Consider the following 43,029-nt stretch of genomic DNA (forward strand, 5'->3'; position numbering starts at 1 on the left):
GGAGGCCAGCCGGCAGTTTGACCTGCCGCCCTCGGAGATCGAGAGCTGGGTCGATGACGGCAAGCGCGGTATGGAGAACGCCCTACGGGCCAAGCCCGAGGATGTCCGCGAGCAGTACGAGCGCCAGCTCAAGGACCTGCAGGAAGCCTATGGCGAGGCGATGCTGGAGTTGCGCGCGCGAAAAAAATTGGCGTCCCTGTTGGGCAAGGACGAGAGCTGATCGCGTCCGTCCGGCAGGGACTGAAGCAGGATGGGTTCGAGGTGTCTGTCAGCCAGCTGTGTCGCTGGTTCGAACTGCCCCGGCGGACCGTGTACTACAAGCCGACCAAGGCCGCACCGAAGGTGAAGTCGGAACTGGCCGAGCCGATCAAGGCGCTGATCGAAGAAGAGCCGTCGTTCGGTTATCGGACGGTGGCGGGCCTGTTGGATATGAACAAGAACACCGTGCAGCGCGTGTTCCAGTTGATGGGCTGGCAGGTTCTCAAGCGGACCGTGGGCATGCGTCCGCGGATCGAAGCCGTGCCTTCAGTGGCACAGGCACCCAACGAACGCTGGGCGACCGACCTGTGCCGCGTCTGGGGCGGCCGGGATGGCTGGCTGACCCTGGCGCTGGTGATCGACTGCTACACCCGCCAGCTGCTGGGCTGGCACCTGTCGCGCACGGGCAAGGCCACTACCGCTGCAGCGGCCCTGGAGCAGGCCCTGATCACCCGGTTCGGTACGTTGGGCCGGGTACCGGCGCCGTTCCTGCTGCGGTCGGACAACGGCCTGGTGTTCACCAGCCGCCACTACACGCGGCTGGTGCGCAGCTACGGGCTGCAGCAGGAGTTCATCACCCCGCACTGCCCGCAGCAGAACGGCATGATGGAGCGGGTGATCCGCACGCTGAAGGAGCAGTGCGTCCACCGGCACCGCTTTGAAAGCCAGCAGCACGCAACTCGTGTGGTCGGCGACTGGATCCAGTTCTACAACCACCGGCGCCCGCACCAGGCGCTGGGCATGAAGACCCCTGCTGAGGCATATGCTTTAGCGGCCTGACCTGTGCAGAAACCGCTGGGTCATTACAGGTCTTGCCATGGGCGGAGGGACGTGGATCTCGCCCCGCCTGCCATGCTCGAACAACGTCTAACAGAGAGCGTCAAGGATTGGCGCTCTCCGTTGGCCGGACATGTGGGGTTTCGGAATTGGACGTTGGGACCCGCCAGACGGCGAGCCTACTGCCCGCTGTGTTTTGAAGAGGATCTTGCTGCAGGCCGGACGCCCTACTTCCGTATGGATTGGATTCCGGCCTTGGTGACCAGTTGCTGGGATCACGAAGCGCCCTTGCGAGAGTGGGCTGACTGTGATTCGGCCGGCCGGCGCCGATTGCCGAAAGCATGGCTTTACAGAACTGGTGATATGAGACTAGCAACACCCGCGTTCATGCGGGCCGACCTAGAGGCTATTCGCCAGCTTTGCGACGCCCCACCTTCCAAGGATTGCCCAAGCCTTGAGGTGGTGCTGTCGTGGCTGCGGTGGGTACAGTTCGTAGCGGAGAAGCGCTTTGATGCACCGATGCCCCCCTACTTGAGCGGGCGGACGGTTGAAGATGACCTGAGAAGCGATCTGCGCTTTCTCATCGAGTTGGCGTCGCGTCACCAGGACCGCCATCAAGAGCCGCCATTGGCCGATGTGGCCTGCCCACGCCAGTGGCCAGAGTGGTTTGGCCCGCTGCCCGGTTCGGCCCGCCGTCGGGAGTGGAAGTTCTCGGACAGCGGCATCAGGCAAACCGCCTGTCTCCGCTGGCGGCGCAGTTACCTCTTCTTTGCAGTCCGGACATTAGTGGGTACCAAGAGCTATGGGTCTCTCATTGCCGAAACATCATCCAAATTTCCAGCGTGGACGGTGTGGTGGGAGGAGCTTCTGGGGCGGCTCGGGCCCCAGCAGCGGGAGACCTTGGAGTGGCACCAGAAGGTGTCGATGAAGAGTTTCGTGTGAACACATTCTGGCCTCGTGCGCGCCAGTTGTCTCGATCTCTTAGGTTCAGACATCAAGACGGGTTCGTTGGCGGCATTGATGCTTCGTGTCGAGTGCGGCTCTGCTTGGATCGCCGCCGGTGTCGCTCAGCCAATCTAGGTACTCAAGCCAAGCAGTTGCAGAAATCAGGCACGTCCCAGCCGTGTTCCGATAGCCAACTTGAGGGCCTGTAAAGATCCAAAAATGGTCTAGGTGCGCAGCCGGAATAGGCGAATAACAATCCTTCTGCGCGATAACAATAACGCTGTTATCGTGGGCGTCCCGATGTTATCGAAACGTTTCGGCGATTGCTGGCTATGTCAAGACTGGCCTTGCCAACATCGATCCCCGCTGCCGACATGTCAGCGCCGACTGAATACTGACCCACCCGCGCCGATGTAAAACTGACCCACCCCGGGCGAGGATGGCGGTCTTTTGGAGACCGCCTGGATGCTTAGCCAGGAGGAAGCAGTGGAAGTCAGGGTATTGGCCCGTCAGGGCAAGAGCGTGCGGGAGATCGCACGCGAGTTGGGGATTGCTCGGAACACGGTGCGGCGGTATCTGCGTGGTGCGGAGGCCGCCTATGCGCCGCGGAAAAGCCGGCCGGCCAAGCTGGATCCTTACGTGGATTACGTGCGTGAGCGATTGGCGGCGGCGCGGCCGGATGTCATCCCGGCGACGGTGCTGTTGCGGGAGTTGGCCGAGCGGGGCTACACCGGCGGTATCAGCCAATTGAAGGCGTTCATGGCGCCCTTGCGGCAAGCGCCGGCGGATCCGGTGGTGCGTTTTGAGACGCCACCAGGCCAGCAGATGCAGGCCGACTTCACCACGATACGACGTGGCCGGGACCGGCTGGTCGCGTTCGTGGCCACGCTGGGCTTCAGCCGGTCGACGTATGTGCGCTTCGGCGACGATGAAAGCTTTCCAGCATGGGAGGCGGGACTGGTGGGTGCGTTCGACTATTTCGGCGGCGTGCCGCAGGACGTGCTGTTCGACAATGCCAAGCCGGTGCTGCTTGACCGCGACGTGTTCGGCCCCGGCCGCCACCGCTGGAACCCGAGGATGCTGGAGTTGGCGGAGGAATGCGCGTTCACGCCACGGGTGTGCCGCCCCTACCGGGCCAAGACCAAGGGCAAGGTGGAGCGCTTCAACGGCTACCTGAAAGGCAGTTTCGTGGTGCCTTTGGCGGCGACCCTGCGCACCGGCGGATTGGTACTGGACGTGACCACCGCCAACCGCGAGGTTCGGCGCTGGCTGGACGATATCGCCAACCGTCGCAAGCACGGCACGACGCAGGCCCGTCCGTTCGATCTGCTGGTGCAGGAGCGGCAGCACCTGCAGCCGCTGCCGCAGGATGTATTCCATCGTGTGTTGCCGCCCCGTCCAACGGCGCGAGTACTGCCGTTTCCTTCGATCCAGCACCCGTTGTCGATCTACGGTGAGTTGATGGAGGTGACCGCATGAACCTGCAGCACGAGCGCGTCCAGGCATTGTGCGAGCAATTGCGGCTACCGGCGATCGCGGCCCAGTGGTCGGGTCTGGCACAGCGGGCCGTCAGCGAGGACACCAGCTACGGCGACTTCCTGGAGCAGGCGCTGCGCGCGGAAATGGATGCCCGAACCGAACGCACGCGACAGACGCTGCAGAAGCTGGCGACCTTGCCGACGGTGAAGACGTTGGAGCAGTTCGACTTCGGCTTCGCCAGCGGCGTGTCCAAGCCGCAGGTGTTGGAACTGGCCAGCCTGGCGTTCCTGGAGCGCGCAGAGAACGTGGTGTTGCTGGGGCCATCAGGTGTGGGCAAGACCCACCTGGCCATCGCCTTGGCGATGCGAGCCATCCATGCGGGCATCAAGACGCGGTTCCTGTCGGCAGCCGACCTGATGCTGCAGTTGGCGTCGGCCAACAGTCAGGGGCGACTGCGTGAGTACTTCAACCGCGCCGTGCTGGGGCCAAAACTGTTGGTCGTCGACGAGCTGGGCTACCTGCCGTTCGGACGCGAGGAGGCCAGCCTGTTCTTCAACGTGGTCGCCAAGCGCTACGAGCGCGGCAGCATGATCCTGACCAGCAATCTGCCGTTCCCCCAATGGGCAGGTGCGCTGGCGGACGACGCGACGCTGACCGCGGCGCTGCTGGATCGCCTGCTGCACCACGCACACATCGTGCAAATAACGGGCGACAGCTATCGGCTGAAAGACAAACGGCGAGCCGGAACGGTAAAGCCCAGACAGGGCCAATGAAGAGCCGGGGTGGGTCAGATTTCAATCGGCGAATTGCAGGGCAAGTGGGTCAAATTTCAATCGGCGTTGACACCGACAGAGGCACTTTCTGTAAGCTCGCCCTACCTTCCCGCGAAACCTGTATGGCAGATCTACTGTTCTTTCTGGACTTTGACGACACGCTTCATCCCACGTGGAAATTCCGTGTCCGTGAGGATGGGCGTGAGGTGGCGGCGCCATATGACGGCCCGCCCTTGGTGCATGCGCCGCTGCTGGACGCCTTGCTGGCCCCCTACGCGGAACGTATTGAGATCGTCATTTCCAGTTGGTGGGCCTATACCCGGCAGTTAGACACCATTCGCGACATGCTGCCGCCCAGGTTGGCGGCGCAAGTGGTGGACTCCATTTGGCTAGACGAACTGAAGAAGTACGGCGCGCCAGATTACCGCTCACATTTCGCCACCCGCTACGCCTGCATAGATCTGTGGCTGAGGCGTCGCCGACCGAACTACGCGGGACCGTGGCTGGCACTGGACGATGACGCTAACAGCTGGCCCCAGGACCAGCGCCATCACTTGGTGCACGCGTGGGGCACGCTGGGCCAGCCGCGCGTGCAGGCTGAGCTTGTAGCTGCTCTGCAGCGCGAGTTGCCGACCGTCCTACGACGCGATAAGTAACCGGAGTTTCAAATGCCGTAGAACGGCAAAGCCGCCAGCTGGGCTGAGATCGCCAATCTGAATGCCTTCAAAAGTCCAAATCGACCTTGGCGGGCGGGCGGGCGAGCCCGACGCCTGCGCCCCTGCTCGGCCCTACGGCGAAGGTTCCGACAATGGTGATCCCTCTGGCTCCAACAAGTATCGGCGCTGGCGCCAGGGCAAGGCTCTTCCTAACTCCGACTCCATAGCACATATGTACAGCCGCTCGGGTGGTGCAGTCAGGCTGGGGTACTGGAAAGACCTGCCGCTCTGGGAGTTACTGACACCAGTGGCGCCGCCCATATCACGTCTGCATCGGCTATTGGAGCAGATGCCAATGAACATTCGCCGGCATCTATTCCTCGACGGCGAGCCTGATGCTCGAGGGTGGTTCCACCATGCTTGGCCCGAAGGTGCAAGAATTCGTGCAATTCGAAATCAAGCTTCGGTAGAAGCACTGATTACCTTGCTATGTCTTGCTCGCAAGGGGGAAGAATTGGAGGATGATCCCCAGCACTACGTACCTTCCGCGTGCGCGTTTGATCTGCTGCCCCACGTACTCTATGGGAATCCCGCGCTCCGCTATAGATGGGAGAGCTTGTTCGCCTGTATCGAGCGACTGTTTTGGAATCGAATCTACTACTCAGGCTTCCATGCCTCGTTCCCGATTGACACCATTCGGGAGGGGCTACAGGCCCTTGATGCTGATCCCAAAGCCGTCCTGCCTATCATGTCGGGCCATACATGCCGGGAAATTCAGCAGGCCAAGACTCTCTGTCCGGCGCTGGAGGAGGCGTAAGTGAACGCGCCCTAGTCACGGCCATCGGCCCCGAGGAGGGAAAAGAGGGCTTCGACACCATGGCAACGTCTTGGCTCATCCCCCCGCGCACGTGGAAGCAAGGCCAGGACACTAGTAGAAGCATCGACATTCTTTGCTGCAGAGCTTGCCGCATGCTGGTCGCTGGACCTGAAAGCTGAGATCGTTCGCGCCGCGGACAGCTATCCATACTCAGGCAGAGCGCCAGCTGCAGACCACGGGTCACGCCGCCAGGTGCTTTCGCGGATAATCGGAGGTGCGCCATCGGCGCACCCCCTTCGTGCCCAACAAGGAGTTCAGATGAGCAGCAAACTGTCCATGGAGTTTGACAGCGGAAATGTCACGATCGCAAAGGATGACTGGGACCGTGCGGTAGCTGAGGCTAACGACCAGGACTTTGAGCGACTGCGCAACTTCCTGCTCAAGACCGTCGCATCCGACACTTCAGTGAAGATCACCTATGCCGATGGTGTCTTCGCGAGCATTGACCGCAAGGATGAGCTTGACGCGGTCATTGCGGACGCCGAGAGAGTTCGCGCGGAAAATGCACCTGAGTAATGCAGGCTAATGCCTGATTGCCGCGTGGGCCGATGTGCCCACGCAGCTTGAGTAAAGGCCGCGTCGACTCATAGTCGAGTGACTCTCCGAAGCCAGGTCTAGCGAGGGGCAACGGTGCTAGGCCCTGACGAAGGTCAGGATTGTCTCTGTACGCATCCGCTTAGACAGGCTACCGCTTTGAGTGACCGGCAGGTATCGACTTGCAGCCGGCAAATCACGCTCGGCCACGCCCGCCAAGGTCAACCCTGCCTGGACCCCTGCCTTGGCCACGCCCTCGGAGTTGCGGATGAACGTGTCCTTGAGGCAGGAGTTGCCCAACACATAGGTCGCCGAGCCGCCCTTGCGAAGCACGCGGGCTGCCTGATGCATCATGCGCTCCAAGTCGCCGGCATATCGGATAATCATGCGCTGCTGCTTGGGCTCCAAACGCTCCAGATCGCACATCGCAGCTGCGATTGTCTCGGCGACGGAGCACTGAGCGTCGTAGCTCCTCTCCGCACCAATGGTGCTGGAGCGGATCCTACGCAGCCCCCCAACGCTGTGCCCAAGCCATACCAGCGACAGACGATGACCCCGCATGTAGTCGATGGCATTGAGGTAAGGCGGCGAGGTCATGATCGCGTCAACGCTACTATCGAGCAGCTCAATAGCGCGCGCGTCGCCCAAGCTGACCGTTACTTGACCATGCTCGTGATTGGCCGCCTGATTAGCCGACAGTCGCGTCATCAGTTGCGTCGCTGACCGCCTGAAGCCCTCTAAGACGTCATACGACGACTCCAGCGTGACACGATGCGGACGACTATGCGAGGTGTCGCGGGCCAACGAGGCGCACTGCTCTTTCGTAACAATGATGCGACTGAGAGCTACCTGGAGCATATCCAGCGCGGAGCGACGGGACTCCGAGCGAATTGACTTGCGCCGGCGATCGAAGGCAGCCGCGATACGAGTCAGGTCGCGCCGCTGCTTTTTTCCAAACCAGTAGCGAATGAACAGCAATGTTTCTTCGTCCTGCCATGCCAAGCGAACACGCCTGAGATCCAGGGCAGCCGCCTCTTCCAGGACAGACGCTAGCTCCGCCCGCCCCGCATCAGCATCGAAGTGCGAGGTCCAGACGCGACTCATCAACACCGCGAGCGGATCCATGTCAAAGCCAATGGCCCTATGGCCCAGTGACAAGGCCTGGCGAAGCACGGTGCCGGAACCGGCCATAGGGTCCAGGACGATGCTCTTGGTAGGCAGCGAAACCAGGGAGTTGAGCGCCAGATCCGGAGCCATTCGGGCCGGGAACGGGTGGACAGTGCGGGTTTGCATTTAGATGAGGTCCTCAAGCCTGCCTTGGCTGATGGGAATTGTCGTCATTTTCGTCGCCCTGGATGAGACCGGGCGACTTGTCCCGCATGGATCGAACCAAGGACAGCGCCCCCTCTAATGTCTGGACCAGTTGATCCAAGGTCTGAGGGCTAGTTGGCACTTCACCCGTGGTAGCAGTAGCAGAAGCCAAAATATGCATGCAATGCATCATCACCTCGCCGGGAGGCTCGACCTCACCCTTCTCATAGCGAGATACGACACCTTGGGATTTCCCTAGCCTGACGCCGAATTGACCCTGTTTCAGGCCCAGCTTGCGCCTGGCCCGGCCAACGAGGTCCGCAGTCACCGGATGTTTGACAGCTTGCATAGTTTGCATAATATGCATACGACGCATAGTATGCAAGGGAGAGGAATTCACCTACGATCAACAAACAGGGGAAATCGCTATGGATAGGCAGTTCGTGGACATCACGGATGTGAGGCAGCTGTGGGACATGCCTCTACTCAACGCTCCGGCTGATCCGGAGTGGGATACGTATGCCTCGAAAGAGCCTCGCATGCATCGGATTCATCCCTATCCTGCGAAGTTCCCTGCATTTCTGGCAGAACGCGGGATCAGCTATGCCCGGAGCGCAGGCGTTCGGGTGAAGATGGTAGGTGATATTTTTTGCGGCTGCGGCACTGTGGCCCATGAGGCGCGGCGCTTGGGCTTGGGCTTCTGGGGCTGCGATATCAACCCGGTGGCCACCCTGATTGCGCGCACCAAGAGCGCAGACCTTTGCCCGCTCGAATTCCGTAGCATGCTCGATCGGATCATGCGGCTTGCACGAAGGGCCAAGGGCGACATCCAGTTGGCGCCCTCTGCGCGTGAACGCCTCAATCGTTGGTTCCGTCCCGAGCAGTTTGCCGATCTCGCCAAGGTCCTGAACGCGATCAGGCACGTTGTACCGGAACCCTCGCCGCTTCAAGATGCCTATCTCTGCACATTCTCGGCGATCCTCAAGCCGTGCTCGCAGTGGCAGCAGAGAGCGATCAAGCCTACTCTGGACAATGCGAAGCTTCCTCCTGAGGTCTTTGCCACCTTCTTGAAGCATGCACTTACCGTGGCCCAGGCCATTGAGGAAGCTGGCGATCTCTCCCACAGCCCTGCAGCCGTTGTTGAGCTGGGAAATGCCCTGAGCGTGGGGCTCCCCAAGCGGCGGGTGGACCTGCTCGTTTCAAGCCCACCGTATGTCACTTCCTACGAATATGCCGACCTGCACCAGCTGTCGTCGCTGTTCCTGGGCTACGCCGATGACCATCGGCAATTGCGCGATGGATCAATCGGAAGCACCCAGCATGACTTCCGCTTGGCCAAGGGCATTCGGGATCTGAATCGGACAGCCACACGCACGGTGTTCTCCCTCTACGAGCAGGACAAGCGCGCTGCGCGGTCTGTCGCTAACTACTTCATTGATATGCAGGCGATCGCCAATCGGGCGATGCGCATTGTCCGCCCCGGTGGGATCGCCATGTTCGTCATCGGCAATACCCAGTACCGCGGAGTTGACGTGGACAACGCCAGCCACCTCACCGAATCGCTCCTCTCGGCTCGATTCAAGACCGTTCGAGTGACCAAGCGAACAATCTCAAATAAGGCGGCCACCCCGTATAGAACCCCGACGGGCAAGTTCAGCCGCACGCAGACCTCAAACCACATCTACTCGCACGAGTACGTACTCATGGCACACCGATGAAGCGACCCAAGCCCAAGCCTCTGAAGTTCAGACCCTATGCCCGCCTTCTTACGATGCTGGGGGATCAGCTCATCAAAAACGAACGCGTTGCTCTGGTTGAGCTCATCAAGAACGCGTACGACGCCGATGCCGGCTGGGTGAAGCTCACCTTCAAGAGCTTCAACAAGGACTTCCAAGCTGTTGGTTCCAACGCAAAGATCATCATCGAAGATGACGGCATTGGCATGGGCCGGGACATCATCGAGAACCACTGGGTCAACCCGGCGACCCCTGGCAAGTTGATCGACAAGCAGTCAAAGCGTCACAAGACCGCCAAGGGGCGAATCGTCCAAGGTGAGAAGGGCATTGGCCGTTTTGCGCTTCTCAAGCTGGGTAGACGCGTTGAAATGACCACTCGCGCCAAGGGCGCCCCCTCAGAGCTGACGCTCAATCTGGACGTATCTGGCTACGATGAGAACTTCCTACAGAACCAGCAGGGATTGTTCCTCGATGAGCTGAGCATGACGCTAAGCGAGACCGATTCTGCCCAGGAGATTGACCGCGTCAAGATCCAACTCGGCGACGCCCAGGTCACCCGAAAGCCACACGGAACGCGACTTGAGATCTCCCACCTCCAAGGTACCTGGACCCGCCATCGGGTTGGTCAGGTTCATCGCGACCTGGGACGGCTGCAGTCCGTCTTTGACCGAATCGTCCGCGATGGGACAGCCGCTCATGACGGTACAGCTGCAAAGGGCGCCAAGGGCAAGCAGGACGAGTTCAAGATCTACATCTATCGCGACGAGGATCTGGAGTCCTTTGATAGCGAGAGAGAAGAGGTCCTGCAGAAGCTTCTGGCTGAGAAGACCGTCTTCCGGATCGAGGGCGCGTACGACGAAGCTGGGAAGAAGTTTGACTTCACCATCAATGACAAGCACCAGACACTGGATTTGCTTGATCCCACATTGACGGGCATGAAGATCTATCGGGACATCTATGCGCCTGAGAAAAACTCCAAAAATGAGCTGGAGAGCCGCTTCACTGCGTGTGGACCCTTCAAATTCAAGTTCTATGTCTTCAATTTTGCCAGCGACGCGGCTGAGCACCACCTGCTGGCCAAGGACGATAAGGACCTGATTCGCGAACACAGAATCTATCTCTATCGCGATGGCATCCGGGTCTATCCCTATGGCGACCCAAGCGACGACTGGTTGTTGATCGACGTGCGCCGAGGCACGGTCAAGGCAAGCGAGTTCTTCAGTAATGACCAGACCGTTGGTGTCGTAGAGATCAGCCAAGAGAACAACCCAGACCTGCGCGACAAGACCAGCCGAGAGGGCCTAGTTGAAGTCGGTGAAGCGACCGACGACTTCAGGGCCATGATCCAGATCTTCCTGGCATGGGTGCGCAAGGATCCTTACGACAAGCTCGTAAGGATCAAGAAGAACACATTGGACATCGCCGTCCACACTGAGAATGCGGTCGAGAAGAGCCTCAATGAAGTTTCCGAGGCCCTGGATGACGATCAGCCGGCTGAGGCGAAGTCTCGCCTCAATGATGCCAAGCGCAACTACCTGTCCGAGCGAAGGTATCTGGTCAAGCGCGCCGAAGACACCGAGCATCTTGCTGGCGTAGGCCTCTCGGTAGAGGCCGCATCGCACGATCTGATGCTGAGCATCGGATCGATGTACCGGATCATCAACGATCTGATGGACAAAACCCGTAGTGGGAAGCCCATCCCCGCCGCGCACGTGGCCCAGGAACTGACCTCTCTGCGTGGCATGGTCTCCTTCCTCGAAGGCTCCATGACGGAGATGCAAAGGCTGTTCAGATCCACCAAGCAGAAGCGCAAGCAGGTGCGCGTCTCTGAAATCCTGGTAAAGGTGCAGAGGCTTTACGCCAGCATGATGGACAAGCGCGGTATCGACTATCAGGTCCAGACCCTGGGTTCGCCGCTGGTGGCCAACACTACCGACGCGGTGCTTCTGCAGGTTTTCCTGAACCTGTTCGACAATGCCTGCTACTGGCTTGAGGGGCGTGATCCGCCCAAGACCATACTCGTGGTGCTTGATGGGGACAATGGAGCTTTGACCTTTGCTGATAGCGGTCCAGGGCTGAACGCCGAGGATCTGCCATTTATCTTTGAACCGTTCTTCTCCGGCAAGGGCGAGGAAGGTCGAGGCTTAGGCCTTTACATTGCACGCCAGCTCCTGGCCAGGCACGAGTACACGATTGATGTAACCCCGGCGAAGAAAAAGATCCTGCCGGGTGCCAACCTAACCATTTCGTTTGTAAAGGAATAGGAACGATGAATGCTGTTCGACAGGACCCGGCGCAGGCCGAGTCACAGGGGCTGTTCAAGGGCATTGCAGTGGTCATTGATGACGGCCTGGTGAGAGCGCCACGCAATGGGCCCGACGGGATTGAGGCCATCCTCAAAGCCATCCAGGACGCAGGCAGTCACGCAGTCAAGCTGGACGCCCTTCCCAAGCGGGATGAGGAGTTGGACAACTTTGCCAATGCCGCCTTCTTCGTTATGGATTGGAATCTCCACGGCTCCAAGCTGGATCAAGTAGAAGAAGGACAAGATGGAGCCGGCTCGCACCCCGACTTCAATTTCAGTGGTTTGCATATTGGTGGATTGGAGAATGAGTACGAGCAGGAGAACGTTGAGTTCCTGACCAAGCTTCGCGAGCGTCGTCACGCGCCCGTTTTCATCTTTACCAATGAGGACGTTGATCACGTAACCGATGTGCTCAGAGAAAGCGGATTGATCGGCGAGAACTTGGGGTCGCACATCCTGGTCAAGAGCAAGCGCGACGTGGGCGAGGATCTCTTCAGCGTCCTGGAAGACTGGATCAATCAGACCCCTTCTGCCCTTGTATTGAAGCAGTGGGAACGTCGCCAGACGCTGGCCGTCAATCAGCTCTTCAAGGAGTTTCACGACCAGCACAAGTACTGGCCAGTGATCTTCTGGAATTCGTTTAAGCAGGACGGCGTTTCGCCCGCCCCTGAACTTGGGGAACTGATCACTCGGCTTGTCGCAGCGCGAATGAAGCCGCTAACCGCAAATCTGGACGAATTCTCAGACGCGGCGATGCAGCACTTCGGCGCCAACGACGCCAAGTATCGCCAAGCACTTCATGAGGTTCTGCAGGCTGAGCGCCTACTCCCAAATGATCTCCTGGTTGCGGGCTCATACTCCACTGGCGATCTGTTCTTTGACCAGAACGGAGACGCTCCCCGGTACTTCCTCAACATCAGAGCGGCCTGCGACTGCATCAGGCGCGAGGGCTTTGGCCAGCCCGACCTCTACTTGATCCGCGGGACCATCGTCGAAGGCGAGGAGCTTGCAAAGCTCGCACGCCCCGACTTTGGAAACTTCCACGAGGCCGATGTGGAGACCATCGTCTTCGCACTTCATCAGGGAAGGTCGGTCGTATTCAAGTTCCGTACGCTTGCTGTCAAGCCGGCAAGCAGGCTTCCCGGTGAGCGCGTGGGGCGGATGCTTGCCCCCTTCCTGACTAGGGTCACGCAGCGATTTGCGGCCTATAGTCACCGCTCGGGGCTTCCGCGTATTCCCGCCGCATTGATGCCACCGGAGCCTCCAATCGCCGCTGGGAGCGGTCCGGCAGCAAATGAGGGGGGGCCCAGTCCTTGTGACTGCGCCTAAGCCGACACCGGCCCCGAATGGGCGCCGATGTTAACGGGGCTGGAAACAATGATGCCGCTGAATCCTGACAGGACGCAGCGGCACAACCAGGGTCTGATCAGGTCTTAGCCGCCGGCGGGGGCGCGAACTTGGCCACCGTCACATCGACCAAGTGCACGGCGTATGAAAGTGGGACCACAGAAGTCCCCATGTACTTCCCGCCGACGATTGATGAGCAGAAGGAGCAGGAGCTCAAGGCCCGATCAGGGAACTTTGCCTCTCTGGATGCTTTCTCGGCGCTGACATCCACAAGAACTGGCCTGAGCCGCCTGCCAAATGTGAACAGGCAGAGGGCAAGTATGGCGAGCCGCCTTGCTGAGGCTAGGCCATGGCGCGCGAGCGGCCCGGACGGAAGCAGGAGCACGCGTCCAAGGCGGTCGAGAAAAAATCTCTCTCGCAACTGGCCCTCGCGCGTCAAGATTCGGCATAGGTTCCGATCTGGTAGGCGCCCGCTTGGGCAACGCATTCATGGCGCCGAACATTGGTGCAGACAACATTGAAGCGTACGTCCTGGAATTCGCCATTGGGTGATCTGACGTAACTAGCAGGAGGCAGCAGGTGAAGCTATTGCCGTGGGTGCTCCTAACGATCTTGGCGACGGCACCGCAAGCGTCGTCGATGGCGGCCACATCAGCCATTACGCTGAAATGTCAATTGCAGGATGTAGAAGGCAAGCGCGGGGACTGGTGGCTTGTCGATCTTAAAGTCGACGTCGCATCCAAGTTGGTCAACGAAGCCAATCCTGCTGTGGTGACCGATAAGACCATTAGTTGGCAAAGTTCGTTTCCGCGTTTCTCCTACGTCCTTGATCGCAGCAGCCAAACCCTGACCGCCACTGCAGTGAAGTCGTCGCGGGTGTTTTCTGGCAGTTGCCGACCGCCCAAGAAGAACCGGGCTTAAGGTTGGCTGGCGCCCGGAATTAAGGAGTCAGCGTGTGGCTCGACGGGATGGAACAAGCCTGAACCAGCGACGCGGTCGTCGCGAAGGGAAAAAGCCGCCGTTGCATTGGGCCGCAGCAATGGCTTGCAGTGATTCAGTGAAACGACTGCCACCATGGGGTTGCTGCTGACTATGGACTGGCTCACGTCCGCTCCGCCAAGCAAGCCTGAAGGTTGCATCGGATGCACCTGATGCCTGATCGGCCGTTTGCCGGGTCTAGCGAGCGGTATGACCGGCTGGTCGCGATCGCCATTGCGACGCTCCTGCACGTGGCTCTGCTGATGGCGCGCTGGCAGTCTACCGCCGGGTCGGGGGCGGCTCCGGCTTCAGATGGGGTGAATGAAGGATTTCTTGCGTACTTTGTGGTGCGGGATGCCTCTCCCGCAGGAGCGGCTCAGGCGGCCTCCGCGGAGGCAAGCATTGAGCTTTCGCCTCAAGTTCCGGATCGCGTAGCTGCCACTGCAGAGACGTCAGTAGACGCCTCAGCAACAGCAGAGCTAGAGAAAAGCGACGAGGCTGAGCCGGCTTCTGAGGCGACTACTGGCCAGGAAGTCGCTAGCGTCCGATCCGACAGGAAAGTGCTTTACGTCGCGGCGTTGCGTGCAGCGGTGGCGCAACAATGGAAGTCGATGCATGGGGTGGAGCCGCCGTCGGGGTGCGTTCTAGTTGTCTCCCAACGTGCCGGTGGCATTGTCGTGTCGTCGGAGGCAACAACCTGTCCAGGCGACAGCTCGGTTCGACGGGGTCTTGAGGCGGCGGCTTTGATGGCACAGCCGCTTCCCTACCAGGGATTTGAGGACGTCTTTACCGGTACAACCGTGTTGCACTTTGGTACGGACAGTTGAAGGTGCAAATCAATCGATTGGCGGTTGGATTTGCACAGAGGCGGGGCGGGGCTGCTACTCCAGTCGTTTTGGGTGCAGTCATCGGGGACATCGGCTGTGTGTTGGATGGGGAGAGGTAGCGATGTGGAGCTTTTTGCGAGCCGCGGCCGTCGGGTTCTTGCTGGTAAGTACAGCCGCCCAGGCGCAGGAAACGCGCCCTTGGGAGGAGTACAACAAGATAATCGCTCGAAGCGACACGGTGGCCGCTTACGGTCCTGATCTCTTTGGGGACTCGGTGGATCTGTCGGCGGGCGCCCTGTCGTTCTCGGTCACCGATGCCAGCATTCCTGGAAACAGCAAGCTCCCCGTCACGTTAACTCGCACGCTGTCCATCAATAATCGTCGAGGTTATAGCACTAGAGAGGGCGCGCTGGCGGATTGGGATCTGGATATCCCCAACGTGAGCGGCGTATTCGCCTCAACCTGGGCAGACAATCGCTGCACCAGTTCTGCGCCGCCGCCGATCATTCAAAAGCTGGTTCAATCTACCTATACCTATTTCTACCCTGAAGATTACTGGCACGGTACGCATGCGCAAATGCCCGGCGGCGGCGAGTTGCTTTGGGCTGGCAGCGGCACGACCAATGCCCCGCGACCCAGTACGGGTGGGCCCTACAACTGGGTAACCAACGGGCTCACCTATTTCAGCTGTCTGCCCCAGATCAAGAATGGATCGGGTGAAGGGTTCCTGGCGATCACCACGGATGGAACGCGATATTGGTTCGACTGGATGGCTCAATACCAGGAACCCACTCTCCGCGGTGGGCGCGGAGTAATCGATTCCCTTTTTCGTCGCAAAACCGCGTTGTTTGTGACTCGGATCGAAGATCGCTTTGGGAACTGGGTCACCTACTCCTACAACAACGCCGCCAATGCCCCGAGCCGCCTGTCCGCGATCAACAGCAGCGACGGTCGCCAGCTCACCTTGGGCTACAACGCACAGGGCCATGTCGCCAGCGTCACGAACGGAAGTCAGACGTGGCAGTACGAGTACAGTTCAGGCGCGTTGTCGGCGGTAGTCCTTCCGGACACGACACGTTGGCAGCTCAACCTCGCTTCACTGTCGAGTGCCAGCTTCCGATATTTTACGCCTGCGCCATCTGCGTCCGAGCCATATCGCGACTGTTTTAACCCGGGTGACATCTACGACGAGACTCCGGTGACAGGGAGTGTGACCCACCCATCGGGGGTCACCGGCCAATTCACGGTGGCGCCAACGCGTTTTGGCCGCTCCAACGTACCCATGGTGTGCCTTAACTACCAAACGCTGTCAAATGATCCCAATGATGACTCGACTTTTCATCCCGTGGCGTGGGATAACTTTGCGCTAGTCCAGAAACAAGTGTCGGGACCAGGACTGTCTACGCAGACTTGGAATTACAACTACTTCTCGTTCATTTCTGGTTTCAATCATCCCAGTGGCGCTGGACATCCAGTCTGTGGCAATGGTGCTGATTGCAGCCCGCCGGTGTGCACAAGTGACGACTGCGCCGGCAGCACGCAGGTCACGGTCGACGGGCCCGGTGGCGAGTGGGCAGTCCACACTTTCGGCAACAGCTACCGTTACAACGAAGGCAAGTTGGTCAATGTCCAGCGCGGCATTACCCCAGGCGTGGCAGCGCAGACGGACAGCTGGACCCATGTGCTTACCGACAACGGTCAGTGCTACAGCAAGCCCATCGGAAAAGGCATCCAGTGGCGAGGAAGCTTCGTAGCTGAGTATCTGCGCCCGCAAGTCGACGCGACAACAGCACGCGATGGCACCACCTACCAGAGTCACGTGAATCAGTTTGACTGTTTCGGGCGTCCCCAAAGCGTCGCCCGGTCCAATTCCCTCGGGTACGCCAAAACCGACCTCACGGAATACCACGACGACCTGGCCAAGTGGGTCGTCGGGCAGGTCAAGAAGCAATCCAACGCCGAAACCGGCATCGTTGTCGCGCAGACTGACTATGACGCCAATGCGCTGCCGCAACGGCTGTACAGTTTCGGGAAGCTCCAGAGTACCCTGGGGTACAACGCTGACGGTACGCTCGCCAGCGTGGTTGACGGCCGCCTGCAGACGACCGGCCTTTCGCAGTGGAAGCGCGGCATTCCCCAGCGCATCCAGCATCCAGATCTGAAGATCGAGTCGGCGGTGGTCGATGACCTGGGCTGGATCCGGTCGGTCACCAACGAGCTTGGGCATGTGACCTGCTATGGCTACGATGCCATGGGCCGCGTCAACGGGGTGACATACCCTTCCGAGTCTCAGATCGGCGTTTGCGACACCAGCACGTGGCTTGCCAAGGCGCAGACGTTCGTCCCGGTGGCCGCCAGCGAGTACGGACTCCCGGCGGGGCACTGGAAGCAAACGGTGTCGACCGGTGACGCCCGTCGGGTGGTCTATTTCGATGCGCTCTGGCGGCCGGTGGTCGAGGAGTCTCTGGACGCCACCAACGCGGCCGACACGCGATCCATCACGGTCAAGCGCTACGACGCCAACGGCCGGCTGGCGTTCCAGTCCTACCCACTGGCGACGCTGTCCAGTTACGCCACGGCCAATACGGGCACGCGAACGTCTTACGACGTGCTCGACCGCGTAACCCGCGTGGAGCAGGACAGTGAGTTGGGCGTGCTCGCGACCACCACGAGCTACCTGTCCAGCCTGCGCAAGCAGGTTCAGGACCCGCGCGGCGGAGTGACCGTTCATGGCTACATGGCCTTCGACCAACCGGCGTACGACCTGTTGGCATGGAGCCAGTTGCCTGAGGGCAAGGTCGTCGAGATCACGCGGCATCCGCAACTGACAACCCCGGAGATCCTGGTCCAACGCAGTGCGGACAACAGCATCTCCGCTGCCCGCTACTACACCCATGACACCCATCGTCGGCTTTGCGTGGTCGTTGAGCCTGAAACGGGTGCCACGGTGACCCAGTACGACGATGCAGGCAACGTGGCGTGGACGGCGGCCGGTCTGACTATTGCCCCCGGCACATCCTGTGACACGGTGCGGGCCACGGCCTACTCCTCTGGGCGCCGGGTTGATCGGACCTACCACGAACGCAACTGGCTCAAGACGCTCACGTTCGCCGATGGGAATGGCGACCAGGTCTGGGCTTACACCGCCGACGGGTTGCCGAGTCAGGTTACGACCCAGAATTCCGGTAATGCGGTAGTCAACAGCTACGTCTACAACGCACGGCGGCTGCAGACAGGTGAGACCCAGCAGCACGATGTGTACACGTGGAGCATTGGCCAGGGCTATGACGCGCTGGGTAACCGCGCCAGCATGACGTATCCGGGTGGGTTATCCGTGAGCTTTTCACCCAATGCGTTGGGCCAGCCACGTACCGTGGTGGCCAGTGGTGCCACCTATGCCAGCGGGGTCCGGTATTACCCCAACGGCGCGATCAGGGAGTTCACCTACGGCAACGGCATCTTGCATGCGATGACGCAGAACGCGCGACAGATGCCGTCTCGCGTTACCAACGGTGCGGTGGTGGACTATGGGTACACCTACGATGGCAATGGCAATGTAGCCGCGATCACGGACTATGCCCAAGGCAGCAGCTACAACCGGGCGATGACTTATGACGGTCTTGATCGCCTGAAGACAGCGACCTCGGCGGCGTTTGGTGGCGATGGCGTGCACCGCTTTGGGTATGACGCGCTCGACAACCTGAAGTCCTGGACACTGGCCGGCGTGAAGGACTATGCCGAGTACTTTTATGATCCGACAACGTGGAGGTTGACCAACATCCGTAACGCCGCGGGTGCGACGGTAGTCGGCTTGGGCTATGACGTTCAGGGCAACCTGGCCAATAAGAACGGGCAGGTTCACACTTTCGACCATGGCAACCGGTTGCGTACAGCACTTGGCACGGAAAGCTACCGTTACGACGCGCAGGGCAGGCGGATTCTGACCCAATCGCCCAGCGGCAAGAGCTTTGCGCTGTACGGAGCCGATGGCGCCCTGCTATGGGAGCGCGATGAGCGTGTCAGTGCGAGGTTGGAGTACGTTTATCTGGGCGGCAGCCTGCTGGCGACAAGGCGGCGCCCGATCGGTTCGACCAGCGAAACGGTCTACTACTACCACAACGATGAGCTAGGCTCCCAGGTTGCGCTAACGGATGCCGCCGGCGCCGTTGCCCAGCGCAGTGAGTACGATCCGTTTGGGGCACTTACGAATCGAGTGGCCAACAATCGCCCGGGATACACGGGCCATGTGATGGATGCGCCGACAGGCCTTACGTATATGCAACAGCGCTATTACGACCCGACCATCGGGAGGTTCCTGTCCGTTGATCCGGTCATGGCGGACGGCAACACGGGTGGGAACTTCAATCGTTACAAGTACGCGAGCAACAATCCGTATCGATTCACCGATCCCGATGGCCGCATGGACAGAGAAACTCGAAAAGAGCTAATGCGCGATCGGAGTTCGATTCTGGCGAAGTCTCCGGGTTCAGCTGCGCAGATGGCGACCTCAGCGAGATCGTCAGGCGGAGGCAGTACAGGAGGTCACCGGCAAGCGGGAAGCGTTACAGAGCTTGCTGGGAACATTGGCAACGCCATTGCCCAGCGAACGGACTTGAAAGTTTCAGCGGGTGTGGCTCTTGGCTCCGGGGCTGAGTTCGAGGCGTCAAGGCCGCTTACTGGTCGTGAGCTTACTTTGTCTGGCGACTACGCTCTTGGGGCGGGCGCAGGTATTTTTGGTGGTGCTGACATCAAGCTTGCGCAGTTCAGGCTGCCTGCGGCAGTGGACTCTTTTGTAAACCTGAAGTCAGGCGCGCTTGATTTCAAGGTTGGTGCTGTTGGTGCGATTGGCACAAGCTTGCAGGCTGATGTTGGCGGTCGAGTTACTTGGAATGTTTTCTTGGGTGTTGGGCTGGGGGGGAAGGGAATCGCAAAGATGCCAGTGACTCTGGGTGTTGAAAAAACCTTCAACCAAGATCCTTAGTCTTGAGGTTATTTGATGAACGCTACCACTGTATTTGCGTTGAGCCTACCCTTCGTTGGAGTTGTGCTTGTTTGGTATATGGTCGAAGTTGGCTCGTTCTTCAGCTACATAAAAAAGCACGATCCGCCGCTTTGGGAGAGGCTTGGTAAGCCAAGCCTGATCACCAATAACTCGATTGGAAATTCGTTGCGCTTTATTCGGTCGATTTCAGCTGGCGAGTTCAGTTCGTCGGCCGTCTACAGCGACATACAGGGCCGCGTTAAGCGGATAAAAGTTCTGATGTATGTGCTCCCTTTATTCTTCATCGCAGCGAGCATTGCTTTGATCTTCGCCAGTATCTAGCGCCCGGAGAAGATGCAGTTCGACAAGCCCGCCATTCGGCGGGCTTGTCGTTTGTGCGGCTGGCGAAATGTCAGCCGCCGTGCTGCTGCAGCACAGTGTCGATGAGCTGACTGACCAGGCGCTGCTGCGCCTTAGGCAAGCGGCTGAGTTGTTCGAGCTGCTGTTGCAGCTTCGGCGCCGTTCCGGCGAGAGAGGCAACGAATCGGCGATCATGCGCTTTGCAACCGGCGCGCAGGCTTTCGATGCTTGGGACGGCACAGGTGCACCAGATTTAGTCGGTACCGGGCTGCGCGACACCTACCGCAGCAGCCTCCAGAGACCGGCTGGCTCGGCGATGCTCTTGGGAACTGATGCCGCATAAGTCATTGATTTGCATGACGGGCAGTATTCTTGCTGACACGCTTACGCGTCGCTGACACCAATTTGACGATTGCTGACATAGTTTGGTGCGCTCGACACCCGTCCCGCCAGGCCTGCATATTGGCGTTCCACACCCGCAACACAGCGGAACTTCTACCCCCCTTTAGCAGTCATACCCCCCGACTGCTAAGATGACCCTCATGACCCAGAACGTCCCCTCCACCGCCCTGGTCGCCAACAACCTCCCGATCCCCGCCCTGGGCGGGCTGGTCCCCCTCGGTTCGCTCGAAGCCTATATCGGCGCCGTGCACCGCATCCCCGTCCTCTCGGTCGAGGACGAGCAGGTGCTGGCCCGCCGCTTCCGCGACAACGAGGACCTCGACGCGGCCCGCGAGCTGGTGCATTCGCACCTGCGCTTCGTCGTGCACGTGGCCCGCGGCTACAACGGTTATGGCCTGCAGATCGGCGACCTGATCCAGGAAGGCAACATCGGCCTGATGAAGGCGGTGAAGCGCTTCGACCCGGACCAGGGCGTGCGCCTGGTCAGCTTCGCGGTGCACTGGATCCGCGCCGAGATGCACGAGTTCATCCTCAAGAACTGGCGCATCGTCAAGGTCGCCACGACCAAGGCGCAGCGCAAGCTGTTCTTCAACCTGCGCAAGTCCAAGACCCGCCTGGGCTGGATGAATGCCGAGGAAGTGCGCGCCGTCGCCGCCGACCTCAACGTGTCCGAGCGCGAGGTGCTGGAGATGGAGTCGCGCCTGTCCGGTCGCGACATCGGTTTCGACCTGTCCAGCGACGATGACGACGACCACGCCCCGCCGTCGCCGGCCGCATACCTGCGCGCCGATGGCGAGGACCCGTCGCAGGCCTACGAGCGCGTGGACGAGGAAGACAACCAGCTGCAGCTGCTGCGTGAGGGCATGGCCGGGCTGGACGCGCGTTCGCGCGACATCGTCAAGCGCCGGTGGCTGGACGGCGAAGGCAAGGTCACGTTGCAGGAACTGGCTGACGAGTACGGCGTCTCCGCCGAGCGCATCCGGCAGATCGAGGCCAACGCGCTGAAGAAGATGCGAGCGCTGTTCGCCGCCTGACCGGGGCGCTGGTCGCACCACGTGGGGGCCCGGGCAACCGGGCCTTCCGCATTTGTAGCGGCCGGAACGGCAGTGATCGGCGCCTGTGCCGGCGGCGAGAAAAGCTCGCACCAGCGGCGGGAGGCGGCGCGTTAGCCTTGGGCCGATGAACCGACCGGTGGCCCCCGCAGCAACGATTCCCGCCTTTTCCCCGGCTGCGAACGGGGCGATTGCCGAGGTGCGCGGCTGGGCGGCGGGGCCGGCGCTGGTTGCGCTCACACTCGTGCTCTATCTGAGCCTGGGCCGGGTCGGGTTCCTGCACTGGGCGGTGAACAACGGCGCGCTGTTCAGCGTCCTGTGGCTGCTGCCCCGCCGGTCCTGGCCGTGGGTCTTTGCCGGCACCGTGCTGGCCCGCTGCCTGGGCGGCGTGCTCATCCACACCGCCTCGGGCGTGCAAGGGGCCTTTCTCGGCTACTGGTCCGGACCGGCACAGTTCGTGCTGGGCAACGTGCTGGAGCCATTCCTGGTGGCCGGCGGCGTGGTGCTGCTGCAGCACTGGCGGATCACCCCGCACACGCCCGCCAGCCTGCAGCAGATCTCGCGGCTGCACCTGGCCGCGCTCGCATCGGCGCTGCTGGTGATGGGCAAGGACGTGCTGTACGTGTGGAACGACGGTTGGATCGGCGACGTACGCGCGATGCGGATTGTCGATGTCGCACCGCTGTTGGCCGATCCGGGGCTGTCGCGGGTGGCGGAATTCGCCATCAAGAGCCTGCTCGGCAACTTCACTGGCATCCTGCTGGCCGCGCCCTTGCTGGCGTGGGCAGTGAGTGCCACCAACCGCGAGCGTTCCGCCCCGATCCTGCGCGACGGGTTGCGCTGGCTGTTGCCGGTGGCCATCGGCTACCTGGCCTGGGTCGCGTCGTCGCCGGGCGCCGAGTTGATCGAGCTGGTGCGGCGCCTGCTGCTGGTGGCCGTGGTGGTGTTCGCGGTATGGCACGGCTGGCGCGGCGCGGCGCTGGTGCTGCTGGCGGTCAGCGTGGCCGCGGGGCTGGAGGAGCACCTGCGAGGCGCGCTGGCCAGCCCGGTGCGGATGCAGCTGTTCACCGCCGTGACCGGCGCCACCGCCCTGCTGTTCGGCGCCACCGTGGATGGCCTGCGCGCGCAGGCCGACCAGTTGCAGCACGCCAAGGAGGAGAGCGAGCGCCTGGCGCAGGAGCTCAATGCCGCCGCGCGCCGCAACCTGCTCACCGAGGAGCGCGAGCGTCGTCGCCTGGCGGGCGAGCTGCACGACGAGTTCGGCCAGACCCTTACCGCGTTGCAGACCCGGCTGATGCTGGTCGCGCCCCAGTTGTCCCAGGCGGGACAGGGGGCGGCCGTGGATTCGCTGCTGGAATTGACCCGGGCGATGCGCGCCAACATCTCGGGCGTGCTGGAGTCGTTGCGTCCCTCCGCACTGGAGCAGTTGGGTCTGTACCCGGCCATTGACCAGGGACTGGTGCGGCGCCTGGCGGCCGACGCCGGGGTGGCGCTGGAGACCGTGCTGGAAGGGGACGCGCGGCTGCTGCCGCAGTTGGACGACACGCTGCGCATTGCGGTCTATCGCCTGGTGCAGGAGGGCGTGACCAACGTCGTCCGCCACGCGCGTGCCGGCAACTGCCGCGTACGCCTGCGGGTCAACCAGCGTGGCGGCATGCTGTGGTTGTTCGTGGATATTCGCGACGACGGCATCGGGGTGCGCGCCGCGCGTGCGAATGGACGCGGACTGGCCAACATGCGCGACCGCGCGCTGGCGCTGGGCGGGCGCCTGCATGTGTCCTCGCAGGGCGGCCTGCGCCTGCACGCGCTGTTGCGGCAGCCGCTGGAGAATGCGTCACCGATGGGATGAAGCCCGCGCGTGCGGCGCTGGCAACGCCGCCGGCCAGCGTCGGCTTGGCGGCCAGGCTTCGGCCCATGTCGCACCGGCGCCGGACCCAACCGGAATTCATATCCAATGAAACGGTTGACAGCACAACCGTGCGCATGGTGTTCTCGATACCCATGAGCACCGCCCACGCCCTTCGCAAACTTGCCGTATATGCGTCCCTCGACGCGATGCGGCCGTGTGCGTGTGCCCAAGCCACCGGCCTGAACTGGATTACCAACTTTACCTGGGCACACCGCGCGGGGATCGGGCACGTGTAGGCCAACGCCAACCAGCCCAGGCAACAGACCTGAACCCCGCGCCCTCGAAAGAAGCGCGGGGTTTTTTGTTCTGGGGCCTGGGCCGGCGTACCGAAAACCACCGGACCCACCGCAGGCCATTCTGAATTCCACCGCAAGAAATCGATCCACCTCCCCCCCAACGCCTCTGAGGACGCTGCCATGACCAAGACCAAGCCGAACGCCACCAAGACCACCTTCGCCCCCTGGTATGCCACCACCGTAGCTGCCGGTCTCGCCGTCGCCTGCGCCGATGCGCAACGGAGGCCCTTGTGAGCGGGGCGCTGGCGGCAGCCGCGCCCTACAGCGCCGAGGTCGTGCCGCTGCACGGCCAACCCGGCTCCGATACCCTGCTCGGCCACTGGCTGGCGCTGGTGTCCAAGAACCGCCACCTGCAGCTGGAACGCGCCGCGCGCAAGCTGCGCATCACCACCACCGAATGGATCGCGCTGCGCCAGTTGCAGCGCAGCGGCGGCACCACCCAGTGCCGCCTGGCCACCGACGCCGGCCTGACCGCGCCTTCGTTGTCGCGCGCGCTGTCCTCGCTGGAGGACCTGGGCTACGTCAGCCGCAGTACCGACATCGACGACATGCGTTTCGTGCGGGTGGAGATCACCGAAGCCGGCCGCGACCTGGTGCCGCAACTGCTGGAAACCGAGCGCAAGGTCGACCGCGAGCTGTTCGGTTGCCTGGCGCAGGCCGCGCGCGAGGAGCTGACCGTGGCGTTGCGCTCGGTGGCCGCGGTGCAGGGCATCGACGGCGGCAGGACGGTCAAGCGCGGCCGCTGACCTGCCACGGGGCTGGCGCTGTGGCGCGGCCCCGCCGGGTATTGGGCACGCGCACGGCGACATCGGCGTGTCCCGCGGCCAGCGCAGGTTTGCCAATCGACGTGCGGGTCAGTAGAGGTCGGTGGGATCCACGTCCAGCGACCAGCGCACCTTGCGCGCCTCCGGCAGCGCGTGGATGGCCGGCAGGGCGACGTCCAGCGCCGCGTGCAGGTGGCGGCGGGTGGGCGAGGACAGCAGCAACTGCTCGCGCTGGTAGCCGGCGCGGCGCGGCATCGGCGCGGGCAGCGGGCCGTTGAGCTCGATCATCGCATCCGGGTCGGCCGGGTCGAACAGCTCGTCGGCGGCGCTGTCGATGGCGGCGCGGGCGGCGCGCAGGAATGCGTTGGCCTGCTCCACCTGCCTGGCTTCGGCGCGCAGCATCACCAGGTGGCCGAACGGCGGGAACCCGGCGACCTCGCGCTGGGCCAGTTCGGTTCCGGCAAACGCGGCATAGCCGCCGTCGAGCAGGGTCAACAGCAGCGGATGTTCGGGGTGGTGGGTCTGCAGCAGCACCTGCCCGGGCTTGTCGGCGCGACCGGCGCGGCCGGCGACCTGGATCAGCAGCTGCGCCAGTTTCTCCGGAGCGCGGAAGTCGGCCGAGAACAGCCCTTCATCGATGCCCACCACCGCGACCAGGATCAGGTTGGGCAGGTCGTGGCCCTTGGCCAGCATCTGCGTGCCGACCAGGATGCCGGGCGCGTCGCCGAATGCGGCCAGGTGCTTCTCAAGCGCGTCGCGGCCGTGGGTGGTGCCGCGGTCGATGCGCAGCACCGGCACGTCGGGGAAGCGTGCGCTGAGCACCTCCTCGATGCGCTCGGTGCCGGCACCCTGCGGCTGCAGCGCCAGCCCGCCGCAGTCCGGGCAGGCGTTGGGTGCCGGGCGCCGGGTGCCGCAGTGGTGGCACTGCAGGCGGCGGCCGGCGGCGTGCACGGTCATCGGCGTGCCCTTTTCGGGCGTGCTGCAACGCGGGCAATGCGCGCTCCAGCCGCAGTCGTGGCACAGCAGCACCGGCGCGTAGCCGCGGCGGTTCTTGAACACCAGCACCTGGCCGCCGGCCTCCAGCGCCCGGGCCACGCCTTCAAGCAGCTCCGGCGAAAGGCCGGCCTCCAGCGGGCGCTTGCGCACGTCCAGCACGCGCACGTGGGGCGGCCGCGCGGCGCCGGCGCGCGCCGGCAGGCGCAGGTGCCGGTAGCGGCCGCCTTGCGCGTTGTGCAGCGATTCCAGCGATGGCGTGGCGCTGCCCAGCAGCACGGGCACGCCCAGCGCCTTGCCGCGCACCAGGGCGAAGTCGCGGGCGTGGTAGCGGATGCCGTCCAGCTGCTTGAAGCTGCCGTCGTGTTCCTCGTCGATGATGATCAGCCCGGCCTCGGGCAGCGGCAGGAACACCGCCGAGCGGGTGCCGACCACCACCCGCGCCTCACCGCGCGCCATGGACACCCAGGTGCGGGCGCGCTCGCCGTCGGACAGGCCCGAGTGCAGCGCATGCACCGGCACCCCCAGGCGGGCGCGGAAGCGGGCCAGGGTCTGCGGGGTCAGGCCGATCTCCGGCACCAGCACCAGCGCCTGCCGGCCGCGGGCCAGGCAGTCGGCGATGGCGTGCAGGTAGACCTCGGTCTTGCCGCTGCCAGTCACGCCGTCGAGCAACAGCGCGGCAAATCCTCCGCCGGCACCGAGCACGGCGTCCACCGCGGCGCGCTGGTCGGGGTTGAGGTCGGGCCCGGGGCGCGGAAGGGCGGCCGGCGCGGCGCGGGTCGTCGCGATCCGCTCCGCCAGGCCACGCTGCGCCAGGGCGCGGGCGGCGCTGCGCCAGCCTGTGTCCGATGCGGCGAACTCCGCATCCAGCCGGTCCTCGTCCACCGGGCCGGGGACGGCCGCGAGGAACTCGGCCAGTTGCCGTGGCCGACCAGCACGCAGCCGCGTCCGCGCGGTCAGGCCGGCCTCGTTCAGTCGCCACGCCCAGCCATGCGTGGCAGGCAGCGGATCCCCTTGGCGCAGGGCCGTGGGCAGGGCCGTGGCCAGTACCTCGCCCAGCGGCGCGTGGGTATAGCGGGCCAGCCAGGCCAGCGACGCATACAGTTCGCCCTGCAGCACAGGGGTCGGGTCCAGGGCCGGCCCGGCATCGCGCAATCCCACGGCGTCATCGGCACCGGCAACGCCGATCGCGGCCACGATCCCCACCAGTTCGCGCGTGCCGAACGGTACCCGCACCCGCCGGCCGATGTCGTCCTCGCTGGGCAGGTGGCCGTCCGGGGCGCGGTAGTCGAACAGCCGCGCCAACGGCACCGGAACGGCAACCCGCCAGATGGCAACGGAGGAGGAGGAAACGGGTTCGGCCATGCGCGAAGTCTACGGTGTCGGTGGGCTGGCGCAGGGCGTGAGACGGTTGTGATGCATTGCTGTGCAACAGCTGACGAACCTGCCGTAAGTTGCCGTGGACAAAGCAATTTCACCTTTATCCACACAGCATGTGGATAAGTCTGTGCATCGTGCTTCGGCTGTCGTGCGTGACGCCGTGAAAACAAGCTCTTGCGTCAGGTTGGACAAAAAAGTGCCATGTGCTGATTTCCCAGTAAAAACAATACCTTGTTCGTGAAACATTGCTGAACGACGTGTCCGCCATGCTGCGACGCATCGACAGATGACGGGAATTTGACCGCTGTGCACAACTGGCCCCGGCTGCAGCCCGCGCCGCTGCGCGCTGGGCGGCTTCAAGCCCACTTGTCAAGAGAATATTGGGACAAGGGTCTCGCTATGATGCCGAGCATGTCCCTGCTGTTCCCCTTCTCGTAGTGTCCGCATCCGTTTCCCCGTCGACCTCCTCCGCTCAGGCTGCCTTCCTGCGCGGCGTGGAGCGCCGTGGCGCGGTGCTGGCCGAGTTGCAGTGCGGCGATGCCAACGCAGGCGATGCTGCCCTCGCTGGAGCCATGCGCGCGTTCTGCGAAGCGGCGCCAGCCGTGACCATGGCCGACTGGCCGCACCGCTTCTGGGCCATCCTGCTGGCCCAGCCCGCCTTGCGGCAACGCGTGCCCGTGACCATGCCGCTGGAGGCGACGGACCGGCTGGGCGAGGTCCCCACCGGTCCACGCGCGGCCCTGCTGTTGCGGCTGGCGGCGGGCCTGTCGGAAACCGAGGCGGCTGCCGTGCTCGGGGTCGGCGTGGCCAGTTACCGGCTGGCCCTGCGAGGCGCGTTGCCGCACCACGCCGACGGCCGGGCCGATCCACAGGCCTGGCAGCACCTGCGCGACCAGGTGCACCGCCGGATCAAGACCCTGGCGCCGGAACGGTTGGCTCGCCTGGCCCAGGCGCGCGAGGCGATCCTGCGCGGCGAGCCCGCACCCACTTCGAAGCCGATGCCCACCACCGCCCCGGCACGCCGCCGCGGGGTGCTGGTGTTGTTATGGCTGCTGTTGCTGCTGTGCGCACTGGCGTTCGCCGCCACCTGGTGGTGGCCGGTGGACGGCGCCGGTCCGGGCGCGGCGCGCGGCGTGCGGGTCGAAGCCCTGCCGCCGGCCGAGCCGCCCGCGGCAACCCTGGGCGCGGATGCGGCCCTGCTGGCCCATCCCGACTTCGCCCTGCTGGCTGACCCGGCCACCGATGCCGAGGCGGCCGAGCTGGCGCTTTGGGCATGGATGGTGGCGGTGGACGCAGGCACGGTGCCTGCCGATCATCCCGCCAGCGCCGAGCCCGACGTGCCGGTGCCGGCGGAAGCCCTGCCAGAGGGGGGGCTGCCGCCGCTGGAGTCCGAAGCAGGAGCAGATGCCCATGCGCCGTCCTGAGCGTCCCGGACATCCTGGCCGCCGCCACGCGTGGCTGCCCCTTGTGCTGGCCGCGGGTCTGGGTCTGGGTCTGGCGCACGCCGCCAGCCCGGTGCTGGAGGCGTTTGGCGACAGCCTGGCCAAGCTGCCGGCGCCGCAACGCGCACAATTGCAGGCCCGCGCGGCGCAATGGGAGGCTTGGACGGACGCGGAGCGCGAGGCCTTCCGGCAGCGGGCCGCGGCCTGGGCGGCATTGTCGCCCCAGGCCCGGGCATGGCGTCGCGAACAGCATGCGGCCTGGCAGGGGCTGACCTCGGCGGAGCAGGCGCAACTGCGGGTGATGGCGGCCCGCTGGCAGCAGCTCGATCCCGCACGGCAACAGGCCTGGCGCTCGCGTTTCGATGCCTTGGACCGCAGTGAGCAACGCGGCTGGCTGCTCGGCCCCACCCTGGGTGCCGACTATCCGCGACTGCAACCGCTGCTGGCCCAGGTGCCCGCGTCCGACCGGGCGCCGTTGCTGCGGGTGCTGCGCGAAATGACGCCCCCCCAGCGCAGCGACCTGGCGGTGCTGGTGCAGCGCACGCCGCCGCAGGACCGGCCGCAGTTGCGGCGCGAGCTGCTGTCCACCGCCGCGGCGCAGCGGCAGGCGTGGCTGTGGCAGCGGCTGGACCGCTGAGCCGGCTACATCCCCACCAGGCCGGCCAGCAACGCGTACATCGCCGCGAACGCTACCAGCAGCAGGTAAATCGAGCCGATCACCAGGTACTTGAGCGAGGTCGCCAGCCAACCCTGCGCATACACGCGCTTCTGCATCAGCAGCAGGTACACCGGTACCCAGCACCACAGCGCCACGATGCCCAGGCGCGAGAACGCCTCCGCCAGCGAGCCCTGTGCAAACGCGTTGCCCAGCGCCACCAGCAGGAACGACACCAGCAGCGCCAGCAGCATGTAGGCATGGCTGTAGAGCGCCACGGTCAGGTGCTCCAGGTACAGCCGGCGCGAGCCCAGGTAGAACAACTTCAGCAGCAGCGCGAACACCGGCACCAGCACGAACAGCGCGGTCGGCAACGCGCCCATGAACGCCTGCAACACCTTGTCGCCATCGCTGCCCATGGTGGTGATGTTGCGTTGCGCCTTCGCCGCGCGGTCGGTCAGCCAGCGGTTGGCGAAGCCGGGCAGCCAACCGACGCGGATCGGGTCCTTGGCGGGGTCCCATTCCGAATCGAGGGTCACACCCTTCTGCCGCGACTGCGTTGTCGGCGGCATGGCCGCCGCCGGCGCCTGTTGCCGCAGTTCGGCGATGCGCGCGGCCGCGGCCCCCTGCACCTGGGTACGCAGGACCACCAGCGCCGGGCTCGCCCCCGGCGTGCCTCCAGCTTGCTGCTCTGCTTCGCCGATGCTGCGCAACGCCGCGTCGCGCGCCTGCTCCACCTCGGCCACCGTCTGCATCTGCCCGAACCGGGTGTCGCCGGGGTCCAGCTGGAACGCCGGGCCGTCGGCGTGCACCGCCAGCTTGCCGACGAAGAACGTCAGCAGGCTGAGGATCACGAACAGGCGCAGTGGCGCGATATAGCGCACGCGGTGCCCGGCCAGGTATTGCAGGGCGACACGACCGGGCCATAGCAGGTCGCGCAGGGTGCGGAACACGCGGCCGTCCAGATGCCAGAACGACTCGAATACGTCCTCGATGGCGTGCGCGGCGTGCCGCACCGGGCTGGCCACCGGTTGCCCGCAGGCATGGCAGAACGCGCCCTGCAACGGCGCCTGGCAGTTTTCGCAATGCGTGATGGTGTGTGCGCCCAACGTTCGTTTCCTTGACGGCGCCGTCCTGTCATCGGCGAGGCGCTAAGATAGCCACCTGTCGCGACCCGGCGCCAGCGTCCGCCATCGGTTGCGTCGACGCGGCTGCAGTCGCCCGCCGCGCCCATGTCGTCCGCTCCCACCCCAAACCCCGTCGCGCCCGAAGCGCGGCCCAGCCAGCGCCTGTCGGACGAAGTCCGCACCAGCGCGCTGTTGGCCGCGCCGCTGGTGGCCGGGCACGTGTCGACCGGCCTGATCGGCTTCGTCGACAACGTGCTGGCCGGGCACCACAGCACCACCACGCTGGCCTCGGTGACCATCGGCACCGCGCTGTGGTGGCTGCCGATGATGGTGCCGATCGGCACGCTGCTGTCGGTGCCGCCGACCGTGTCGCAACTGGACGGCGCCGGCCGTCGCGGCGAGATCGGCGCGGTGTTCCGCCAGGCGCTGTGGCTGGCCGTGGGCCTGGCGGTGGTGCTGTTCGCCTTCATGACCGTGCTGCCGCTGGCGCTGGCGCCGTTCGGCATCGCCCCGGAGATCATTCCCGGCGCCACCGCGTTCCTGCACGGCATCCGCTGGGGCGTGCCGGCGCTGACCCTGTTCTTCACCATGCGCTACCTCAGCGAAGGCCTGCACTGGACCCTGCCGACCATGCTGATCAGCGCCGCCGGCCCGCTGCTGCTGCTGCCGATGGGCTGGGCGGCAACCTTCGGCCGCCTGGGCTTGCCCGAGATGGGCGCCGGCGGCCTTGGCCTGGCCTCGGCGGTGATGCTGTGGCTGCAGGCCATCGCCTTCGCGCTGGTGCTGCGCCGCGCGCGCCGCTTCGCCGACCTGGGTCTTTTCGCGCGCTTCGACCGCCCGCACTGGCCGACCATCCGCGGCCTGCTCGCCACCGGCCTGCCGATCGGGGTGACGGTGCTGATGGAAGGCGGACTGTTCATCGCCACCGCACTGCTGATCGGGCGGCTGGGCGAGGTACCGGCCGCCGCGCACCAGATCGCGATCAACGTGGCCACGCTGTGCTTCATGGTGCCGATGGGCCTGGCCGAGGCGACCACCGTGCGCGTGGGCCACGCGCTGGGCCGGGGCGACGTGCACGGCGTGCGCCGCGCCGCGTGGGCCGGGCTGTGTATTGTCCTGGCCAGCCAGTTGCTGTCCGCCACGGTGCTGCTCACCGCCAACGAATGGGTGGTCGGCATCTACACCCGCGACGCGGCGGTGGCCACGCTGGCCGCCGGGCTGCTGGTGTACGCGGCCATGTTCCAGTTCCCCGATGGCGTGCAGGTCATGTCCGCCGGTTCGCTGCGTGGGCTGCAGGACACGCGGGTGCCGATGTTCCTGGCGATGTTCGCCTACTGGGGCGTGGGCATGCCGGTCGGCGCTGGCCTGGGCCTGGGCCTGGGCTGGGGGCCGAAGGGCATGTGGATCGGACTGATTGCCGGGTTGACCGTGGCCGCGGTGCTGCTGGGCGGGCGCTTCCTGCGCGCCAGTGCGCCGGCGCGGCTGGCGCGGCGGGTGTCGGTGTGATGTCCGCGGGGAGCGTCTGTTTTCCGGCGTGCGTGGCGCGCCCGGCTGCGCAGGCGGGGTGGCGCATCGTCCGTCCCCGGGTAGGGCGATGCCATCCGCATCGCGTCGAGGCCTTCACGGGGCGACAGCGGCGCGTCCGTCACCCTTCCGTCCGGGCCGGTGACCAATGGCCGATGTGCATGGTGCCGCCGCGTGGCTAACCTGATCCTGGATCGACCGTTCAACGCCCGCTGGAGGGCACCGCTGCAATGAGCACTCAACCCCCTCGCCGTGGCCCCATCGTCCGCCTGCTGGTTGGGCTGTGGGATGCGATGAACTTCACCCGGCGGCTGTTCTTCAACCTGGTGTTCTTCGGCCTGCTGATCCTGTTCCTGGCCATGCTCGGCGCCGGTGACCGCACACGTCCGCTGCTGGAGCGCAGCGCGCTGGTGATCGCGCCGGAAGGCGAACTGGTCGAGCAGTACACCATCGACCCGACCGTGCGCGCCTTCGCCAAGGCCATGGGCGATGGCCAGGACGAAGTGCGCCTGCGCGACCTGCTGGCCGCGCTGGACGCGGCCGCCAAGGACAAGCGCATCGAGCGCGTGGTGCTGCACCTGGACCAGCTCAGCGGCGGCGGCATGGCCTCGCGTCGCGAGGTGGCCGGGGCGGTGGCGCGGGTGCGCGCCAGCGGCAAGCAGGTGGTGGCGTTCGCCGAGGCGATGGACCAGGGCCAGTACCTGATCGCCGCCGAGGCCAACGAGGTCTACCTCGACCCGATGGGTGGCATGTTCCTCGAAGGCCTCGGCCGCTACCGCCAGTACTTCCGCGAGGGCCTGCAGGACAAGCTCGGCGTGGACGTGCACCTGTTCAAGGTGGGCGAATACAAGTCCGCCGCGGAGCCCTACGTGCTCGATGCCGCGTCGCCGGAGGCCAAGGAAGCCGACCTGTACTGGATGAACGACGTGTGGCAGCGCTACGTGGCCGACGTGGCCAAGGCGCGCAAGCTGGACCCGGCCGCGATCACCGCCGGCATCGACACGCTGCCCGCCGGCATCGCCGCCGCCAGCGGCGACCTGGCCCGGTACGCGCTGCAGCAGAAACTGGTCGATGGCCTGAAGACCCGCGAGGAGTTCGACGCGCTGATGGCCCAGCGCGGCGTCGCCGACGAAGACGCGGAAGGTGGCTACCGCCAGGTCTCGCTCGACGGCTACGTCGCCCACGTCAACACCAGCCTCAACGCCATCGAGCCCGGCCGCAACCAGGTCGCCGTCGTGGTGGCCGAAGGCGAGATCACCGGCGGCGAACAGCCGCCGGGCACCATCGGCGGCGTGTCCACCTCGGCGCTGCTGCGCGAAGCGCGCGACGACGACAACGTCAAGGCGGTGGTGCTGCGCGTGGACTCGCCCGGCGGCGAGGTGTTCGCCTCCGAACAGATCCGCCGCGAAGTGGAAGGCCTCAAGGCCGCCGGCAAGCCGGTGGTGGTGTCAATGGGCGACCTGGCTGCCTCGGGCGGTTACTGGATCAGCATGAACGCCGATCGCATCTATGCCGACCCGTCCACGATCACCGGTTCGATCGGCATCTTCGGCATGATCCCGACGGTCCCGCGCACGCTGGAGAAGATCGGCGTGCGCACCGACGGCGTGGGCACCACGCGCTTCGCCGGTGCGTTCGACATTACCCGCACGCTGCAACCCGAAGTGGGGCAGGTGATCCAGTCGGTGATCGACAAGGGCTACCGCGATTTCACCGGCAAGGTCGCCCTGGCGCGCAAGCAGCCGGTGGCGGCGATCGACGCGGTGGCGCGCGGTCGCGTGTGGAGCGGCGCGCAGGCCAAGGAGCGCGGCCTGGTGGACGAACTCGGCAGCCTGGACGCCGCGATCGACGATGCCGCCAGGCGCGCCAAGCTGGGCAAGCGCGACGCGTATGGCGTGCGTTACATCGAGAAGGCCGGCTCGCCGTTCGAGCAGTTCTTCGCCGGGTTTGCCGCCAGCCGTATCGGTGCAGCGATGTTGAAGGATTCCTCGCTGACGCAGGCGCTGGTCACGCAGGCCATGCCGCAGGCCGCGCAGGACCTGCGCTTCCTGCAGAGTGCGGCCAAGCCCACCCGTGGCGTACCGGTCAAGGCGCTGGCCTATTGCTTCTGCGGTTTGTAGGCCCGGGGCAGTTCGTCGTCAGCCGCCTGCGGCCTCGATCGCCGCGCGCTGCGCCTTCGCCGCGTCCTCAACCGCGCCTTCCACCGCGCGCGCCTTGTCCTGGGGCGCCTGGATCGCGTCACGCAGCTCGGTGTGACGCGCCGGGGCGGTGGCCTGCGGCTCGGGCGGGCGCTCCTTGTCCGGTGGCTCGGGGCGCGAGCAGGCGCTGAGCGGCAACGTCACGCAGGCCGCCAGCAGCAGGGCGCGGATCGATGTGAGGCGTGTGCCGGTCCCTGGCAAACGTACCGGGCCGGACACGTGGTGGTCGCTGGCGCAACGTGACACAGGCATGGCGGCACTCCCGGATGGGCCTGCGGCTATCCTACGCCTCGGGCGCGCGTGCGCCAGAACCTGCGGAGAGCACCATGGACCCCAAGCGCTGGCGGCTGGACGGACAACTGGCCCTGGTCACCGGCGGCAGCGCCGGCATCGGCCACGCCATCGCCCGCGAGCTGCTGGGCTTCGGCGCCGACGTGCTGCTGGCCGCGCGCGACACCACCGCGCTCGACCGCGTGCGCGGCGAACTGCTGGAGGACTTCCCCGGGCGCGAAGTGCACGTTTTCGCCGCCGACGTGGCCGACGCCGACCAGCGCCGCGAACTGCTGGACCGGGTGGAGGACTTCGGCGAAGGCCTGCACATCCTGGTCAACAATGCCGGCGGCAACCTCGGTAAGCCCGCCACCGACTACACCGAGGACGAGTGGCGGCAGATCTTCGAGGTCAACCTGTACTCGGCGTTCGAGCTGTCGCGCTACGCGCACCCGCTGCTCACCCGCCACGCCAGTTCGGCCATCGTCAACGTCGGCAGCGTCTCCGGCCTGACCCACGTGCGCACCGGCGCGCCCTATGGCATGAGCAAGGCGGCGATGCACCAGATGACGAAGAACCTGGCCGTGGAATGGGCCGAGGACGGCATCCGCGTCAACGCGGTGGCGCCGTGGTACATCCGCACCCGGCGCACGTCGAGCAAGCTGGCCGACCCCGATTACCTGGACGAAGTGCTGCTGCGCACGCCGATGGGCCGCGTGGGCGAGCCGGAGGAAGTCGCGGCGGCGGTGGCGTTCCTGTGCCTGCCGGCATCGAGCTATGTCACCGGCGAATGCATCGCGGTGGATGGCGGGTTCCTGCGCTATGGGTTCTGACGACAGCCGGCGAATGCGCCGGCCGCCATTTGATCGAGCCAGCGTGCACGGAGTGCGTGAGTCGCGCTGTTGGCCGCCTCAGTCGGCAATCGGCAGGCTCAGCGTCTCCTTGACCTCTTCCATCACGATGTAGCTCTTTGATTCGCGCACGTGCGGCAGCGTCAGCAGCGTGCTGCCCAGCAGCTTGCGGTAGCTGGCCATCTCGCTGATCCGCGCCTTGAGCAGGTAGTCGAAGTCGCCCGAGACCAGGTGGCACTCCAGCACGTTGGGCAGGCGCAGCGCGGCGCGGCGGAACTCCTCGAAGATGTCGCCGGACTTGTACGCCAGGCTGATCTCCACGAACACCAGCAGCGTCGCCTTCACGTGCTGCGGGTCCAGCCGCGCGTGGTAGCCGGTGATGACCCCGTCGCGTTCCAGCCGACGCACGCGCTCGGTGCAGGGCGTCGTGGAAAGGCCCACGCGCTCGCCCAGCTCGGTGAACGAGATGCGGCCCTCCTCCTGCAGGATGCGCAGGATGTGGCGGTCAATCCTGTCGAATTCGCGTGCTTTGCTGGCCATGTTGCACTGCAGAAATGTTGGTGGGCAGAGTTTACGCCTGTCCAGGCATGAAAAATCGAAAAAACTCCCTGCGTCGTTTGCCCGATACTGCGCCCCTTTGCCGGCACTCCCGCCGGCGACGACGGACGGGGCAGGCGATGCGGGTTCTGGTGCTGGGCGGTGGCGTCATCGGCGTGAGCAGCGCGTGGTACCTGGCGCGCGCGGGGCACGAGGTGGTGGTCATCGACCGCCAGCCCACCGTGGCGCAGGAAACCAGCTTCGCCAACGCCGGCCAGGTTTCCCCGGGTTACGCCTCGCCGTGGGCCGCGCCGGGCGTGCCGTTGAAGGCGATCAAGTGGCTGTTCCAGCGCCACGCGCCGCTGGCGATCAAGCCCGGCATGGACCCGCAGCAATACCTGTGGCTGCTGCAGATGCTGCGCAACTGCACGCATGCACGCTACGCGGTGAACAAGGCGCGCATGGTGCGCCTGTCCGAGTACAGCCGCGACGTCATGGACCAGCTGCGCGCCGAGACCGGCATCGACTACGAGGATCGCCAGCTCGGCACCACCCAGCTGTTCCGCACCCAGGCCCAGCTCGACGGCGCGGCCAAGGACATCCCGGTGCTGGAGCAGTACGGCGTGCCGTACGAACTGCTCGACCGCGACGGCATCGCCCGCGTCGAACCGGCGCTGGCCGCCGCCCCAGCGCCCCTGGTCGGCGCGTTGCGCCTACCCAACGACCAGACCGGCGACTGCGAACTGTTCACCCGTCGCCTGGCGCAGATGGCCGCGCAGGCCGGCGTGGAGTTCCGTTTCGGCCAGCACATCCAGGCGCTGGAGCACGACGGCGCGCGCATCACTGGCGTGCGCATCGACGGCCAGGTCGAACGCGCCGACCGCTACGTGCTGGCGCTGGGCAGCTACTCGCCCGGTCTGGTCGCACCGCTGGGCCTGCGCCTGCCGGTGTACCCGCTCAAGGGCTACTCGCTGACCCTGCCGATCACCGATGCGGCGATGGCGCCGACCTCGACCATCCTCGACGAGACCTACAAGGTGGCGATCACCCGCTTCGACCAGCGCATCCGCGTCGGCGGCATGGCCGAAGTGGCCGGCTTCGACCTGTCGCTGTCGCCGCGCCGCCGCGCCACACTGGAAAAGGTGGTGCGCGACCTGTACCCGCGCGGTGGCAACCTCGAGGCTGCCACGTTCTGGACCGGCCTGCGTCCGGCCACGCCCGACGGCACGCCGGTGGTGGGCGCCACCCGCTACGGCAACCTGTACCTCAACACCGGCCACGGTACCCTCGGCTGGACCATGGCCTGCGGTTCCGGCCGCTACCTGGCCGACGTGATCGATGGCCGCACGCCACGGATCAGTGGTGAGGGCCTGGACCTGTCGCGATACGACTGAGCAGGCATTACGCTCACGCCACTGCCAAAACCGCTTCGCGTGCACACACTGTTGCGCTTTGCGCACCTGCACAATTGGCCGCCGCCGCTTGTTCCACTCCAGCCCCGGATAACTTCCCCTTGCGCCCCGCCCGTGCCCTGATCGACCTCGACGCCCTGCGCCACAACTACCGGCTGGCCCGCGAGCTGGGTGGCGGCAAGGCGCTGGCCGTGGTCAAGGCCGATGCCTACGGCCACGGCGCCGTGGCCTGCGCCCGCGCGCTGGAAGGCGAGGCCGACGCCTTCGCCGTGGCCGCCATCGAGGAAGCGCTGGAACTGCGCGCCGCCGGCATCCAAGCGCCGATCCTGCTGCTGGAAGGCTTCTTCGACCCCGACGAACTCACGCTGATCGAACAGCACGACCTGTGGTTCACCGTGGCCACGCAATGGCAGCTGGCCGCCGTCGAGCAGGCGCGCCCGGCCACGCCGTACAGCGTGTGGCTCAAGCTCGACTCCGGCATGCACCGCCTGGGCATCGAGCCGGCCGACTACGCCGCCGCCGCCGCGCGCCTGCGGGCGCTGCCGCACGTGCGCGACGTGGTGGCCATGACCCACTTCGCCCGCGCCGACGAACTCGACCGCGACACCACCCGCACGCAGGCCGCGGTCTTTGACGCCACCACCGCCGCGCTCGGCCTGCCGCGCAGCCTGTCCAACTCGCCCGCACTGCTGGGTTGGGACGACCTGCGCAGTGACTGGGCGCGTCCCGGGCTGATGCTGTACGGCCTGAGCCCGTTCCCGCAGCCGCACCCCGTGGCCGCGCGCCTGCGCCCGGTGATGACCCTGCAATCGCAGGTGATCAGCGTGCGCGACATCGCGGTAGGCGAGCCGGTCGGCTATGGCGCGCACTTCGTGGCCGCGCGCCCCACGCGTGTAGGGGTGGTGGCCATGGGCTATGCCGACGGCTACCCGCAGTTCGCACCCAGCGGCACGCCCGTCGCCATCGATGGTGTCCCTGGCACGCTGATCGGCCGCGTGTCGATGGACATGCTGACCGTGGACCTCACCGACCACCCACGGGCCGGCGTGGGCAGCACGGTGGAGCTGTGGGGCGCGCACGTGTCGTTGAATGCGGTGGCCGCCGCGGCGCGCGCCAGTGCGTACCAACTGCCGTGTGCGCTGAAGCGCGTGGCGCGGGAGTGTCGGGGCGGCTGAGTCAATAGACCCATCGCAGGTCCGCTACATGCCGAGCGCCACGGCCGTCTGTTCCATCTCTGGATGATTCACACCGACCATGGCAACTCGCCTTTCCAGCGGGTGAAAGCGAATGTCCGGGTTGCGCATATCCTCGCCGGGGATCTATGAAGACGGTTGCTCAGTCCAGCCGCACGGTCGCCCGCACCCGCGAGTTGATCCGGTCCACCAGCCACAGCAGGCCGCCGCGCCAGAAGCCGTGGATCCGGGCCTGGTGGCTGCGGTAGAGCATGACGTGGCTGAGCTGCGCCAGGCGGCCGCGGAAGGTGACGCCCTTGAACAGCCCGAACTGTCCCAGTGAACCGAAGGCATCGTAGTCCCCTAGCGAGACCAGGGCGCCTAGGTCGCGATAGGCGAAGTCGCCAATGGGCTCCCCGCGCAGGGCACGCGGCAGGCAGCGGATCAGGTGCCGGGCCTGCTGGTGGGCCACCTGGGCGGTCGGAGGCAGTGGCCGCCCGCCTGGCTCCATGGCGAGGCTGGAACAATCGCCCAGCGCGAAGATGGCCGGATCGCGGGTGGTCTGCAGCGTCGGCTTCACCACCAGCTGGTTGTTGCGGTTCGTCTCCAGACCGTCCAGGCCGGCACCGATGGCCGGTGCCCGGACGCCCGCGGCCCAGATCTTCAACGAAGCCGGCAACTGGCTGCCATCGCCCAGAACGAAACCGTCGGTATTGGCCGCCTTGACCTGGGTGCCGGTCATCACCCGGATGCCAAGGCCTTCCAGCCGGGCAAGGGTGTCGGCGGAGATGTCTTCCGGAAAGGCCGCCAGCAACCTGGGACCGCCTTCCAGCAGGGTCACGGAGATCCGCGACGCCAGGCCGGGGACGCCGTACGCGGCCGTGGTTTCGAACAACTGCACCAGTTCGGCCGCCAACTCCACCCCGGTGGCGCCACCACCCACGATCGCGATCGACAGCTCCGTTTCCTGCGCCAGGCTTTGCAGCAACCGCAGGCGCAGCTCGCGGTTGAAGGCATCGGCCTGCCGACGCGAGTCGATGCTGTAACAGTACTCAACCACCCCCGGCGTGCCGAAATCGTTGGCCTGGCTCCCGAATGCGAGCACCAGAAGGTCGTACTCCAGGCGACGCGCGGGCACCAGCAGCCGCCCGTCCGGGGCGTGGATCGCCGCCAGCTCCACCGTGCGGGCATTCCGGTCCAGCCCGTGCAGCTCGCCCGGCTGGTAGGTGAACCCCGCGTCGTGCGCCTGCGCGATGAAGGTCGCCTGTTGCTGGGAAATGTCCCGGGTGCCGGCGGCGATGGTGTGCAGCATCGGCTTCCACACGTGCGCCGAGTCGCGATCCACGAGGGTGATGGACGGCTGCCCCGGCTTGCCGCGCCAGCGCCGGCCGAGCGAACTTGCCACCTCGAGGCCGGCGACGCCGCCGCCGATGATCACCACTCTCTGCCGCATATCCCTCGACTCCCGCGTTAACTCCATCGAGATGGGATCGCTGGCCGCGAAAGCAAGCCAGCCGGTGAACGCACCAAGCCGCATCGCGCAACCTGCAAGCAGCTCCTCCTGGGGAGGCGGAACCTATTGGGGCGCGGACAACCCAAAAACCCGCACGCCTTGGCCGCAACTGGATTGCGGCCTGGCGCCGGAATCAAGTCGAGTTGCGAAACAGCTTCGACTTGAACGAACTGCCCTGCCCCGGCTCGATCTAGTTCTCTGGCGTGATGCGAGAGGAATGCGAGGCGATCATCGTCCAACGCTCGTCGCGTTGTATCCAAACCCGGGTGAACCTGAAACGACCATTCCATGGCTTGCCGTTACTAACGCCGGACTGAACGCTCACACCCGTTACGATTGCGGTGTTGCCGTAGGCTCTTAGCGAAACATTCTCGTTGGCTATTGCTTGATTGGTTCTGCTCCGACTCGCGAGTTCACCTAGGTACTCGGACTTGGTTTGAACGCGACCGTCCGAGTGCGTGAGAATCCAATCATCGGCGAGCAGCTGATCGAGGCTGCGCACGTCAGTCTTGAGTCGCAACTCGTTCCATGTTGCATCGGTTTGCAATAGATGCGGTGGTTCCGCTGCATGGGCCGACATCGAGGCGGACACAGAAAGAAAGAGGTAGCAGCCGAGAAGTGTTCGCACTATGGTCTCCGGGGGAGGGGGTCGTGAGCGGCCTGACACCGGAACATGGCCAGCATGATGATGAAGATGGCCGATTCGCGCGGCGAATCATGAAACGGCTTGAATGAAAGGTGACGGGCCGCCGTAGGCGGTCCGGTCGACCTACATGTGATGTTTCACCGCTCGGACCTCACCTTCAGGTCCTGCAGCTCTCTCACCTGTACCGCCCTGTCGTAGGTCTTTTCACCGAGGGGCCGCGTACCGTTGCACATACTGACCGCATTCCGCTCGTCAAGGAACAGAACATACTCGATGCCGGCGCGCAAGGATGCCGAGCACATTCCAATCAAGGGCAACCCGTCGATCACGTCAAAGCGTGGCTTGGGGTCGCCCTTCAGCATCTCGCGTACGTCAACGACGGCGCGAATGTGGCCACCGCCGAAAACGCGTTCGTCCGGCACGAACTGAGTCCCGCGCACCACTCCGACGAACACAACGCGCGCTTCCTGGAATTTTTCCTCCTCCGGCCGATTTGTGCACTGACAAGCTTGCGCGGCACTCGCCGACAGTGCCAACAACGCAACTGCAATGACGCTGCTACGAATGTGAGACATAACACCTGGAGTCAAGTCGAGCTCAAGCGCGAAGCGGTTGGGCTTCGACTTGGGCGATCTGTCAGGCCGCCGCCAGCCTAAGCTTGCCAACGCGCTGAAGGTCGACATGTTGGCGCGCGACCCACAAGTCATGAATGTCCTGCATGGCCAGCCAACTCTCGGGCGAGCGCCCAATCGCCTTGGACAGGCGCAGGGCCATTTCCGGAGTGATACGGCTAGTGCCCCTTAGGACGCGACTGAGGGTGGACGGAGCCACGTCAAGCTTGTCCGCAAGCTCGCGGCCGCTGATGCCGTTGGGCTCCAAATAGATATCGGAGATGAACTCACCGGGATGGGGAGGATTGTGCATAGCCATTAGTGATAGTCCTCGTAATCTAGGACGTAGGCGTTCCCATCCTGGAACTCGAACGTCACCCGCCAGTTGCCATTGACGGTAATGGACCACCGTCCACGCATTTCACCTTTTAGTGGGTGAAGGCGAAAGCCCGGAATGTCCATATCCTCGATGGCCTGTGCCGTATCCAAGGCAATCAGTTGCATCCGAAGTCGTTTGGCGTGACTGGCCTGGACGCCCGAGGCGACACCTGTCTCAAAGAGACGGCGTAGGCCTTTGTGCCGGAACGACTTGATTATGGCGCCAGCGTACCATGTTGCGCATCACGCAACAAGAAGTCTGATGTTGGAGATAACCCGCCGCAGCGGAGGCGTGCTTGCGGAAGCGAGAAAGCCTGTACCCTGCGGTCGGGTTGATCGGCTTGTTAGCTCTCGGATCACTAGTTGTCTTGGGCATATTTACCGGCAAGTGAGAAGAAGATTTCAGCAGTGCCAAAGTTTGGCCTTCCTTTGCATTCAAACGTGGTGCCGGGGCCGGTTCTTTGTCTGGCGACAAACACACCATAGGAATTGGAGCTGTTGCTCTCGCCGCCTTCCCAACTGATAACCGTGTAGCTCCATCCATTGGTTTTGAAGCCAACTTCGGTGTCGAACCCATAGCGACGTCGGTAATAACCAACATCAAAGCCAGAATTGGTGAACAAAACTTTACTTTCTTTCCTGCTTTCCGGATATACGAGTTCAAGCCGACTTGGTTTTCCAAGCCGATGTAATGACCCAGCGGTTTCTGCACAGGTCAGGCCGCTAAAGCATATGCCTCAGCAGGGGTCTTCATGCCCAGCGCCTGGTGCGGGCGCCGGTGGTTGTAGAACTGGATCCAGTCGCCGACCACACGAGTTGCGTGCTGCTGGCTTTCAAAGCGGTGCCGGTGGACGCACTGCTCCTTCAGCGTGCGGATCACCCGCTCCATCATGCCGTTCTGCTGCGGGCAGTGCGGGGTGATGAACTCCTGCTGCAGCCCGTAGCTGCGCACCAGCCGCGTGTAGTGGCGGCTGGTGAACACCAGGCCGTTGTCCGACCGCAGCAGGAACGGCGCCGGTACCCGGCCCAACGTACCGAACCGGGTGATCAGGGCCTGCTCCAGGGCCGCTGCAGCGGTAGTGGCCTTGCCCGTGCGCGACAGGTGCCAGCCCAGCAGCTGGCGGGTGTAGCAGTCGATCACCAGCGCCAGGGTCAGCCAGCCATCCCGGCCGCCCCAGACGCGGCACAGGTCGGTCGCCCAGCGTTCGTTGGGTGCCTGTGCCACTGAAGGCACGGCTTCGATCCGCGGACGCATGCCCACGGTCCGCTTGAGAACCTGCCAGCCCATCAACTGGAACACGCGCTGCACGGTGTTCTTGTTCATATCCAACAGGCCCGCCACCGTCCGATAACCGAACGACGGCTCTTCTTCGATCAGCGCCTTGATCGGCTCGGCCAGTTCCGACTTCACCTTCGGTGCGGCCTTGGTCGGCTTGTAGTACACGGTCCGCCGGGGCAGTTCGAACCAGCGACACAGCTGGCTGACAGACACCTCGAACCCATCCTGCTTCAGTCCCTGCCGGACGGACGCAATCAGCTCTCGTCCTTGCCCAACAGGGACGCCAATTTTTTTCGCGCGCGCAACTCCAGCATCGCCTCGCCATAGGCTTCCTGCAGGTCCTTGAGCTGGCGCTCGTACTGCTCGCGGACATCCTCGGGCTTGGCCCGTAGGGCGTTCTCCATACCGCGCTTGCCGTCATCGACCCAGCTCTCGATCTCCGAGGGCGGCAGGTCAAACTGCCGGCTGGCCTCC

General features: G+C 64.5%; 39 protein-coding genes. 25 read left to right on the forward strand and 14 right to left on the reverse strand.

The window, feature by feature from the left end; all coding sequences use genetic code 11:
- The 8 genes from IP93_RS14535 to IP93_RS14570 all read left to right on the forward strand — a co-directional run.
- Positions 1–220 (forward strand): transposase (locus IP93_RS14535; RefSeq protein ID WP_144816914.1); only part of this gene is annotated, 220 nt, incomplete at its 5' end.
- 41 nt (positions 221–261) lie between these two features.
- A complete protein-coding gene (locus IP93_RS14540) occupies positions 262–1,038 on the forward strand; it encodes an IS3 family transposase (protein WP_242006888.1) in 777 nt (258 codons plus the stop codon).
- A gap of 384 nt (positions 1,039–1,422) precedes the next feature.
- Complete coding sequence (locus IP93_RS14545) at positions 1,423–1,977, forward strand: hypothetical protein (RefSeq protein ID WP_158636366.1); 555 nt, start codon at positions 1,423–1,425, stop codon at positions 1,975–1,977.
- A gap of 468 nt (positions 1,978–2,445) precedes the next feature.
- Complete coding sequence (istA, locus tag IP93_RS14550; protein ID WP_144816919.1) at positions 2,446–3,459, forward strand: IS21 family transposase; 1,014 nt, start codon at positions 2,446–2,448, stop codon at positions 3,457–3,459.
- Positions 3,456–4,232, forward strand: coding sequence for an IS21-like element helper ATPase IstB (istB, locus tag IP93_RS14555; protein ID WP_144816921.1), 777 nt, complete (start codon positions 3,456–3,458; stop codon positions 4,230–4,232). Before istA ends, istB begins: the two co-directional genes overlap by 4 nt.
- Before the next feature lie 122 nt (positions 4,233–4,354).
- The gene (locus tag IP93_RS14560; protein WP_144816922.1) at positions 4,355–4,888 is read left to right on the forward strand and encodes an HAD domain-containing protein; all 534 of its coding nucleotides are present in this window, start codon (positions 4,355–4,357) and stop codon (positions 4,886–4,888) included.
- A gap of 61 nt (positions 4,889–4,949) precedes the next feature.
- Positions 4,950–5,705: a hypothetical protein gene (locus IP93_RS14565; protein ID WP_144816924.1), complete on the forward strand. Its 756-nt coding sequence runs from the start codon at positions 4,950–4,952 to the stop codon at positions 5,703–5,705.
- 318 nt (positions 5,706–6,023) lie between these two features.
- Entirely contained in the window at positions 6,024–6,281 is a 258-nt protein-coding gene (locus IP93_RS14570) for a hypothetical protein (RefSeq protein WP_144816926.1), read from the forward strand.
- 117 nt (positions 6,282–6,398) lie between these two features.
- Here IP93_RS14570 and IP93_RS14575 read toward each other — a convergent pair whose 3' ends face one another.
- Together IP93_RS14575 and IP93_RS14580 are read right to left on the reverse strand one after the other, a co-directional pair.
- The gene (locus IP93_RS14575) at positions 6,399–7,592 is read right to left on the reverse strand and encodes a class I SAM-dependent methyltransferase (protein ID WP_144816927.1); all 1,194 of its coding nucleotides are present in this window, start codon (positions 7,590–7,592) and stop codon (positions 6,399–6,401) included.
- A gap of 13 nt (positions 7,593–7,605) precedes the next feature.
- Positions 7,606–7,959: a helix-turn-helix domain-containing protein gene (locus IP93_RS14580; RefSeq protein ID WP_158636367.1), complete on the reverse strand. Its 354-nt coding sequence runs from the start codon at positions 7,957–7,959 to the stop codon at positions 7,606–7,608.
- A gap of 94 nt (positions 7,960–8,053) precedes the next feature.
- Between IP93_RS14580 and IP93_RS14585 the strand changes: the two genes are divergently transcribed.
- From IP93_RS14585 to IP93_RS14630, 10 genes are all read left to right on the forward strand, one after another.
- Positions 8,054–9,328 (forward strand): DNA methyltransferase, encoded by a 1,275-nt coding sequence (locus tag IP93_RS14585; RefSeq protein WP_158636368.1) that lies wholly within the window; start codon positions 8,054–8,056, stop codon positions 9,326–9,328.
- On the forward strand, positions 9,325–11,610 hold the full coding sequence (locus IP93_RS14590; protein WP_144816933.1) for a sensor histidine kinase: 2,286 nt from the start codon (positions 9,325–9,327) through the stop codon (positions 11,608–11,610). Before IP93_RS14585 ends, IP93_RS14590 begins: the two co-directional genes overlap by 4 nt.
- A 5-nt stretch (positions 11,611–11,615) precedes the next feature.
- Entirely contained in the window at positions 11,616–12,980 is a 1,365-nt protein-coding gene (locus tag IP93_RS14595) for a hypothetical protein (protein ID WP_144816935.1), read from the forward strand.
- Positions 12,981–13,577: 597 nt separating this feature from the next.
- Positions 13,578–13,919 carry a hypothetical protein gene (locus IP93_RS14600; protein WP_144816937.1) on the forward strand — a complete coding sequence of 114 codons (342 nt, stop codon included), beginning with the start codon at positions 13,578–13,580 and terminating at the stop codon, positions 13,917–13,919.
- A 1,005-nt stretch (positions 13,920–14,924) separates the two neighbouring features.
- Entirely contained in the window at positions 14,925–19,784 is a 4,860-nt protein-coding gene (locus IP93_RS14605) for an RHS repeat domain-containing protein (protein ID WP_144816939.1), read from the forward strand.
- A gap of 15 nt (positions 19,785–19,799) precedes the next feature.
- Entirely contained in the window at positions 19,800–20,126 is a 327-nt protein-coding gene (locus IP93_RS14610) for a hypothetical protein (RefSeq protein WP_144816940.1), read from the forward strand.
- A 67-nt stretch (positions 20,127–20,193) separates the two neighbouring features.
- On the forward strand, positions 20,194–20,487 hold the full coding sequence (locus IP93_RS14615) for a hypothetical protein (RefSeq protein WP_158636369.1): 294 nt from the start codon (positions 20,194–20,196) through the stop codon (positions 20,485–20,487).
- Between the two features lie 199 nt (positions 20,488–20,686).
- Complete coding sequence (rpoH, locus tag IP93_RS14620; protein ID WP_144816944.1) at positions 20,687–21,580, forward strand: RNA polymerase sigma factor RpoH; 894 nt, start codon at positions 20,687–20,689, stop codon at positions 21,578–21,580.
- A 145-nt stretch (positions 21,581–21,725) separates the two neighbouring features.
- A complete protein-coding gene (locus tag IP93_RS14625; RefSeq protein WP_144816945.1) occupies positions 21,726–23,447 on the forward strand; it encodes an ATP-binding protein in 1,722 nt (573 codons plus the stop codon).
- A gap of 586 nt (positions 23,448–24,033) precedes the next feature.
- A complete protein-coding gene (locus IP93_RS14630) occupies positions 24,034–24,549 on the forward strand; it encodes a MarR family winged helix-turn-helix transcriptional regulator (protein ID WP_158636370.1) in 516 nt (171 codons plus the stop codon).
- 108 nt (positions 24,550–24,657) lie between these two features.
- Here the strand turns inward: IP93_RS14630 and IP93_RS14635 are convergent, their stop codons facing one another.
- Entirely contained in the window at positions 24,658–26,925 is a 2,268-nt protein-coding gene (locus IP93_RS14635; RefSeq protein WP_144816949.1) for a primosomal protein N', read from the reverse strand.
- 452 nt (positions 26,926–27,377) lie between these two features.
- On the opposite strand from IP93_RS14635, the gene IP93_RS14640 reads away from it, so the two are divergent.
- Both IP93_RS14640 and IP93_RS14645 read left to right on the forward strand, forming a co-directional pair.
- Positions 27,378–28,364 (forward strand): hypothetical protein, encoded by a 987-nt coding sequence (locus IP93_RS14640; protein ID WP_144816950.1) that lies wholly within the window; start codon positions 27,378–27,380, stop codon positions 28,362–28,364.
- Positions 28,351–29,019 carry a DUF3106 domain-containing protein gene (locus IP93_RS14645; protein WP_144816952.1) on the forward strand — a complete coding sequence of 223 codons (669 nt, stop codon included), beginning with the start codon at positions 28,351–28,353 and terminating at the stop codon, positions 29,017–29,019. Before IP93_RS14640 ends, IP93_RS14645 begins: the two co-directional genes overlap by 14 nt.
- A 5-nt stretch (positions 29,020–29,024) precedes the next feature.
- Here IP93_RS14645 and IP93_RS14650 read toward each other — a convergent pair whose 3' ends face one another.
- A complete protein-coding gene (locus IP93_RS14650) occupies positions 29,025–30,146 on the reverse strand; it encodes a DUF3667 domain-containing protein (RefSeq protein ID WP_144816954.1) in 1,122 nt (373 codons plus the stop codon).
- Between the two features lie 123 nt (positions 30,147–30,269).
- On the opposite strand from IP93_RS14650, the gene IP93_RS14655 reads away from it, so the two are divergent.
- A complete protein-coding gene (locus IP93_RS14655; RefSeq protein ID WP_144816955.1) occupies positions 30,270–31,670 on the forward strand; it encodes an MATE family efflux transporter in 1,401 nt (466 codons plus the stop codon).
- Positions 31,671–31,918: 248 nt separating this feature from the next.
- Complete coding sequence (gene sppA, locus IP93_RS14660) at positions 31,919–33,808, forward strand: signal peptide peptidase SppA (protein ID WP_144816957.1); 1,890 nt, start codon at positions 31,919–31,921, stop codon at positions 33,806–33,808.
- 18 nt (positions 33,809–33,826) lie between these two features.
- Here the strand turns inward: sppA and IP93_RS14665 are convergent, their stop codons facing one another.
- Entirely contained in the window at positions 33,827–34,138 is a 312-nt protein-coding gene (locus IP93_RS14665; protein WP_425480055.1) for a hypothetical protein, read from the reverse strand.
- Between the two features lie 74 nt (positions 34,139–34,212).
- Between IP93_RS14665 and IP93_RS14670 the strand changes: the two genes are divergently transcribed.
- Positions 34,213–34,989, forward strand: coding sequence for an SDR family oxidoreductase (locus IP93_RS14670; protein WP_144816962.1), 777 nt, complete (start codon positions 34,213–34,215; stop codon positions 34,987–34,989).
- A 78-nt stretch (positions 34,990–35,067) separates the two neighbouring features.
- On the opposite strand, the gene IP93_RS14675 is transcribed toward IP93_RS14670, so the two are convergent.
- A complete protein-coding gene (locus IP93_RS14675; RefSeq protein WP_144816964.1) occupies positions 35,068–35,547 on the reverse strand; it encodes a winged helix-turn-helix transcriptional regulator in 480 nt (159 codons plus the stop codon).
- A 14-nt stretch (positions 35,548–35,561) separates the two neighbouring features.
- Between IP93_RS14675 and IP93_RS14680 the strand changes: the two genes are divergently transcribed.
- Entirely contained in the window at positions 35,562–36,938 is a 1,377-nt protein-coding gene (locus tag IP93_RS14680) for a D-amino acid dehydrogenase (protein ID WP_338419427.1), read from the forward strand.
- 119 nt (positions 36,939–37,057) lie between these two features.
- Entirely contained in the window at positions 37,058–38,131 is a 1,074-nt protein-coding gene (gene alr / locus IP93_RS14685) for an alanine racemase (RefSeq protein ID WP_144816967.1), read from the forward strand.
- A gap of 160 nt (positions 38,132–38,291) precedes the next feature.
- Here alr and IP93_RS14690 read toward each other — a convergent pair whose 3' ends face one another.
- The 8 genes from IP93_RS14690 to IP93_RS14725 form a co-directional block, all read right to left on the reverse strand.
- Positions 38,292–39,581: an NAD(P)/FAD-dependent oxidoreductase gene (locus IP93_RS14690; RefSeq protein ID WP_144816969.1), complete on the reverse strand. Its 1,290-nt coding sequence runs from the start codon at positions 39,579–39,581 to the stop codon at positions 38,292–38,294.
- Between the two features lie 250 nt (positions 39,582–39,831).
- The gene (locus IP93_RS14695; RefSeq protein WP_144816971.1) at positions 39,832–40,269 is read right to left on the reverse strand and encodes a nuclear transport factor 2 family protein; all 438 of its coding nucleotides are present in this window, start codon (positions 40,267–40,269) and stop codon (positions 39,832–39,834) included.
- A gap of 155 nt (positions 40,270–40,424) precedes the next feature.
- On the reverse strand, positions 40,425–40,970 hold the full coding sequence (locus tag IP93_RS14700; RefSeq protein ID WP_144816972.1) for a hypothetical protein: 546 nt from the start codon (positions 40,968–40,970) through the stop codon (positions 40,425–40,427).
- A complete protein-coding gene (locus IP93_RS14705; protein ID WP_144816974.1) occupies positions 40,924–41,217 on the reverse strand; it encodes a HigA family addiction module antitoxin in 294 nt (97 codons plus the stop codon). The genes IP93_RS14700 and IP93_RS14705 overlap by 47 nt, the downstream gene beginning before the upstream one ends.
- Positions 41,217–41,495 carry a type II toxin-antitoxin system RelE/ParE family toxin gene (locus IP93_RS14710; RefSeq protein ID WP_144816976.1) on the reverse strand — a complete coding sequence of 93 codons (279 nt, stop codon included), beginning with the start codon at positions 41,493–41,495 and terminating at the stop codon, positions 41,217–41,219. The genes IP93_RS14705 and IP93_RS14710 overlap by 1 nt, the downstream gene beginning before the upstream one ends.
- 140 nt (positions 41,496–41,635) lie before the next feature.
- Entirely contained in the window at positions 41,636–41,899 is a 264-nt protein-coding gene (locus IP93_RS14715) for a hypothetical protein (RefSeq protein WP_144816978.1), read from the reverse strand.
- A 92-nt stretch (positions 41,900–41,991) separates the two neighbouring features.
- Complete coding sequence (locus IP93_RS14720; protein WP_242006888.1) at positions 41,992–42,768, reverse strand: IS3 family transposase; 777 nt, start codon at positions 42,766–42,768, stop codon at positions 41,992–41,994.
- A 41-nt stretch (positions 42,769–42,809) separates the two neighbouring features.
- Positions 42,810–43,029, reverse strand: a 220-nt coding sequence (locus IP93_RS14725) for a transposase (protein WP_144816914.1), incomplete at its 5' end; no start/stop codon positions are given.

Origin of the sequence: Aerolutibacter ruishenii (genome assembly GCF_007830115.1) — a bacterium.
In the GTDB taxonomy this organism is placed as follows: domain Bacteria; phylum Pseudomonadota; class Gammaproteobacteria; order Xanthomonadales; family Xanthomonadaceae; genus Aerolutibacter; species Aerolutibacter ruishenii.

Coding starts and splice junctions, on each gene's coding strand:
- IP93_RS14625 (WP_144816945.1), top strand. CDS start 21,726: ATGAACCGACCGGTGGCCCCCGCAGCAACGATTCCCGCCTTTTCCCCG.
- IP93_RS14675 (WP_144816964.1), bottom strand. CDS start 35,547: ATGGCCAGCAAAGCACGCGAATTCGACAGGATTGACCGCCACATCCTG.
- istB (WP_144816921.1), top strand. CDS start 3,456: ATGAACCTGCAGCACGAGCGCGTCCAGGCATTGTGCGAGCAATTGCGG.
- IP93_RS14590 (WP_144816933.1), top strand. CDS start 9,325: ATGAAGCGACCCAAGCCCAAGCCTCTGAAGTTCAGACCCTATGCCCGC.
- IP93_RS14605 (WP_144816939.1), top strand. CDS start 14,925: ATGTGGAGCTTTTTGCGAGCCGCGGCCGTCGGGTTCTTGCTGGTAAGT.
- IP93_RS14670 (WP_144816962.1), top strand. CDS start 34,213: ATGGACCCCAAGCGCTGGCGGCTGGACGGACAACTGGCCCTGGTCACC.
- IP93_RS14575 (WP_144816927.1), bottom strand. CDS start 7,592: ATGCAAACCCGCACTGTCCACCCGTTCCCGGCCCGAATGGCTCCGGAT.
- IP93_RS14595 (WP_144816935.1), top strand. CDS start 11,616: ATGAATGCTGTTCGACAGGACCCGGCGCAGGCCGAGTCACAGGGGCTG.
- IP93_RS14570 (WP_144816926.1), top strand. CDS start 6,024: ATGAGCAGCAAACTGTCCATGGAGTTTGACAGCGGAAATGTCACGATC.
- IP93_RS14565 (WP_144816924.1), top strand. CDS start 4,950: ATGCCTTCAAAAGTCCAAATCGACCTTGGCGGGCGGGCGGGCGAGCCC.
- IP93_RS14655 (WP_144816955.1), top strand. CDS start 30,270: ATGTCGTCCGCTCCCACCCCAAACCCCGTCGCGCCCGAAGCGCGGCCC.
- IP93_RS14615 (WP_158636369.1), top strand. CDS start 20,194: ATGTCAGCCGCCGTGCTGCTGCAGCACAGTGTCGATGAGCTGACTGAC.
- IP93_RS14645 (WP_144816952.1), top strand. CDS start 28,351: ATGCGCCGTCCTGAGCGTCCCGGACATCCTGGCCGCCGCCACGCGTGG.
- IP93_RS14690 (WP_144816969.1), bottom strand. CDS start 39,581: ATGCGGCAGAGAGTGGTGATCATCGGCGGCGGCGTCGCCGGCCTCGAG.
- IP93_RS14545 (WP_158636366.1), top strand. CDS start 1,423: ATGCGGGCCGACCTAGAGGCTATTCGCCAGCTTTGCGACGCCCCACCT.
- IP93_RS14700 (WP_144816972.1), bottom strand. CDS start 40,970: ATGTCGACCTTCAGCGCGTTGGCAAGCTTAGGCTGGCGGCGGCCTGAC.
- IP93_RS14665 (WP_425480055.1), bottom strand. CDS start 34,138: ATGCCTGTGTCACGTTGCGCCAGCGACCACCACGTGTCCGGCCCGGTA.
- rpoH (WP_144816944.1), top strand. CDS start 20,687: ATGACCCAGAACGTCCCCTCCACCGCCCTGGTCGCCAACAACCTCCCG.
- IP93_RS14580 (WP_158636367.1), bottom strand. CDS start 7,959: ATGCAAGCTGTCAAACATCCGGTGACTGCGGACCTCGTTGGCCGGGCC.
- IP93_RS14635 (WP_144816949.1), bottom strand. CDS start 26,925: ATGGCCGAACCCGTTTCCTCCTCCTCCGTTGCCATCTGGCGGGTTGCC.
- IP93_RS14560 (WP_144816922.1), top strand. CDS start 4,355: ATGGCAGATCTACTGTTCTTTCTGGACTTTGACGACACGCTTCATCCC.
- IP93_RS14680 (WP_338419427.1), top strand. CDS start 35,562: ATGTTGGTGGGCAGAGTTTACGCCTGTCCAGGCATGAAAAATCGAAAA.
- sppA (WP_144816957.1), top strand. CDS start 31,919: ATGAGCACTCAACCCCCTCGCCGTGGCCCCATCGTCCGCCTGCTGGTT.
- IP93_RS14610 (WP_144816940.1), top strand. CDS start 19,800: ATGAACGCTACCACTGTATTTGCGTTGAGCCTACCCTTCGTTGGAGTT.
- istA (WP_144816919.1), top strand. CDS start 2,446: ATGCTTAGCCAGGAGGAAGCAGTGGAAGTCAGGGTATTGGCCCGTCAG.
- IP93_RS14705 (WP_144816974.1), bottom strand. CDS start 41,217: ATGGCTATGCACAATCCTCCCCATCCCGGTGAGTTCATCTCCGATATC.